50 protein-coding genes and 1 riboswitch (2 of these 51 running past the window's edge) are annotated in these 55,763 nt (G+C 66.2%); of the genes, 30 read left to right on the top strand and 20 right to left on the bottom strand.

Annotated features, from left to right (window positions below; genetic code table 11):
- The 5 genes from hflK to ACQ5SA_RS12190 form a co-directional block, all read left to right on the top strand.
- On the top strand, positions 1 to 134 hold the final stretch of the coding sequence (gene hflK / locus ACQ5SA_RS12170; RefSeq protein ID WP_230112285.1) for an FtsH protease activity modulator HflK. The gene continues 1,003 nt to the left of window position 1, outside the view; 134 of the gene's 1,137 nt are visible here — the last part of the coding sequence; the start codon falls outside the window, past its left edge; the stop codon is at positions 132 to 134.
- Complete coding sequence (gene hflC, locus ACQ5SA_RS12175; protein WP_025877040.1) at positions 131 to 994, top strand: protease modulator HflC; 864 nt, start codon at positions 131 to 133, stop codon at positions 992 to 994. The genes hflK and hflC overlap by 4 nt, the downstream gene beginning before the upstream one ends.
- A gap of 67 nt (positions 995 to 1,061) precedes the next feature.
- Positions 1,062 to 1,247 carry a DUF2065 domain-containing protein gene (locus ACQ5SA_RS12180; protein ID WP_089236459.1) on the top strand — a complete coding sequence of 62 codons (186 nt, stop codon included), beginning with the start codon at positions 1,062 to 1,064 and terminating at the stop codon, positions 1,245 to 1,247.
- 333 nt (positions 1,248 to 1,580) lie between these two features.
- A complete protein-coding gene (locus tag ACQ5SA_RS12185) occupies positions 1,581 to 2,873 on the top strand; it encodes an adenylosuccinate synthase (RefSeq protein WP_380654040.1) in 1,293 nt (430 codons plus the stop codon).
- A gap of 106 nt (positions 2,874 to 2,979) precedes the next feature.
- Complete coding sequence (locus tag ACQ5SA_RS12190) at positions 2,980 to 3,627, top strand: hypothetical protein (protein ID WP_499314367.1); 648 nt, start codon at positions 2,980 to 2,982, stop codon at positions 3,625 to 3,627.
- A gap of 21 nt (positions 3,628 to 3,648) precedes the next feature.
- On the opposite strand, the gene ACQ5SA_RS12195 is transcribed toward ACQ5SA_RS12190, so the two are convergent.
- Complete coding sequence (locus tag ACQ5SA_RS12195) at positions 3,649 to 4,305, bottom strand: M23 family metallopeptidase (RefSeq protein ID WP_108265153.1); 657 nt, start codon at positions 4,303 to 4,305, stop codon at positions 3,649 to 3,651.
- Positions 4,306 to 4,309: 4 nt separating this feature from the next.
- Positions 4,310 to 5,269 (bottom strand): L,D-transpeptidase family protein, encoded by a 960-nt coding sequence (locus ACQ5SA_RS12200; RefSeq protein WP_108265152.1) that lies wholly within the window; start codon positions 5,267 to 5,269, stop codon positions 4,310 to 4,312.
- 240 nt (positions 5,270 to 5,509) lie between these two features.
- Between ACQ5SA_RS12200 and ACQ5SA_RS12205 the strand changes: the two genes are divergently transcribed.
- Entirely contained in the window at positions 5,510 to 7,636 is a 2,127-nt protein-coding gene (locus tag ACQ5SA_RS12205) for a methyl-accepting chemotaxis protein (protein WP_499314368.1), read from the top strand.
- 84 nt (positions 7,637 to 7,720) lie between these two features.
- On the opposite strand, the gene ACQ5SA_RS12210 is transcribed toward ACQ5SA_RS12205, so the two are convergent.
- Both ACQ5SA_RS12210 and ACQ5SA_RS12215 read right to left on the bottom strand, forming a co-directional pair.
- Positions 7,721 to 8,011 (bottom strand): hypothetical protein, encoded by a 291-nt coding sequence (locus ACQ5SA_RS12210; RefSeq protein ID WP_230112290.1) that lies wholly within the window; start codon positions 8,009 to 8,011, stop codon positions 7,721 to 7,723.
- Between the two features lie 14 nt (positions 8,012 to 8,025).
- Positions 8,026 to 8,565, bottom strand: coding sequence for a hypothetical protein (locus tag ACQ5SA_RS12215; RefSeq protein WP_499314369.1), 540 nt, complete (start codon positions 8,563 to 8,565; stop codon positions 8,026 to 8,028).
- Between the two features lie 140 nt (positions 8,566 to 8,705).
- Here ACQ5SA_RS12215 and ACQ5SA_RS12220 point away from each other — a divergent pair, with 140 nt between their 5' ends.
- A complete protein-coding gene (locus ACQ5SA_RS12220; protein ID WP_499314370.1) occupies positions 8,706 to 9,452 on the top strand; it encodes an alpha/beta fold hydrolase in 747 nt (248 codons plus the stop codon).
- On the opposite strand, the gene ACQ5SA_RS12225 is transcribed toward ACQ5SA_RS12220, so the two are convergent.
- Both ACQ5SA_RS12225 and ACQ5SA_RS12230 read right to left on the bottom strand, forming a co-directional pair.
- The gene (locus ACQ5SA_RS12225; protein ID WP_230112293.1) at positions 9,449 to 9,937 is read right to left on the bottom strand and encodes a hypothetical protein; all 489 of its coding nucleotides are present in this window, start codon (positions 9,935 to 9,937) and stop codon (positions 9,449 to 9,451) included. The two genes, ACQ5SA_RS12220 and ACQ5SA_RS12225, sit on opposite strands and share 4 nt — an antisense overlap.
- 21 nt (positions 9,938 to 9,958) lie before the next feature.
- Positions 9,959 to 12,055 (bottom strand): catalase, encoded by a 2,097-nt coding sequence (locus ACQ5SA_RS12230; RefSeq protein WP_499314371.1) that lies wholly within the window; start codon positions 12,053 to 12,055, stop codon positions 9,959 to 9,961.
- A 117-nt stretch (positions 12,056 to 12,172) separates the two neighbouring features.
- Between ACQ5SA_RS12230 and ACQ5SA_RS12235 the strand changes: the two genes are divergently transcribed.
- From ACQ5SA_RS12235 to ACQ5SA_RS12245, 3 genes are all read left to right on the top strand, one after another.
- Positions 12,173 to 12,895: a PAS domain-containing protein gene (locus tag ACQ5SA_RS12235; protein ID WP_499314372.1), complete on the top strand. Its 723-nt coding sequence runs from the start codon at positions 12,173 to 12,175 to the stop codon at positions 12,893 to 12,895.
- Between the two features lie 81 nt (positions 12,896 to 12,976).
- Positions 12,977 to 14,347 carry an amino acid permease gene (locus tag ACQ5SA_RS12240; protein ID WP_343245357.1) on the top strand — a complete coding sequence of 457 codons (1,371 nt, stop codon included), beginning with the start codon at positions 12,977 to 12,979 and terminating at the stop codon, positions 14,345 to 14,347.
- Positions 14,348 to 14,450: 103 nt separating this feature from the next.
- The gene (locus tag ACQ5SA_RS12245) at positions 14,451 to 14,867 is read left to right on the top strand and encodes a VOC family protein (protein ID WP_499314373.1); all 417 of its coding nucleotides are present in this window, start codon (positions 14,451 to 14,453) and stop codon (positions 14,865 to 14,867) included.
- An 88-nt stretch (positions 14,868 to 14,955) separates the two neighbouring features.
- Here ACQ5SA_RS12245 and gcvP read toward each other — a convergent pair whose 3' ends face one another.
- On the bottom strand, positions 14,956 to 17,823 hold the full coding sequence (gcvP, locus tag ACQ5SA_RS12250; RefSeq protein WP_499314374.1) for an aminomethyl-transferring glycine dehydrogenase: 2,868 nt from the start codon (positions 17,821 to 17,823) through the stop codon (positions 14,956 to 14,958).
- 62 nt (positions 17,824 to 17,885) lie between these two features.
- Positions 17,886 to 17,988, bottom strand: a riboswitch (glycine riboswitch).
- Positions 17,989 to 18,287: 299 nt separating this feature from the next.
- Here gcvP and ACQ5SA_RS12255 point away from each other — a divergent pair.
- From ACQ5SA_RS12255 to ACQ5SA_RS12265, 3 genes are all read left to right on the top strand, one after another.
- Entirely contained in the window at positions 18,288 to 19,514 is a 1,227-nt protein-coding gene (locus tag ACQ5SA_RS12255; RefSeq protein ID WP_499314375.1) for a multidrug effflux MFS transporter, read from the top strand.
- Between the two features lie 141 nt (positions 19,515 to 19,655).
- The gene (locus tag ACQ5SA_RS12260; protein ID WP_353101559.1) at positions 19,656 to 20,552 is read left to right on the top strand and encodes a siderophore-interacting protein; all 897 of its coding nucleotides are present in this window, start codon (positions 19,656 to 19,658) and stop codon (positions 20,550 to 20,552) included.
- Between the two features lie 77 nt (positions 20,553 to 20,629).
- Positions 20,630 to 21,022, top strand: a complete 393-nt coding sequence (locus ACQ5SA_RS12265; protein ID WP_230112298.1) for a hypothetical protein — start codon at positions 20,630 to 20,632, stop codon at positions 21,020 to 21,022.
- Between the two features lie 80 nt (positions 21,023 to 21,102).
- Here ACQ5SA_RS12265 and ACQ5SA_RS12270 read toward each other — a convergent pair whose 3' ends face one another.
- From ACQ5SA_RS12270 to ACQ5SA_RS12285, 4 genes are all read right to left on the bottom strand, one after another.
- Positions 21,103 to 23,073 (bottom strand): M2 family metallopeptidase, encoded by a 1,971-nt coding sequence (locus ACQ5SA_RS12270; RefSeq protein WP_191078129.1) that lies wholly within the window; start codon positions 23,071 to 23,073, stop codon positions 21,103 to 21,105.
- Between the two features lie 680 nt (positions 23,074 to 23,753).
- Entirely contained in the window at positions 23,754 to 25,403 is a 1,650-nt protein-coding gene (locus tag ACQ5SA_RS12275; RefSeq protein ID WP_499314376.1) for a phosphoethanolamine transferase, read from the bottom strand.
- On the bottom strand, positions 25,400 to 26,152 hold the full coding sequence (locus ACQ5SA_RS12280; RefSeq protein ID WP_353101854.1) for a phosphatase PAP2 family protein: 753 nt from the start codon (positions 26,150 to 26,152) through the stop codon (positions 25,400 to 25,402). Before ACQ5SA_RS12280 ends, ACQ5SA_RS12275 begins: the two co-directional genes overlap by 4 nt.
- 112 nt (positions 26,153 to 26,264) lie before the next feature.
- Positions 26,265 to 27,968 carry an ArnT family glycosyltransferase gene (locus ACQ5SA_RS12285; RefSeq protein WP_499314377.1) on the bottom strand — a complete coding sequence of 568 codons (1,704 nt, stop codon included), beginning with the start codon at positions 27,966 to 27,968 and terminating at the stop codon, positions 26,265 to 26,267.
- Between the two features lie 134 nt (positions 27,969 to 28,102).
- On the opposite strand from ACQ5SA_RS12285, the gene ACQ5SA_RS12290 reads away from it, so the two are divergent.
- Together ACQ5SA_RS12290 and ACQ5SA_RS12295 are read left to right on the top strand one after the other, a co-directional pair.
- Complete coding sequence (locus ACQ5SA_RS12290; RefSeq protein ID WP_099818923.1) at positions 28,103 to 28,813, top strand: response regulator transcription factor; 711 nt, start codon at positions 28,103 to 28,105, stop codon at positions 28,811 to 28,813.
- A complete protein-coding gene (locus ACQ5SA_RS12295) occupies positions 28,803 to 30,083 on the top strand; it encodes a sensor histidine kinase (RefSeq protein WP_499314378.1) in 1,281 nt (426 codons plus the stop codon). The genes ACQ5SA_RS12290 and ACQ5SA_RS12295 overlap by 11 nt, the downstream gene beginning before the upstream one ends.
- 87 nt (positions 30,084 to 30,170) lie before the next feature.
- On the opposite strand, the gene ACQ5SA_RS12300 is transcribed toward ACQ5SA_RS12295, so the two are convergent.
- On the bottom strand, positions 30,171 to 30,560 hold the full coding sequence (locus tag ACQ5SA_RS12300) for a VOC family protein (RefSeq protein WP_499314379.1): 390 nt from the start codon (positions 30,558 to 30,560) through the stop codon (positions 30,171 to 30,173).
- A gap of 156 nt (positions 30,561 to 30,716) precedes the next feature.
- Here ACQ5SA_RS12300 and ACQ5SA_RS12305 point away from each other — a divergent pair, with 156 nt between their 5' ends.
- On the top strand, positions 30,717 to 31,973 hold the full coding sequence (locus ACQ5SA_RS12305) for a DUF819 family protein (protein ID WP_499314380.1): 1,257 nt from the start codon (positions 30,717 to 30,719) through the stop codon (positions 31,971 to 31,973).
- 543 nt (positions 31,974 to 32,516) lie between these two features.
- Here ACQ5SA_RS12305 and ACQ5SA_RS12310 read toward each other — a convergent pair.
- Both ACQ5SA_RS12310 and ACQ5SA_RS12315 read right to left on the bottom strand, forming a co-directional pair.
- On the bottom strand, positions 32,517 to 32,741 hold the full coding sequence (locus ACQ5SA_RS12310) for a YbdD/YjiX family protein (RefSeq protein ID WP_499314381.1): 225 nt from the start codon (positions 32,739 to 32,741) through the stop codon (positions 32,517 to 32,519).
- Positions 32,741 to 34,822, bottom strand: coding sequence for a carbon starvation CstA family protein (locus ACQ5SA_RS12315; protein ID WP_108265884.1), 2,082 nt, complete (start codon positions 34,820 to 34,822; stop codon positions 32,741 to 32,743). The genes ACQ5SA_RS12310 and ACQ5SA_RS12315 overlap by 1 nt, the downstream gene beginning before the upstream one ends.
- A gap of 269 nt (positions 34,823 to 35,091) precedes the next feature.
- Here ACQ5SA_RS12315 and ACQ5SA_RS12320 point away from each other — a divergent pair, with 269 nt between their 5' ends.
- The gene (locus ACQ5SA_RS12320) at positions 35,092 to 35,943 is read left to right on the top strand and encodes a pirin family protein (protein ID WP_442244621.1); all 852 of its coding nucleotides are present in this window, start codon (positions 35,092 to 35,094) and stop codon (positions 35,941 to 35,943) included.
- An 84-nt stretch (positions 35,944 to 36,027) separates the two neighbouring features.
- Here ACQ5SA_RS12320 and ACQ5SA_RS12325 read toward each other — a convergent pair whose 3' ends face one another.
- The 4 genes from ACQ5SA_RS12325 to ACQ5SA_RS12340 all read right to left on the bottom strand — a co-directional run bounded on the left by ACQ5SA_RS12325 (position 36,028) and on the right by ACQ5SA_RS12340 (position 41,077).
- A complete protein-coding gene (locus ACQ5SA_RS12325; protein WP_089236429.1) occupies positions 36,028 to 36,486 on the bottom strand; it encodes a hypothetical protein in 459 nt (152 codons plus the stop codon).
- A gap of 196 nt (positions 36,487 to 36,682) precedes the next feature.
- Positions 36,683 to 37,402 carry an aquaporin Z gene (gene aqpZ / locus ACQ5SA_RS12330; protein WP_089236428.1) on the bottom strand — a complete coding sequence of 240 codons (720 nt, stop codon included), beginning with the start codon at positions 37,400 to 37,402 and terminating at the stop codon, positions 36,683 to 36,685.
- Between the two features lie 121 nt (positions 37,403 to 37,523).
- Positions 37,524 to 38,387 (bottom strand): pirin family protein, encoded by an 864-nt coding sequence (locus tag ACQ5SA_RS12335; protein ID WP_099818932.1) that lies wholly within the window; start codon positions 38,385 to 38,387, stop codon positions 37,524 to 37,526.
- Between the two features lie 626 nt (positions 38,388 to 39,013).
- Complete coding sequence (locus ACQ5SA_RS12340) at positions 39,014 to 41,077, bottom strand: 3-hydroxyacyl-CoA dehydrogenase NAD-binding domain-containing protein (RefSeq protein ID WP_499314382.1); 2,064 nt, start codon at positions 41,075 to 41,077, stop codon at positions 39,014 to 39,016.
- Between the two features lie 235 nt (positions 41,078 to 41,312).
- Here ACQ5SA_RS12340 and rpoE point away from each other — a divergent pair, with 235 nt between their 5' ends.
- From rpoE to recO, 9 genes are all read left to right on the top strand, one after another.
- Positions 41,313 to 41,933, top strand: coding sequence for an RNA polymerase sigma factor RpoE (rpoE, locus tag ACQ5SA_RS12345; protein WP_025877103.1), 621 nt, complete (start codon positions 41,313 to 41,315; stop codon positions 41,931 to 41,933).
- Positions 41,930 to 42,805, top strand: coding sequence for an RseA family anti-sigma factor (locus ACQ5SA_RS12350; protein WP_353101845.1), 876 nt, complete (start codon positions 41,930 to 41,932; stop codon positions 42,803 to 42,805). The genes rpoE and ACQ5SA_RS12350 overlap by 4 nt, the downstream gene beginning before the upstream one ends.
- 76 nt (positions 42,806 to 42,881) lie before the next feature.
- Positions 42,882 to 44,420, top strand: coding sequence for a DegQ family serine endoprotease (locus tag ACQ5SA_RS12355; protein ID WP_499314383.1), 1,539 nt, complete (start codon positions 42,882 to 42,884; stop codon positions 44,418 to 44,420).
- A 185-nt stretch (positions 44,421 to 44,605) separates the two neighbouring features.
- The gene (gene lepA / locus ACQ5SA_RS12360; protein ID WP_499314396.1) at positions 44,606 to 46,399 is read left to right on the top strand and encodes a translation elongation factor 4; all 1,794 of its coding nucleotides are present in this window, start codon (positions 44,606 to 44,608) and stop codon (positions 46,397 to 46,399) included.
- A 54-nt stretch (positions 46,400 to 46,453) separates the two neighbouring features.
- Positions 46,454 to 47,248 carry a signal peptidase I gene (lepB, locus tag ACQ5SA_RS12365; protein ID WP_059064781.1) on the top strand — a complete coding sequence of 265 codons (795 nt, stop codon included), beginning with the start codon at positions 46,454 to 46,456 and terminating at the stop codon, positions 47,246 to 47,248.
- Positions 47,249 to 47,282: 34 nt separating this feature from the next.
- Entirely contained in the window at positions 47,283 to 47,666 is a 384-nt protein-coding gene (locus ACQ5SA_RS12370) for a DUF4845 domain-containing protein (RefSeq protein WP_353102093.1), read from the top strand.
- Positions 47,656 to 48,336 carry a ribonuclease III gene (gene rnc / locus ACQ5SA_RS12375; RefSeq protein WP_230113297.1) on the top strand — a complete coding sequence of 227 codons (681 nt, stop codon included), beginning with the start codon at positions 47,656 to 47,658 and terminating at the stop codon, positions 48,334 to 48,336. The genes ACQ5SA_RS12370 and rnc overlap by 11 nt, the downstream gene beginning before the upstream one ends.
- Positions 48,333 to 49,229: a GTPase Era gene (gene era / locus ACQ5SA_RS12380; protein WP_230113296.1), complete on the top strand. Its 897-nt coding sequence runs from the start codon at positions 48,333 to 48,335 to the stop codon at positions 49,227 to 49,229. Before rnc ends, era begins: the two co-directional genes overlap by 4 nt.
- Before the next feature lie 18 nt (positions 49,230 to 49,247).
- A complete protein-coding gene (gene recO, locus ACQ5SA_RS12385) occupies positions 49,248 to 49,967 on the top strand; it encodes a DNA repair protein RecO (RefSeq protein ID WP_353102097.1) in 720 nt (239 codons plus the stop codon).
- Positions 49,968 to 50,541: 574 nt separating this feature from the next.
- Here the strand turns inward: recO and ACQ5SA_RS12390 are convergent.
- A complete protein-coding gene (locus tag ACQ5SA_RS12390) occupies positions 50,542 to 51,264 on the bottom strand; it encodes an Hpt domain-containing response regulator (RefSeq protein WP_353101935.1) in 723 nt (240 codons plus the stop codon).
- Between the two features lie 128 nt (positions 51,265 to 51,392).
- On the opposite strand from ACQ5SA_RS12390, the gene rlmD reads away from it, so the two are divergent.
- Positions 51,393 to 52,727: a 23S rRNA (uracil(1939)-C(5))-methyltransferase RlmD gene (rlmD, locus tag ACQ5SA_RS12395; protein WP_230112491.1), complete on the top strand. Its 1,335-nt coding sequence runs from the start codon at positions 51,393 to 51,395 to the stop codon at positions 52,725 to 52,727.
- Positions 52,728 to 52,787: 60 nt separating this feature from the next.
- Here rlmD and ACQ5SA_RS12400 read toward each other — a convergent pair whose 3' ends face one another.
- A complete protein-coding gene (locus ACQ5SA_RS12400) occupies positions 52,788 to 53,408 on the bottom strand; it encodes a hypothetical protein (RefSeq protein WP_230112490.1) in 621 nt (206 codons plus the stop codon).
- 95 nt (positions 53,409 to 53,503) lie between these two features.
- Between ACQ5SA_RS12400 and ACQ5SA_RS12405 the strand changes: the two genes are divergently transcribed.
- The 3 genes from ACQ5SA_RS12405 to nagZ form a co-directional block, all read left to right on the top strand.
- Positions 53,504 to 53,989, top strand: a complete 486-nt coding sequence (locus ACQ5SA_RS12405; RefSeq protein WP_180166240.1) for a CYTH domain-containing protein — start codon at positions 53,504 to 53,506, stop codon at positions 53,987 to 53,989.
- 82 nt (positions 53,990 to 54,071) lie between these two features.
- Positions 54,072 to 54,779, top strand: a complete 708-nt coding sequence (locus ACQ5SA_RS12410; RefSeq protein WP_353101939.1) for a DsbA family oxidoreductase — start codon at positions 54,072 to 54,074, stop codon at positions 54,777 to 54,779.
- A gap of 162 nt (positions 54,780 to 54,941) precedes the next feature.
- On the top strand, positions 54,942 to 55,763 hold the 5' portion of the coding sequence (gene nagZ / locus ACQ5SA_RS12415) for a beta-N-acetylhexosaminidase (protein WP_230112488.1). Its footprint extends 186 nt past the window's final position; the window shows 822 of its 1,008 coding nt (coding positions 1–822); its start codon is at positions 54,942 to 54,944; its stop codon lies beyond the right edge, outside the window.

Genomic DNA, 55,763 nt, shown 5'->3' on the forward strand with positions numbered 1-55,763 from the left:
CGCCGGTACCGAACCCGGACGTGGTGATGCCGTCGCTGCCGGGTACCACGGCAGTGGAAGCTTCCCGTGATCCGGGCCGGCCGGTAGGCCGCCCGACCGGGCGTTCGAGTGGCCGTGAGGAGGGCAGCCGATGAGAAATTCAATTTGGATCGCCGTTGTCGTAGCGGTGCTGCTGGGCCTGCTCGGCTCGGTGTACGTGGTCCGCGAGGACCAGACCGCCATGGTCCTGAACCTGGGCAAGGTGGTGCGTTCGGATATCAAGCCGGGCCTGCACTTCAAGCTGCCGGTGGTGGAAACGGTGCGGGTGTTCGACCGCCGCTTCCAGGTGCTGGACACCGCGCCGGCCCGCTACTTCACCGCCGAGCAGAAGGATGTCAGCGTCGACTTCTTTGCCATCGGTTACATCTCCAACGTGGGTGATTACTTCCGTGCCACCGGTGGCGATCCGCGTATCGCCAACGCCCGCCTGGCACCGATCATCACCGACTCGCTGCGCAACCAGATCAACTCGCGCACCCTGCAGCAGCTGGTCTCCGGCGACCGCAGCGAGCTGATTGCCGAGCAGCTGAAGGGGATCAACGAAGCCGTTGCCGGCCTGGGCATGCAGATGATCGACCTGCGCATCAAGCAGGTGGATCTGCCCACCGACAGCCAGGTGATCAATGACGTGTACGAGCGCATGCGTGCCCAGCGCAAGCAGGAAGCCGCCAAGCTGCGCGCCGAAGGCGAGGAGCAGTCGCTGACCATCCGCGCCCAGGCCGACCGTGACAGCACCGTGCTGATCGCAGAGGCCGAACGCGATGCCCAGCGCCTGCGTGGTGAAGGCGATGCCGAGGCCGCGCGCATCTACGGCAAGGCCGGTTCGGCCGACCCGTCGTTCTATGCGTTCTACCGCAGCCTCGAGGCCTATCGCGGCTCGATGACCGACGGCAACGGCGTGATCGTGCTGGACAAGAACGACCCGTTCCTGCAGTACCTCAAGAACGATCGCTGAGTCCGCACGGCAGTACCTCACGGGGCCCGGCCATACGCCGGGCCCCGTGCTTTTCCGGAGTTCCCCCATGAAAGATCTGTTCGCCGCCGTCTGCCTGGTCGCGGTGCTGGAAGGCCTGTTGCTGTTCGCGGCCCCCGTGGCCTGGAAGCGCATGGCCGAACGCCTGCTGGACCTGCCCAGCCCGGCCCTGCGCAGCTTCGGTGGCCTGGTCCTGCTGGCAGGGTTGAGCCTGCTGTGGTGGGTGCGGCACTAGGCGCCCGCGCGAACTCCGTGAGGTAGTGCCGGCCGCTGGCCGGCAACTGCGGGGTACACGGGCTTCAGAGGGTAGCCGGCCAGCGGCCGGCACTACCGGGCCGGGGCCGGCCTGACCGGCCGGTGAAGCCGTCCGCCGAAAGGGTGGCACCGGACCCCGGAAACCCGGATAATGCACAAAAGCCGGACGGGCCTCCCCGTTCGGCTTTTTCCGTGTCTGGGCCTTCCATCGCCGGCCGCTCCCCGTTTGGAGCCGCCACCCAAGCGCTGGCCAGCCCCGTTGCGGTTTACCCGTCCGCGGCCCCGATGGCCGCAACAAATAGAGGAACCCGTCATGGGTCAGTCTGTCGTAGTGCTTGGTGCCCAGTGGGGCGATGAAGGAAAGGGCAAGATCGTCGATCTGCTCACTGAGGAAATCGGCGCCGTCGTGCGCTTCCAGGGCGGCCACAATGCCGGCCACACCCTGGTCATCAACGGCAAGAAGACCGTCCTGCACCTGATCCCGTCGGGCATCCTGCGTGACGATGCGCTGTGCCTGATCGGCAACGGCGTGGTGATCTCGCCGGCTGCGCTGCAGAAGGAAATCGCCGAGCTGGAAACCTCCGGCGTGGAAGTGCGTTCGCGCCTGAAGATCTCCCCGGCCGCGCCGCTGATCATGCCGTACCACATCGCCTTGGACCAGGCGCGCGAACGCGCTGCCGGCGGCAAGGCGATCGGCACCACCGGCCGTGGCATCGGCCCGGCATACGAAGACAAGGTGGCGCGTCGCGGCATCCGCATCGCCGACCTGCATTACCCGAAGCAGTTGGAAGAACTCCTGCGCACCGCGCTGGATTACCACAACTTCGTGCTGACCAACTACCTGAAGACCGACGCGGTCGATTTCCAGAAGACCTTCGACGAGGCGCTGGCCTTCGGCGAGTACGTGCAGCCGATGAAGTCGGACGTTGCCGGCATCCTGCACGACCTGCGCAAGCAGGGTAAGCGCGTGCTGTTCGAAGGCGCGCAGGGCGCCCTTCTGGACATCGACCACGGCACCTACCCGTACGTCACCAGCTCCAACACCACCGTGGGTGGTGCGCTGGCCGGTGCTGGCGTCGGCGCTGACGCGATCGACTACGTGCTGGGCATCGCCAAGGCCTACGCGACCCGCGTCGGCGGTGGCCCGTTCCCGACCGAGCTGGACGATGAAATCGGCCAGGGCATCCGCGACCGCGGTGCCGAGTACGGTGCCTCGACCGGCCGCCCGCGTCGTTGCGGCTGGATGGACATCGTCGCCCTCAAGCGCGCGGTGGCCATCAACGGCATCAGCGGCCTGTGCATCACCAAGCTGGACGTGCTGGACGGCATGGAAAAGCTGAAGGTCTGCATCGCCTACGAATACAACGGCAAGCGTACCGAGTACGCGCCGCTGGACGCGCAGGGCTGGGAAGAGTGCACCCCGGTGTACCTGGAGTTCCCGGGCTGGACCGAGAACACCCACGGCATCACCAACTGGGACGACCTGCCGCCGGCCGCACGCGCTTACCTGCGTTCGCTGGAAGAGCTGGCCGGCTGCCCGATCAGCATCGTCTCCACCGGCCCGGACCGCGACCACACCATGGTCCTGCAGGATCCGTTCGCCTGAGCGACCGCCCGCTGACGTAAAGGAAAAGCCCCGCGAAAGCGGGGCTTTTTCGTTAGTGTGTACGCAGTGCCAGCAGGGAAGCGGACCGATGACCGGCGATGTCAGCGTGAAAGGGACCAGGGTGCTGCGGATCACCCTGTGGGTGTTCTGGGGCCTGTGGGCAGCCGCTTGTGTGGTGCTGACGGTGGGCGCTGTGGCCAACCATCTGGCCTCACGCACGCAGACCCTGCCGCTGGTGCTGAGCCCCGGTGCGAGCGCGGAGATCGCGGTCTACCGCTTCATTGACGATCGCCTGCGGTTGCGGCTGCGTTACCCGCCCAACGCTGCCGACCCGGCCCTCGACCCCGACGTGCTGATGCGCGTCGAAACCCCTAACGAGCATGCGGACTTCCGCGCGAGCGTGCGATCTGGCCCGCCCGCGACGGAGGTCGTGCGCAGAGTGGAAACCGTTGAAACGGCGGGGTTCACCGCCGCGTACTTCGGCTACGGCCGCGGTGACGCATTGCCCCGTGGCCGCTCCTGGCTGCGGGTGACCGTGCTGGCAGTGGAGCCGGCGCTGGCCGGCAGGCCGGCAACCGTCGAGCTGCAACCGCCGCTGGATCTTCTGAAGCTGACCGACCTGGACTACATCTGGCTGTGGCCATTCTTCTTCTGGAAACTGGCGGCGCTGTTGCTGCTGGTTCCAGGCATCGCATTGGTGATCTTCACCATCGCGCTGCGCAGGCAGCGCCCGCGCGTGGCGCAGGCGCCCTGAAGCAACCGTGCGGATTGCGACTTAATCCCCTCCGTCCGCTTTTTTCAGCAGCGGATAGGGGTTGAGCGACTCGCCCTTCCACCACTGTTTTTCCGGTCCCAGCGCGTGCACTTCGAAATGCAGGTGCGGGGCTTCGGGATTGGCATTGCCGGTACTGCCGACGTAGCCGATCACATCGCCGCGCTTGATGGTCTGCTTCTCGGCCAGCCCGTCGGCGTAGCGCTGCAGGTGTGCGTAGTAGTAGCACCAGCGGCCACTCGGTTCGAACTGGTAGAGGGTGAGGCCGCCACGTTTGCTGTCGAACAGTTTCTCGACATGGCCATCGGCCACGGCCAGCACCGGCGTGCCGGCAGCGGCCATGATGTCGATGGCGTCGTGCACACGGCCTTCGCTGCGTGCGTCGGTGAAGGTGTCCTGCAGTTGCGACGGCGCAATGCCCTGTACCGGCAGCAGCAGACCGGAGGGTGTGTCGCCGGTTGCTGCTGGGGCGGGCGCAGCGATTGCCGTCGCTGCCTGCTTCACGGATACGGCACCGACCCCGTTGGCCGCAGCCGGGGGCGGCACCACTGCAAGGGGGCGGGTACCCGCGCCATCGGACGGCTCGCCATCGCGCTGCAGCCACCAACCGGCGGCCACGCCCATCACCAGTCCCAGCACGATCAGTTGCGCAAGTCGCATCGGCTCACTCCTGCATCACCACGACTACCGACGTATCCACCGCCGCGGCCACGCGCAGCGCATCCCAGTTGGTCATGCGCACGCAACCGTGCGATTCGGTCTTGCCGACGTGGCCGGGCACCGGTGTGCCGTGCAGGCCGTAATGCGGCTTGGAGAGATCGATCCAGACCCGGCCGACCGGATTGTTCGGGCCGGGCGGAATCGTGGCTTTGCGATCGCCCTTCTTCGCGTCCCAGAACAGTTTCGGGTTGTAGTGGAATGGCGGATCCGGGTACACGCCGAGGATCTTCCACTCACCGATCGGCAGCGGGTCATGCTCGCTGCCCGACGACACCGGCACCTGCGCGATTACCTTGCCCTGTGCGTCCAGCAGCTGCAGGGTGGAGTCGGACTTGTCGACCACCAGCCTGGCGGCCTTGGGCAAAGCGGCAGGCGCAATGTTGGGCACCTGGATGCGAGTGCCGGCCTTGCTCAGATCCACGCCGGGATTGAGGGCCTTCAGCAGCTCCGGGGCGGCATGGAAACGCTCGCCCAGTGATTCTTCGATACTGCTGAAGCCCAAGGATTTCAGTTTGGCCTGTTCGGCCGGCTTCTTGGGGATGGCGACAAAGGGACCGGCCACGTCTTCAGCGGTCAGCGTGTAGCTGGCCAGCGGAGTGACCGAATCGGCCTCCAGGGCTTTCCAGGTGGCATCGTCCAGTTCACCGTTGGCCGTCAGCCCGTGCGCGGCCTGGAAGCCGGACACCGCACGCCGCTGGTTGCTGCCCACTTCACCATCGATCTCGCCCGGAGAGAAATTCGCACGGTCCAGCAGGACCTGCGCATGCAGGGGTGAGCGTGCCGCCGTGTCAGGACCGGCTTTTTCGGCAATCGGCGCTGGCAGGCCGGCAGGTGGCGTGGACTGTGCGAAGGCGGGTGAGATCAACAGCGACAGGGCAAGCAGGGCGGGGCGGCATACGGGCATGGGCGTCTCCAAACAGATAACGCCTCCACCCTGCCTGCAAACGCTGCGTAGCCGCCGTGAAAAGGAACTGATGCCGGCATGAGCAGCGGGGGCGCATCGCCACGCCAAAGACCCACCGCGGAAGCGGAGGACCGCACCTCACCAAGGTGAACGGCTTCCGACGCAGGCGCACGGGGGACGATCAAGATTCCCGGCGGGCAGGCCGATATGGGCGCATCCCCCCCGTTTTGGATTCACCCCATGAACTACTTGAGGAACGTCAGGGTTGCCTGGCGTCTTGGGCTTGGCTTTGGCCTGTTGTTGCTGCTGGTTGCCGCCGTGGTGGCTACCGGCGCTACCGCCACCACCGTGCAGAAGCGCGCGATGGAGCAGGTGGTCGAGGTTGGCGTAGCCAAGGTACGGCTGCTGTCGGAGATGCTCGATGCCAACAACCAGATGATGGTCGTGCGCCGCGAAATGTTGATCCGCCAGGGCGAAGACCGCGCCAACGACGAGCAGCGCATCGCCGATCTGGTCAAGCGCTACGAGGCCAGCTGGACTGCCTACCAGGCCCTGCCCGGCGATGCCGAGGGCAAGGTGATCGGCGAGACCATCGCCGCCAAGCGTGCGCTCGCCCGTCCGCTCAACAAGCAGACCAGCGAACTGATGGAGCAGGGTGATTTCCCCGCTGCAGTAGCGTTGACCCTGGGGCCGGTGCAGGAAGCCGCCAATGGCTGGAACAAGGCCCTGGCCGATGGCGTGGCCTATGAAGAGAAGGAAAGCCGTGAGGCCGCGGCCGAGGCGATCCGCCTGGGCGAGCGCAGCCTGCTGCAGCTGCTGGCGCTGGGCGGCGTAGCCCTGCTGGTCGGCATCGCCGCGTCGGTGTTGATCGGCCGCAGCATGACCGGCCCGCTGGCGCGTGCGGTGCAGCTGGCTGAGCGCCTGTCCAAGGGCGAACTGGACCAGGAATTCCGTCTTGGCGGTCGTGATGAGCTGACCCAGCTTGGCGAGGCCATGGCCAGCGTGCGCCAGAGTGTTCAGGCGGCGATCGGCGCGCAGTTGCAGATGGCCGAGCAGCATGAAGCCGGCGCGATCCGTTACCGGATGGACGCCAGCGCGTTCCCCGGCGACTTTGGCCGCATGGTGCAGGCCACCAACCACCTGGTCGAATCGCACGTGCAGGTGCAGCTGTTGATGGCCGAGGTGATGCAGCGCTATGCCATCGGCGATCTCAGCCGCGATCTGCCCGAGTACCCCGGCGAGAAGGGCACGCTGACCCGCACCCTGGCGGCGGTGAAGCAGAGCCTGATGGCGATCAACGCGCAGATCGATGAACTGGCCCGTGCCGCGCGCGCCGGCGATTTCAGCATGCGTGGCGACGCCGCGGCATTCCAGTACCAGTTCCAGGCGATGGTGAACCACCTCAACGGCATGATGGCCAGCTCGCAGGCCAGCATCGCCGATGTCTCCGACGTTCTGCGCGCCATCTCACATGGCAACCTCACCGCGCGCATGGATGGCGAGTACGAAGGCGTGTTCGCACGCATGCGTGACGACGCCAACACCACCACCGCACAGTTGACCGGCATCGTGCGCGGCATCCAGGTAGCGGCCGACAGCATCAACAACGCGGCACAGGAACTGGCCGCCGGCAACAACGATCTGTCGCGCCGTACCGAACAGCAGGCCGCGAATCTTGAAGAGGCTGCTGCCTCGATGGAAGAGCTGACCTCGACCGTGCGCCAGAACGCCGAGCTGGCCCGCCAAGCCGACAGCGAAGCGCACGCGGCCGGCGTTGCCGTGCGCGAGACCGAGCAGGCCATGGCACAGATGGCGACCGTGATGGGCGAGATCGATCAGTCTTCCGCGCGCATCTCGGAAATCTCCACGGTGATCGATGGCATTGCCTTCCAGACCAACATCCTGGCGTTGAATGCCGCGGTGGAAGCGGCGCGTGCCGGCGAACAGGGCCGCGGCTTCGCGGTGGTCGCCAGCGAAGTGCGTACGTTGGCACAGCGTGCCGGAGTCGCTGCCAAGGAGATCAAGGAGTTGATCGAGGACGCCGCCGCCAAGGTGCAGAGCGGCCTGGCGGTGACGGTGCAGTCCGAAGCTGCCATTGCGCGCGTGGCGCAGGCCAGTTCGCGTACCACCCTGCTGATGAGCGACATCGCCGCCGCCAGCAAGGAACAGGCGGCTGGCATCGAACAGGTCAACCAGGTAGTGGTGCAGATGGACCAGGTGACCCAGCAGAACGCGGCCCTGGTGGAAGAAGCGACTGCTGCCAGCCGCGCGCTGGAAGAGCAGGCACATGCACTGACGACATCGGTGTCGGTGTTCCAGCTGGAACAGGGTGTGCGCAAGCCTGCCGTGGCTGCGCGCGCGGCGTAAGCAGTCCGTAGTTGGATGTTGGATGACGCCCTGTATGCGATGGCCAGCATGCAGGGCGTCGATGTGTCCAACGGATCCGTGCAACTAGCGCCCGCGTGCGGAGCGTTCGATCCACCAACCGACCGCGTACAGGAACAGCAGTGTTGGCGGCACCAGCACCGCATACGCGGTCGACCAGGACTTGCCGTACAACAGGCTGCCTGCGCCGATGGCATCCAGCGCGGCCGACTGCAGGGTGATGGGCAGCGCCATCAGGATGTAGGTGCCCTTCGGGTCCGCATCCGACTGCGCGCCGTGAACCAGCCACGCGGTAAACAGCAGGTAGGCCACGCACAGCGCAAGGCCGGTCCAGCTGAGCAATCGTCGCATCTTCATCCGCAGGCCTCCTTTCAACGGACGTCGAAGCGGGCCTGCAGGGGCAGGCTCACATTCCGCAACAGATCCCTGACCACCACCTGCGCGGTCCACGTGCCCTTCGGGTCACCGGCCTCGGCGACGAACTTCAGGTGCAGGTTGGTCATGTACAGCAGGGTTGGCGGGCCGGGCAGGGCGGCAGTGAAGCAGGGAACATCGCGTTCGTCGACACTGGTACTGCCGTCCGGGCGAAGCATGCGCAGATCGCAGTGCACCTTGGGTACGCGGTACTCGTCCAGTTGTGGGTTGGACAGGAATATCAGCAGGAACAATTCTCCGCCCAGCTGGACTTCGCTGGCCTCGGTAAAACCGGGAGTGGTCTCCGGTGGGGTTTCCCACTTGGCCTGCCAGTCGGCGTCGGAGGTGACCAGCAGCGATGCCGCAAAGCCATCCTTGGATTTCATGGTATCGGTCTGCGGCACCGCCTTGCCGTTGCTGTCGATCCAGCCATCGCTGGCAAGCGCGGTCAGTGGCAGCATCAGGGCCATCATGGCCAGTGCGTTGGTCCATCGCATCGACGATTCTCCTTGGTAGCCGCATCCTGCGGCGGAGCCGGCAGTATCGCGCAACCTTGACCGACGCAGCGGGAGAAGAGCAGAGCAGGATCTTCCGCAGCCTTCCGATCCGGGCGATGCTTGCCAGCAAAGGAGGTGCCATGGGAATTGGACGCGAGGAAAAACAGAGCTGTGATGCCGCGTCGGCCGCGCCGCTGCACGTACTGATGCTGCCAGGCCTGGATGGCACCGGCAGCATGTCGACCCCGTTGCTGTCCGCACTGCAGGCTCATGGGCTGACGACGCAGGCGATCGCGCTGCCTGCGCAGGGCGGGCAGGATTACGCCACGCTTGCCAGATGGCTGTGGCCGCAGCTGCCCCACCACCCCTTCATCCTGCTTGCCGAGTCCTTCTCGGGGCCGTTGGCGGTCGAGCTGGCCGCGCGACAGCCCGCAGCGCTGCGCGGACTGGTGCTGGCCGCGACCTTTGCGCGCCGGCCCGTGCCATTGCCGGCAGCCGGCGCGGCACTGCTGTCACCGGCCTGGCCGGTGCCTCCCGTGGCGTTGCTGGCGCGCCTGCTGCTGGGGCGCTGGCGCACCGGCGAGCACATGTCGATGCTGCGCGATGCGTTGGCTCAGGTTCCAGCGACCACGTTGCGGCAGCGCGCCGCAGCGACCCTGCGGGTGGACGTACGCGGGTTGCTGCCGCAGATCACGGTGCCGACGCTGTGCCTGCAGGCGCGTCAGGACCGGTTGCTGTGGCCGCCGAGCGTGGCCGAGTTGCAGGCCCTGTTGCCGGATGCGCGGCACGTTGCACTGGCAGGGCCGCATCTGCTGCTGCAGGCCTGTGCCGAACCGGCCGCAGCGGTGGTGGCCGGTTGGGTGAGGGCGCTGCCCGCTACCGGCTAACTGCCGGCGCGGGTGCGTGCGGCCTTCTTCGCCGCGGTCTTGCGTACCGCCTTTTTTGCTGCACGCGTCTTCGCGGCCTTCTTCGCTGCGGTGCTGCGTGAGGCGCTCTTCTGCGTTGCCTTCCCGGCGGCCGCCTTCTTCGCAGGGGCCTTCGCAGGGGCCTTCTTCACCACCTTCTTTGCAGCAGTCTTCCTGGTGGCGGCCTTCTTCGCAGGCGTCTTTTTCGCAGCGGTCTTCTTCGCCACCTTCTTCGCCGACGCCTTGCTTGCGGAAGCCTTCTTCGCCGTTGTCTTTCTGGCAACCGTCTTCGTTGCCTTGCGCGCGCTGCCGCTGCGCTTGCCGCCACCGTCCTGCTTGTTCACGGTGGCCCAGGCGATGCGCTCGGCGGTGCCTTCACTTGCACCGCGTTCGCGCTCGCTCTCTTCGATGTGCTCGGCCTGGCGCTTCTGCTTGTCGGTATAGGCGGATTTGTCACCACGGGGCATGAGCATTCTCCTGTCGGATGATCAGGCCAGCAGGCGCAGCTTCGGCTCGCGCGCCCACTGGCGGGTGGCGGCAGCGGTGAGGAAGGCCTTGCTGTCTTCGGCCTCCACGGTGCCGGCATCGTTGCCGACGCGCGCTGCCTTCAGCAGGGCCTGTGCACCTTCGTCACTGGCGATCGCTTTGAGATGCGCCCAGGCGTCGCTGACGAAGCCCACAGCCGCGGCTTCCTTGGCCAATGCCTTGCCAGCATCGGCACTCAGCACCACGGCCACTGCATCGAACACCACCGACGGGGTACCGGCCAGCTGTCCATCGGCGGCTTGCAGCTTGCCGTCGCTGAGCGTGGCGCCGCCGACTTTCGGTGCGACCAGCTTGACGCTGGCGCCGGCCTTTTCAGCGGCCTTGCGCAGGTTGGCGATCACCCGTGCATCGGAACCTTCATCGAACAGGATGCCGATGCAGCGCCCCTGCAGCAGTGGCTTGTTGCGGCCGATCACGCGTACTTCGGGTGCGGCGGGCAGGTCCTGCGCGGGGGTTGCCGTCGGTGCCGGGTCGGGCAGGGTGCGCAGGGCCAGTCCGTCGGCCACGCGCTTGGCCAGCCCCTCGTCGATATTGCGCAGATGGCTGACGGTGCGCACGCGCACCTTCTCGGTTTCCACCTTCGACAGCTCGAACACCAGCGCGGAGGCCAAGTGCGCCTGCTCCGGTTTCTCCAGGCTGCGGAAGAACATCCGTGCCTGGCTGTAGTGGTCGGCAAAGCTCTCCGCACGGGTGCGGCCCTTGCGCCCGTCATCGGCGCTGGCGTGACTGCGGAAACCGGCGGGTGTTTCGCGCGGGCTGTCCTCCTGCAGCGAGCTCGGGTCGTAAGCCACGCGTCCCTTCGGTACCTGCATCTGCATGTGGCCATCGCGCTGGTGGTTGGCGAACGGGCACTTCGGTGCGTTGATCGGGATCTGGTTGAAGTTCGGCCCGCCGAGGCGGATCAGCTGGGTATCCAGATAGGAGAACAGACGCCCCTGCAGCAGCGGATCGTTGCTGAAGTCGATGCCGGGCGGCACGTTGGCCGGGCAGAACGCAACCTGCTCGGTCTCGGCGAAGAAGTTGTCCGGCCAGCGGTCCAGCACCATGCGCCCGATCACCTGCAGCGGCACCAGCGACTCGGGGATGATCTTGGTCGGGTCCAGGTGGTCGAACGGGAAGCCGTCGGCCTGTTCCTCGCTGAACAACTGCACGGCCAGCTCCCACTCGGGGAAGTCGCCGCGCTGGATCGCCTCGAACAGGTCGCGCCTGTGGAAATCGTTGTCGGCTGCCTGCAGTTTCAGCGCCTCGTCCCAGATCGTGGACTGCAGCCCCAGCTTCGGGCGCCAGTGGAACTTGACGAAGGTGGAGTTCCCTTCTTCATCCAGCAGGCGGAAGCTGTGGATGCCGAAACCTTCGATGGTGCGCAGCGAGCGTGGGATCGTGCGGTCGCTCATCGCCCACATGATCATGTGCATCGATTCGGGCATCAGCGAGACGAAATCCCAGAACGTGTCGTGCGCGCTGGCCGCCTGCGGGAACGCGCGGTCCGGTTCCATCTTCACCGCATGGATCAGGTCGGGGAACTTGATCGCGTCCTGGATGAAGAACACCGGGATGTTGTTGCCGACCAGATCCCAGTTGCCTTCCTTCGTGTAGAACTTCACCGCGAAGCCGCGCACGTCGCGCGGGGTGTCGACCGAGCCGGCGCCGCCGGCAACCGTGGAGAAGCGGGTAAACACCGGCGTCTTCACCCCGACCTCGGTGAGGATCTTCGCCCGGGTCACCTTGTCCAGCGACCGGGTCAGTTCGAAGAAGCCGTGGGCAGCCGAACCGCGCGCGTGGACGATGCGCTCGGGAATGCGTTCGTGGTCGAAGTGGGTGATCTTCTCGCGAAGCAGGAAGTCTTCCAGCAACGTCGGGCCGCGCGGCCCCTGGCGCAGGGAATTCTGGTTGTCGGCGACCGGGATGCCCTGGTTGCTGGTCAGTACCGGATGAGCGCCTCCTGCGAGCTGATGCAGTTCATCGCCCTGGCCGCGGCTGTCACGGTCGGCGGAGGGAGTGGCGGGAGCGCGCTTGCCGGTCGGCTTGCTGGCGGCCATGGAGGATCTCCTGGAGCGAGTAGGGGCAGACCCCAGACACTGGCGCCGTCGGTGTTAATGCACGGTCCCGTGGGAGTGAACGCGCAGACAAATCGGCGGCTCGGGTATGCTTGCCGCATGCGAGTCGAACCCGCCGACATCGAAGCCCTGTTCGACGCCATTCCGGACGTGCTGTTCTTCATGAAGGACCGCCAGGGCCGCTACACCTACGTCAACCAGACCATGCTGCGACGGCTGGGCCTGCGTGCGCGCAAGGACGTGATCGGCCGCACCGCAGCCGAGATCTACCCCACCGGCCTGAGTGCGGACTATGTCGACCAGGACGCTCGCGTGCTGTCCGGCGAGGTGATCGAGAACCTGATGGAACTGCACCTGTTCGCCAATCGCGAACCGGGCTGGTGCCTGACCTGCAAGCGCCCGCTGGTGGTCGACGGGCAGGTCGAGGGGCTGATCGGCATCTCCCGCGACCTCGGCCAGAAGGACAGCCTGGGCACCCAGTACGAGCAGCTGCGGCTGGCCTTGGCCCACCTCAATACGCACTACGCCGAGAACGTGCGGATGCAGACCCTGCTGGACATCACCGGATTCTCGTTGTCCAAGCTGGAGCGCAGCTTCCGCAAGGTGTTCCAGATGACTCCGCAGCAGGTGCTGACCCGGCTGCGCATCCAGATGGCCATGCACCTGCTGCATGGCAACGAGAGCATCGCCTGCATCGGCCAGGCCTGCGGTTTCAGCGACCAGAGCGCGTTCACCCGCAAGTTCAAGGCTGAAACCGGTTTCTCGCCGCGCGCCTACCGCGCCCGAATTGGTGGGAATGTCGGCGAGCAGCTATCGGCCTGAGTTCCCTGCTGCGCTGTGCCTATCCCCGCAGCGGCTGGACACGGTAAGGTGTCGCCCTTGTCGCCGCCGCCAGCCCTGCCGATGCCCGCCACCCCCGATCAGACCGCTTCGCCCTCCCGCCTCGGCCATTCGCTCAAGCCACGCCAGCTGATCATGATGGGGCTGGGCAGCGCCATCGGCGCCGGCCTGTTCCTCGGCTCCGGCGTGGGCGTGCAGGCGGCCGGCCCGGCGGTGCTGGTGTCGTACCTGGTGGCCGGCGCGCTGGTGATCATCGTGATGAACGCGCTGGGCGAAATGGCCGCCGCCAAGCCGACCAGCGGCGCATTCTCGGTGTATGCAGCCGATGCCATGGGCGCCACCGCGGGTGCCACCGTGGGCTGGTTGTGGTGGGTGCAGCTGGTCATCGTCATCGCCGCCGAGGCGGTGGGCGCAGCCGGGTTGCTGGCCACGGTCTGGCCGGTGGTGCCGGTACCGATGGCGGCATTGGCTTTCATGCTGTTCTTCACCGCGATCAACCTGCTCGGGGTGAAGAACTTCGGTGAGTTCGAATTCTGGTTCGCCATCCTCAAGGTGGCGGCGATCCTGGCCTTCATTGCCGTTGGCGTGGCGCTGCTGATGGGCTGGCTGCCGCAGGTGGCCTCGCCGGGCCTGAGCAACTTCACCGAGCATGGTGGCTTCGCACCCAAGGGCCTGGCCGGTATCGGTGCGGCACTGCTGGTGGTGGTGTTCGCCTTTGGTGGCACTGAGATCGTGGCCGTCGCGGCGGCAGAAACCGAAGACCCCGAGCGCAGCATCGCCCGTGCCATCCGCACCGTGGCCTGGCGCATCCTGGTGTTCTACATCGGCTCGCTGAGCGTGATCATCGCCGTGGTGCCGTGGACCAGCGAAGCGCTGAAATCACCGTTCGCCGCGGTTCTCGATGTCGCCAATATTCCAGGGGCGGCCACGGCCATCACCCTGATCGCAGTGATCGCCCTGCTGTCGGCGCTCAATGCCAATCTCTACGGCGCCTCGCGCATGATGTATTCGCTGGCGCAACGCCGCGAAGCACCGACCGTGCTGGGCTGGACCGACCCGCGCCAGGTGCCGGTGATCGCGGTGCTGGCCAGCGTCCTGTTCGGCTTTGCTGCCACCATCATGGAACTGCTGTTCCCGGACAAGGTGTTGCCGGTGCTGCTGAACATCGTCGGTTCCACCTGCCTGCTGGTGTGGACGTTGTCGCTGGTTTCGCAGCTGGTGCTGCGCCGTCGCGCTGATCGACTGGGCACGCGTCTGCCGTTCCGCATGGCCGGCTTCCCGTGGCTGACCGTGATCGGCCTGGTCGTGCTGGCGCTGATCTTCGGCCTGTTGCTGAGCGAGGCGCATACGCGCCTGCAGTTCCTGTCGATGGTGGCGCTGACGGCAACCATCGCCGCCAGCAGCGCCATTGCCCGGCGCATGCGCGAGGCGTGATTGGCGCTGCCGGCCAGCGGCCGGCACTACCACGGGGGCTGCACATCAACCGTGTCATCCTGATCGCGTGGGCCATCACCGGCCCGACGAACGGGAGCACCGCATGCTGCGCAGCCGTCCCTTCCTGATGTTCACCGGCCAGGCCGAAGCCGCGCTGGCCCTGTACGCCGAAGCCTTCGCCGAATTCCGCCTGCTGGCCCTGCAACGCCATCCGGACGCGGCGGGTGCAGGCGTGCCCGGGCAAGTCCGCCAGGCCATTTTCCTGCTCGGCGGCACCCACTACCTGTGCTTTGACAGTCTGGATGTCCACGACTTCACGTTCACGTTCACGCCCTCGATGTCGCTGTTCGTGGAATGTGCGGGCGCCGAATCGTTCGAGCGCGCGGCGCGTGTGCTGGGCGACGGCGGGCATTGGCTGATGCCGGTGGGCGACTACGAGTTCAGCAGCCGCTATGGCTGGGTGCAGGACCGCTTCGGCGTGTCGTGGCAGCTGAGCCTGGGGCAGGTGCCGGATCCCTGATGGCAGATCCACGCCATGCGTGGATGGAAACGAAAACGGCCCGCTTGCGCGGGCCGTTCTGTTACCGGATTACCGATGTCGCAAAGGCTTACGCCTCGACTTCATCGTCCTTGTAGGCATCGACCGGGATGCAGGCGCACATCACGTTCTTGTCGCCGTAGACGTTGTCGACGCGGGCCACCGGCGGCCAGTACTTCTGCAGCTTCAGGCTCGGCAGCGGGAAGGCGGCCAGCTCGCGCGGGTAGGCGTGGGCCCACTCGCTGGCGGTCACCGCCGTGGCGGTGTGCGGTGCGTTCTTCAGCGGGTTGTCCTCGCGGTCCAGGCGGCCGTCTTCGATCGCGGTGATCTCTTCGCGGATCTGGATCATCGCGTCGATGAAGCGGTCCAGCTCGTGCAGCGATTCGCTCTCGGTCGGCTCGACCATCAGCGTGCCGGCCACCGGGAAGCTCAGGGTCGGGGCATGGAAGCCGAAGTCGATCAGGCGCTTGGCCACGTCCTCGGCACCGATGCCGCTGGTCTTCTCCAGCGGACGCACGTCCAGGATGCACTCGTGCGCGACCAGGCCGTTGCGGCCGGTGTACAGCGTCTTGAAGTGCGGGGCCAGGCGCTTGGCGATGTAGTTGGCGTTGAGCTGGGCGACCTGGGTGGCCTTGCGCAGGCCTTCGGTGCCCATCATCGCGATATACATCCAGCTGATCGGCAGGATCGAGGCGCTGCCGAAGCTGGCCGCGCTGACCATGCCGACCGGACCGTTGTCACCCAGCTTGCCCGGCAGGAACGGGGCAAGGTGCGACTTGACCGCACACGGGCCAACGCCCGGGCCGCCGCCGCCGTGCGGGATGCAGAAGGTCTTGTGCAGGTTCAGGTGCGAAACGTCCGAACCCCACTTGCCCGGCTTGGCAACGCCGACCAGGGCGTTCATGTTGGCACCGTCGGTGTACACCTGGCCGCCGTGCTTGTGGATGATCTCGCAGATCTCCACCACCTCTTCCTCGAACACGCCGTGCGTGGACGGGTAGGTCATCATGATCGCGGCCAGGCGGTCGCTGTACTTCTCGGCGTTGAGGCGGATGTCCTCGACGTCGACGTTGCCGTTGGCATCGGTCTTGGTGACCACGACCTTCATGCCGCACATCTGTGCCGAGGCCGGATTGGTGCCGTGCGCCGAATCCGGAATCAGGCAGATGTCACGGTGATCTTCGCCGCGCGAGCGGTGGTAGGCGCGGATCGCCAGCAGGCCGGCGTACTCGCCCTGCGCACCGGAGTTGGGCTGCAGGCTGACGGCGTCGTAACCGGTGCACTCCACCAGCATCGCTTCCAGCGAATCGATCAGTTCCTTGTAGCCCAGCGCCTGCTCGGCCGGCACCAGCGGGTGGATCTGCGAGAACTCCGGCCAGGTCACCGGAATCATTTCGGCGGTGGCGTTGAGCTTCATGGTGCACGAGCCCAGCGGGATCATCGTGCGGTCCATCGCCAGGTCCTTGTCGGCCAGCGAACGCAGGTAGCGCAGCAGCTCGTGCTCGCTGTGGTGGGTGTTGAACACCGGGTGGGTCAGGAACGCGGACTGGCGCAGCAGGCCGGCCGGCAGCGCATCGGCGGTGCTGGCATCCAGCGCGTCCACATCAAGGTTGGCACCAAACAGCGCGCCCACGGCGACGATGTCGGCGCGGGTGGTGGTCTCGTCCAGGCTGATGCCGACCGAGCTGCTGTCGATCGCACGCAGGTTGTAGCCGGCAGCACGGGCCTTGGCATGGATCGCGTCGGCATCGATACCGGTGACGTGCAGCGTGTCGAAGAAGTCGGCACCGACCTGCACACCGGCGGTGCGCAGCGCGCTGGCCAGGATAGCGGCCAGGCGATGGGTGCGGCGGGCGATGCGGGTCAGGCCTTCCGGACCGTGGTAGACGGCGTACATCGAGGCCATCACCGCCAGCAGCACCTGTGCGGTACAGATGTTGGAGGTGGCCTTCTCGCGGCGGATGTGCTGTTCGCGGGTCTGCAGGGTCAGGCGGTAGGCTGGGTTGCCCTGCGCGTCGATCGAGACGCCGATCAGGCGGCCCGGCATCGAACGCTTGTAGGCGTCACGGCAGGCCATGAACGCAGCATGCGGGCCACCGAAACCGAACGGCACGCCGAACCGCTGGCTGTTGCCGACCACGATGTCCGCACCCCATTCGCCCGGGGCGGTCAGCAGGGTCAGTGCCAGCAGGTCGGTGGCCACGGCCACCAGGCCGCCGCGCGCGTGCACGGCATCGACCAGCGCCTTGTAGTCGCCGACCTGGCCGAAGGTATCCGGGTACTGCAGCAGCAGGCCGAAGGCCTCCGCTTCCAGCGCTTCGGCCGGGGTGCCCACGCGCAGCACGATGCCCATGGGCTCGGCGCGGGTGCGCAGCAGTTCCAGCGTCTGCGGGTGCACGGCGTCGTGCACGAAGAAGGTGTCCGACTTCGACTTGGCCGAACGCTTGGCCAGGGTCATCGCTTCAGCGGCGGCAGTGGCTTCGTCCAGCAGCGAGGCGTTGGCGATTTCCATGCCGGTCAGGTCGGCGCACAGGGTCTGGAAGTTGATCAGCGCTTCCATGCGGCCCTGCGAGATTTCCGCCTGGTACGGAGTGTAGGCGGTGTACCAGGCCGGGTTTTCCAGGATGTTGCGCAGGATCACGTTCGGCGTGTGGGTACCGTAGTAGCCCTGGCCGATGAAGCTGCGCAGCACGGTGTTCTTGTCGGCGATCGCGCGGATCTTCGCCAGCGCCTGCACTTCGGTGATCGACTCCGGCAGCGCCAGCGGTGCCGGCGACTTGATCTTGGCCGGGACGATGGCATCGGTCATCGCATCCAGCGAGGCGTGGCCGATGACGCCGAGCATCTGAGCGATCTCGGCATCGTTGGGGCCGATGTGGCGCTCGACGAAGGCAGAGTGATGCTCAAGCTCACGCAGGGAAGGGGTGTTCTGGGACATGGCGAAGGATCCGTCAGGAAAGGGCGCACGCACGGGCACAAGCCGCCGGTCGGCGGTCTGCGGGGCGCCCCTCTGTCCTTTTGCCTGAGAGTTTAAAAGCGCGGAAAACCGCAGCTTCGTGCCCCTTCGGCGCCGGATCGAACCGGTCTCTCCAGAGTTCTGTTACGGGTGGTATCGGGCCTGAGCGATTACGGGCGTTGCGCCTTCGGCAGCGGTGACCTGCTTCTCCCACCGTGTTGCCCGCCGATTATAGCCTCTTGCCGGTGCCCGACGGTGGTCCGAAGCGGCCTCACAGGCCTGAATGGACGATGGCCCGGGCGTGCGTTCTGTGCACCGGTGCATGGCATCGCGCGCATTCCCCACCTATGATGGTGAGATTCTCGTATTCATCTGGCGCCGTCCCTGCTGCAGGGGATCGGCGCCCGCCGTGCGTGTCACGCATGGCCCTGCCGGACGCTTGCCCGATGACCGCCGCTGTTGCTCCTTCCACCCGCCGCATGGCCCTGTTGCTCGCTGGTCTGGCCATGTTCGGTCCGTTCTCGATCGACACCATCTTTCCTGCGTTCCCACAGCTGGCCCAGCGCCTGGCGGTGGACGAGGTGGCGGTGCAGCAGACCATCAGCGTCTACCTGCTGTTCTACGGCCTGATGAGCCTGGCCCACGGCCCGCTGTCCGACGCCTGGGGGCGCAAGCGGGTGATCCTCGGCGGCCTGGTGATTTTCGTCGGTGCCTCGGTGGGCTGTGCGTTGTCCACCGACCTGACCACGCTGCTGGCGTTCCGCGCACTGCAGGGCCTGTCTGCCGGTGTCGGCATGATCGTCGGCCGCGCGGTGATCCGCGATCTGTACCACGGCCACGACGCGCAGCGGCTGATGAGCCAGGTGTCGATGCTGTTCGGCATCGCCCCGGCCATCGCGCCGATCATCGGTGGCTGGATCCTGCTCAGCGGTGCCGGCTGGCCGCTGATCTTCTGGTTCCTGGTGGTATTCGCGCTGGTGCTGCTGGCGGCCACCGCGCGCTTCCTGCCGGAAACCCATCCGGCGGAGGCACGGGTCGCACTGTCGCCACGCACGTTGATGCGCGATTACGTGCGTATCGGCTTCAACCCGCGTTTCCTGCGCCTGGCGCTGGCTGGCAGCATCGGCTTTGGCGGCATCTTCCTGTACATCTCCTCGGCGCCGGCCATCGTGATGCAGCACCTGCATCTGGGTGAAGGCGGCTTTGCCTGGTTGTTCATTCCCACCATCGGCGGCATGACCACCGGTTCGTTCCTGTCCGGGCGCATGGCCGGGCACAGCACACCCACCCGGCAGGTCTCCCTTGGCTTCACCTTGTGTGCGGTCTCTGCCGTGTTGAACATCGGCTACGTCAGCCTGGCGCCGCAGTTCGCGCTGCCGTGGGCGGTGATGCCGATCTTCCTCGGCGGCATGGGCATGGCACTGATCTTCCCGATCCTGGCGCTGGCGGTGCTGGACATGTATCCGCAGCAGCGCGGCCTGGCCTCGTCGCTGCAGGCCTTCGTGCAGCTGATGATCAGCACCGTGGTGGCCGGCGTGGTATCGCCACTGCTGCACGACAGCCCGCTGCATCTGGCACTGGGACAGGCGGCCTTCTTCGCGGCCGGCTTCGTGTTCTGGTACTGGGAACACCAGCGTGAACGCGCATCAGAGGCAGCCGGCACGGCGCATTGAGCGTCGCGCAGGGGTAGGGTGCAGCATCACGCAGCGCCCCCTTGCGGCGCTGCGGGCAGGGATTAGGCTGGGGTTTCCAGCAAGCCGGTTCGTGGATGCACGACAGCCAGCCATCCCGATGTCGTCGCATGAGGTATCCGCATGGCTGCGCAGCAGACCTACCGCCTGTTCGAGGTGGCGCTGAAAGAGCGCCGCGTTCTTTCTCCTTCCCTGGACCGCATGGTGTTCACCGGCGCCGACGTAGCGCGCATGAAGACCGAAGGCCCCGACCAACGCATCAAGGTGTTCTTCCCCTTGCCCGGCCAGGACGCGCCGGACGTGCCCAGCGGCGAAGACTGGTATGCCCGTTACCGGGCACTGCCCGATGACGCGCGACCGCCGATGCGTACCTTTACCATCCGCCAGCTGCGTGCCGGCGACTGCGAGGTCGACGTCGACTTCGTGCTGCATGGCGAGACCGGACCGGCCTCCCGCTGGGCCACGCACGCACGGCCGGGCGACCGCGTGGTGCTGCTGGCTCCCGACGCCGACTGCGCGGACAGCAGCGAAGGCTGGGAATGGAAGCCGCCCGCCGGGGTCGGCCAGGTGCTGCTGGTGGCCGATGAGACCGCATTGCCGGCCGTAGCCGGCATCCTCGAGGAACTGGCTGGGCTGGCCGATCCGCCGCGGACGCTGGCCCTGCTGGAGATCGCCCAGGCGGGTGATGCGGTGCCATTGAAGGCACCGGCCACGGCCGAACTGATGTGGTTGCCGCGCGGGCAGGAGGTTCATGGGCAGCGGTTGCTGCAGGCCGTGCAGGCGCGGCTGGCGGCGGCCTCCGCCGTGGCCGAGGGTGCAGAACTGGACGACATCGACGTCGACGCGCAGATCCTGTGGGAGCAGGCTGACGCCAGCGCGGACGGCACGATGTATGCGTGGGTAGCGGGCGAGGCCGGCGCGGTGATGGCGATCCGCCGGTATCTGGTGAAGGACTGCGGCCTGGATCGCCGCGCGATCACCTTCATGGGCTACTGGCGGCAGGGGCGGGTGCTGGACTGAGCCGATACCGTCCCGGTGTGAACCAGCATGCAGGGGGCGTGGGTTATCCTTGCGCCCCCGCAATGCAAGCCCCACCGATGTCGACCTCTTCCAAATCCCGCCGCGACCAGCGCCGTCGCCAGGAACAGCAGGCTGCCAACAAGGCCGCCGCCACCGCCTCGCCCGTCGAGCCGCATGCCGAACTGCGCGACACACAGCGCACGCTGCTGGCCGGCGTCGTCCGTCGCGATGGCGAATGGGTGCTGGGCATGGATGGCCGCATCGCCGGCCAGAGCGAAAGCGCGGCCCAGGTGCTGGCGCTGATCATGCAGGCCGGTGAACTGCACGAACGGCAGGGCACGCCGGTGCGTTTGATCTATTCGGATGCGCTGCGCGATGCGGCCCAGGCCGAAGCCAACGAGAAGGGTCAGACCTTCGAGGAATTCAAGGCCGCGCTGGTCGAGGCGATGGCAGCGAAGAAGAGCAACTGATCGTCATCGCGCGATTGCCGGCCAGCGGCCGGCACTACCGAAATGGAAAGGGGCGGATCCTCGCGGATCCGCCCCTTTTTTCATTTTGCCGCTGCTGCCGGTGCCGCGTTGGCCTGCCAGCCGCACATCTGGCCTTCGTTCTGCTGCTTCAACCAGGCGTTGACCGGGCTGAAGTACTCGATCATCGGGCCGGCATCGAGCTTGTCCGAGCCGGTCAGTTCCTTCAGCGTGGCCTGCCACGGCTGGCTGGCGCCCTTGCTCAGCATCGCCCAGTACTTCTGGCCGGCTTCCTTGTTGCCGTAGAAGGTGCACTCGTGCAGCGGGCCCTTGAAGCCGGAGGCATCGCACAGGCCCTTGTAGAACTGGAACTGCAGGATGCGTGCCAGGAAGTAGCGGGTGTACGGGGTGTTGCCCGGCACGTGGTACTTGGCGCCCGGATCAAAGAACTCTTCGCCACGGGTGCTGGCCGGTGCCACGCCCTGGTACTTGGCCTTCAGGTCCCACCAGGCCTTGTTGTAGTTGTCCGCGGTGATCGAACCGTCGAACACACCCCAGCGCCAGCGGTCGATCATCAGGCCGAACGGCAGGAACGACACGCCCGACAGCGCCATGCGCATCTGGTTGTTGATGACCGCTTCGCGGCTTTCGGTCGGCGCGTCGACCAACCCGATCGAACTGAGGTACTTCGGCGTCATCGCCAGCACGATGGTGTCGCCGATGGCTTCATGGAAGCCATCGTTGGCACCGCCCTGGAACAGCGGCGGCAGCGGGTTGTAGGCCAGGTCGTAATAGATGTGGCCCAGCTCGTGGTAGATGGTGGTGAAGTTCTCTTCGTTGGGCTTGATGCACATCTTGGTGCGCACATCGCCTTCCATGTTCATGTCCCAGGCACTGGCGTGGCAGACCACGTCGCGGTCATCAGGCTTGATGAACTGGGTCTTGTCCCAGTACGACTGCGGCAACGACGGCATGCCCAGCGACACGTAGAAGTCCTGCGCACGCTCGGTCATCTGCTTGGCGGTGCGCAGTTCGGCTTCGCGCTGCGCCTTGTACTGCGCGGCCACGTTCGCATCCTTGCCGGCCTTGGCCAGCGCCGCGCTCAGGTTGGTCTGGTACTGCTTTTCCAACGCCGCGGTGATGTCCAGGCTGCCGGCACCCGGGTACGGTTCCAGCTGGTCCCACAGATTGGACCAGTCCTGCTGCCACATGTTGCCCATCAGGTGTGCGGCGATCAGGCCGTTGCCCACCTCGGCCTTGTCCTTGCCATAGGTCTTGTCCAGCTTGCCGCGCGCGTAGCAGTGCAGCTGCTCGTACATCGGCTTGACCTGTTCCCACAGACGATCGGTTTCCGGGCCGATCTGCTCCGGCGGCATGTCATAGCCACTGCGCCACATCTGCCCGGCATCGGTGAAGCCCATGCCCTTGGCACCTTCATTCACCAGGCCGACGAACTTCTGGTAGTCACCGCGCATGCTCTTGGTGGTGCTGTGCCAGCCCTGCCAGGCATCGAGCTGCTGGTCATAGTCGCGGCTGCGCGCCAGCACCTGCTCCAGCTCGCCCAGCTGGCGGCACGAGTTCGGATCGTTGGCGTCGGTGCAGTACTTGCCTGCGCCGTAGCTGCCTTCCATGCGGGTGGCGATCTGGGTGAGTTCGGCCAACTTGGCCGGGTCGCGCGGTGCCGGCATCGACGACATCAGCTTCAGCAGATGGATCGCGCGCTTGCTGTCCTCGCTCATCGGCTTGCCGTCGAACTTGCCGGCCTGCTCGATCCAGCTGTTGAGCTGGGTCAGCGAACGCTCGTTGGCCTTGGCCGCGATGCGCTCTGAATCACCGTTGATGTAGGTGGAGGACAGCCACTGGGCCGAGGTCATCTCCGGGTAGGCCGCCTTGAATTCGGCATTGATACGGGCCACGAACTGGTCGGCGGTTTCGCCGGCCGGTGCGCTGCTGCTGGCGGTATCGGTGCCTGGCGCAGCTTCCTTCTTGCAGGCGGCCAGGGCCAGCGTAGCGGCGGCGATTGCCGCGGCCAGCAGGAGATGACGGTGTTTCACGGGCGATCCTTGGGTGGTGAACGACCGCCGAAGGCTAGTGGGCAGGGCTTGCCACCGCAAGTGGCGGAAGTCGGCCGGGCGGCGCCCGGCACCCGCAGAGGCCTTCAGGCAACGGCAACGGCAACGTCAACTTCAAAAGCGGGCTATCTGTGGTTTGGCGGGGCGGTGCCGGAGTGCGGGGACGCCGCAAGTACGTCCCTGTAGGCTTGGCAGCCGCTTGCTCGTGTGCGCTGTCCTGCGCACACGGCAAGACCGGGGTTGGGCATCCTGCCCAACCCGCCCGAGGCTTGCCTCGGGCCCATGCGGCTGACACCCCGCACTCCGACACCGCCCCACCTCTGACAGATCTCCGCGATCTGGTAGATCCACGCCATGCGTGGATGAAATCTGTCAGGTATCGAAAATCAAAATGGGGTCGGATCCGTTTTCCGAAGGAAAACGGATCCGACCCCAAGGTCGTTCCAACAGCTCGCGGAAATCTGTCGAAGGCGGGGTGGGTCCGGTGGTGGGAGTGTCCGCGGCATGGATGCCGCGGCCAAGCCCCCATGGACGGGTTTACGGCGTCTCCCGCCACCGGACCCACCCCGCCAACCCTCAGGAAACCCGCTTCTGCTGTTGCTTCGGCCCTTGCCGTTGCCGTCGCCTCTGCGGGTGCAGGGCGCAGCCCTGCCGACAAACCCTCAACTCTCGCAGTTGGCGAACAGGTCGCGATCACGCTCGTAGAGTGAGGTCTTCACCTGCATCAGCCCCAGCACCGACGGGAACAGGTTGTCGTGGTCGGTGTAGCTGGCCGAGCGCTTGCGAACGCACTGCAGGTCCAGCCCGCGGCTGCTGGCGAAGCCGGGCGAGAACCACATCGTCATCGGTACCCGGGTCTGCTCGGCCGGTGCGATCGCGTACGGTACGCCGTGCAGGTACAGACCCTTTTCGCCCAGCGACTCACCGTGGTCGGACAGGTAGATCATCGCCGTGTCGTAGTCCTGCAGGCCCTGCAGCGTGCCGATGGTCTTGCTCAGGAAATGATCGGTGTACAGCACGGCATTGTCGTAGCTGTTGGTGATCTCTTCGCGTGTGCAGCGGCCGATGTCGCGGGTATCGCAGGTCGGGGTGAAGCGGCGGAAGGCGGGCGGGTAGCGTTCGAAATAGGCCGGGCCGTGATTGCCCAGCTGGTGCATCACCACCACCCGGTCACCTGGGCGCGCACGCACTTGGGTCGCCAGATCCTGCAGCAGGATCTCGTCCATGCAACGGCCATCGGCACACAGCCCCGGCGTGGTGGCATCCGACAGCGACTGGAAATCCAGGCCCTCGCATACACCCTTGCAGCCGGACTGGTTGTCGCGCCACAGCGGCGCGATGCCCGCGCGGTTCAGTACATGCAGCAGCGATTGGTGCGCGCGGATCTTCTTTTCGTCGTACTCGTGGCGTCCCCACGGCGAGAACAGGCACGGCAGCGACACCTCGGTGCTGGTGCCGCAGGAATGCATGTCCGGGAAATTGACCACCGCCGCCTGGGCCAGCTCCGGTGTGGTGTTGCGACCACCATTCAAGCCCCAGTTCTGCGCGCGCACCGTTTCGCCCATCACGATCACCAGCAGACGTGGCTTGCTGGTCGGCGCGCGCGGGGTCGCCTTTGCATCGGTACCGATCGGCAGCTTCGGCGCGCGTTGCACTGGGTTGTCGCCGCGCAGCGCACGCGGCAGCCCCAGCAGCACATTGGCGGGCGTTGCCAGGTAGCGCACTTCGCGCTGATTGCGCATCAGGGCCGACACATCCTGGAATGAAACGAGCGCGCCACCGAGTGCAGTTGCCGCAGCGACGAGCAGGAATCCGATGCGCCACAGCAGGCTGCGCGCCCAGCTCCGGCGGCGCAGTTGAACGCGCCACAGCACCACCATCGGCAGCGCGGCCAGCAGCAGTACCGGCCACAGCAGCGACACCGTCATCAGCTCGCGGCTTTCCTTCGGGTCGGTGGCCAGCACGTTGCGCAGCATGTCCGCATCCAGATAGATGTGGTAACGGCTCATGTAGTGCGCGGCAAATGCGGTGACCAGCAGCAGTACGCTGATCACCACCTTGGCATTCCAGCGCCACACCAGGATGCCAAGCAGCACGCCGTGTGCACCCAGCAGCAGCAACAGCAGCGAAAGCGCATAACGCAGGCTGCCCGGATGGCTGGCCATGGCGCTGTGCCAGAACAGGCCATTGCCGGCCACAGCGAAGAACAGGCTGGTGAGAATGATCAGTGCTTCGGTGGACAGCTGTGGCCGCCATGCGCGGATGCTGGCCAATGTCGGCAACCGGAAGGAACGTTGGACCGATGCGTTCATGCAATCGCCTCCTGGCGGGTCGAGCGGTCCAACTGGCGGCGGACCATCAGGTACAGGCCCAGCGACAGCAGCCAACATATCAACGCGGTAGCAACGTCATGCGAAAGGAAATGGGCGCCACGAAGCTGCTGACCGATGCCGAACACCAGGCCACTGCCGAGGCCGATCCACAGCCCGGCCCGGCGCCACGACGGTCGCCACAGCAGAGCGAAGAAATACAGGCACAGCCATGCGTATCCCGCGCTGGCGTGGCCGGCGGGGAAACAGGCGCGGGCAGCCATGCCGGTCGGGCGGCTGCTGAAAAGACCGACGAACGGTTCGTGTCCGCCATAGCGCAGCAGGTCCCACGGGCAGTCCATCGGCACCAGCGACTTCAGCAGCGAGACCAGCCCGGTGCCGAGTGCTACGGCCATCACCACATAGAGCAGCGCCCAGCGCAGCGTGCGATCGCGGCCACGGCGCCAGTGGTGGAAGCACAGCAGCATCGCCACCAGGGCCGCAGTGGTGCTCAGCCACTTGCCGGCCTTGTGCACCACCGAACGTGTCAGCCACGCATCCTGCAGCGCCCAGTGGCCGCCTTCCAGCCGAAACAGATGATCGGCCAGCCACTGGTCGCCACCGAAGCCCATCAGCAGGGTGAACACCGCAATGCCGATGACAGAGGGCAGCCAAAGATGGGTAACGGCAAAACGCGACGCCAACAGCGATGGCGCGAAGGAGACTGCCGGGGCAAGAGGACGAGCGGGCATGCAGGGAAGGGGCCGTTACGGGAATCCGCGGCCATGCTCGTCACTGGCATGTCGGAGAAGGGTCGTACATGCGTTTGCGCCGGGTTAATACGCACCCGGCGCAAATCGTCGTTCAGTCTTCATCGTCGTTGGCGCCGGCGCGTTCGGCGTGGCACGCCGGGTCCCACGCAGTACCCGGAAGCAACTGCCAACGATTGCGGTTTGCAACACCGATCTCGATGACCTGGGCCGGATCGACACAGGGGCTCATCGCCTTGTCCAACACCAGCAACCAGCGCTTGTCCGGGGCCTCGGCCAACCATGGGCCGGCGTCGTGCCACTGCTCCGCCCACGGCCGCTTGAAGCCGAACTCGCGTACCGGCCGGTCGGCCTGCAGCAGGTTCTGTTCGCGCCAGGCCACCAGCGCAAGTTCCGCATCAGGGCCGATCCGCGTGCCCACCCGGCGCATCACCGCCGACGCTGAGGCGTAGGGGTCCAGCGCCGGTATCAGCACCAGTCCGTACAGCATCCACAGCAGGCCATGGGTGAGCAGTACGAGCGTGGCCGCGCGTCGTACCCGCAGCCACACCGCCAGCGTTGCCACGGCGATGGCGAAGGTCAGCAGGCCGTCGCCGAATACGGGCAGCAACGAGTCGGGCATCGCCCGCCGTGCCAACTGCGCCTGTGCCCAGGGGCTGTCGGTCAGCATCATCACCCCTAGGACGCCGGTGACCAGCATCAGCAGCAGGCTGTAGCCGAACAGGTAGCGGCGCACGCACAGGCGACGCAGCAGGCCGGGCAGAAGTGGTGACACCGCCAGTGCCATCGCTGGCAACATCGGCAGTACGTACACCTCACGCTTGCCGGGGCTGGCAGTGAAGAACAGCAGGACCAGCGCGGCCCAGCCCAGCAGCAGCCATTGGCGCTGGTCGCCGCGACGCAGGCGGCGCCACCACGGCTTGATCATCAGCGGCAGCAGCAGGGCGCCCGGCAGCCACAGGGTGGCGATCACCTGCAGGTAGTACCAGACCGGCTGGCGATGGTGCCAGGCATTGGCATAGCGGGTGCCGGTCTGCTTGAACAGCAGCTCGTGTGCGTACGACTGCAGCGATGCACTGGGTTCATGCAGCAGCGCCCAGCCCAAGGGCGCCAGCCATACCGCCGTGCCCAGCAGGAACGCCGGAACCAGCCACAGCAGGCTGGCGGGGTGGGGGCCGTCCACCGGCTGGCCGCGACGGGGTTGGTACAGCCACCAGCCGAGCCAGGGCAGCACCATCAGCAGTGGCAGGAAGCCCACACCCTTGGTCACCGTGCCGACGCCAGCGGCGAAGCCGGCCAGCCACAGCAGCGGCAGGTTGCGGCGCTCGCAGAGATGGCGCAGCAGACCCCACAGGGCCAGTGTGGTCATGCCTACCAGCACCATGTCGATCTGCGCGCGCTTGGCCATCAGGCCGAACTGCAGGGTGCAGAACAGTGCGCCAAGTGCGTACAGCGAATGGCGTGGCGACCACAGCCGGCGTGCCAGGTCCGAAACCAGCCACAGGCTGAGCAGTGCGGCCAGCAGCGACGGCAGCAGGAACGACCACTGCCAGCTGCCGACCACCTGATGGGCAGCGGCCTGCAGCCACATGAACACCGGTGGCTTTTCGGCGTACAGCTCACTGCCCCGGTGCGGCAGCAGCCATTCGCCGCTCTCCACCATGGACCGTGCGGCCAGCACGAACCGTGGTTCGTCCGGTGGCTGCGGCTGGCGAATGCCAAGACCGGCCGCCAGCGCCATCACGATCAGCAGCCACAGCAGGGGAAGGTGCCAGCGGCGGGGCAGGGCAACGGGCACGGGGGGGGCTCCGGCAGCAAAACGGCCATTCTGATGAGGGGCACGTGGGAAAGCCGTCGGAGCCGCCGCGGCGGCGACCGCATTCCGACATCCGCAGCGCTACCATGGCATGAACTTCCGTGGATGTTTCGTGCATGCGCCTGTTGGTGATCGAGGACAACCGCCAGTTGGTGGCCAACCTGTTCGACTATTTCGAGTCGCGCGGGCATGTGCTGGACGTGGCCCCGGATGGCATCACCGGCCTGCACCTGGCCGGCAGCCACCCGTACGACGCGGTGATTCTGGACTGGATGCTGCCGCGCATGGAGGGCCCCGAGGTGCTGCGTCGGCTGCGTTCCGAGCACGCGTCGGAAGTGCCGGTGATCATGCTGACCGCGCGCGACGAGCTGCCGGACAAGATCGCTGGCTTCCGTGCCGGAGCGGATGACTACCTGACCAAACCGTTCGCATTGCCGGAACTGGAAGTGCGCCTGGAGGCGCTGCTGCTGCGCGCGCAGGGCCGCAATCCGCGCAAGCGCCTGCAGGTGGGCGACCTGGTGCTGGATCTGGCTACCCTGGAGGCGCAGCGTGCCGGCCAGGTGCTGCACCTGTATCCGGCCTGCCGCAAGCTGCTGGAAGTGCTGATGCGCGCCAGCCCGGGTGCGGTTACCCGGCAGCAGCTGGAATTCGCCCTGTGGGGTGACGAACCACCGGATGGCGATCTGCTGCGCTCGCATGTGTACGAGCTGCGGCGCAGCGTGGACGGCCCGTTTGCCGACAAGCTGATCCACACGCTGCCGCGGGTCGGCTACCGGCTGGCGTCGACTGCAGGTGCGGACGCACGGAACGATGACGATGGCGCGTAAACCCGGGCCGCTGTACCGGCGGGTGGTGTGGTGGTTGCTGGGCTACCTGGCGCTGATCTCGCTGGCGGTATTCAGCGTTGGCAACTACGTGCACGAACACGCCGAGCATGCCGCGTGGCGCGCGCTGCTCAATTCCGAACTGGACAGCATTGTCGATCACACCGAGCACGAGCCGCACTATCGCTGGCAGGACTCGGACACGTTGAGCCTGTTCCGCTTCAATGAAGCCAATATGCCCGCCAGCCTGCGCACCCTGCATCCGGGGTTGCATGACGGGGTGATGATCGGCGAGCGCGAGACGGCGGTGATGGTGCGCGATACCGGTTCGATGGGACGGGTCGCGCTGGCCCTGGACATCTCTGATTTCCACGACCTGGAACAGTTCGCCACACGCTGGGTGATGCTCGCGGGCATCATCATGATCTTCGTCACCGTGTTGATGGCCTCGTTCGGCATGGAGCGCATGGTGCGCCCGCTGAGCCTGCTGGCCCAGCACATCGGTGCACTGCGGCCGGGCGTGCAGGGCCAGCGCATCCACGTCGATCCGCGTGGAAGTTCCGAGTTGCACACCATTGCCGATGCGCTGAACGATTACCTCGATCGCAACGAGCAGTTCGTCGAGCGTGAGCGGGTGTTCATCAGCACCGCAAGCCATGAACTGCGCACGCCGATCGCGGTGATGACCGGTGCCGCCGAGCTGGCCCTGGAACAGCCAGGCCTGCCTGAGCGCGCACGCCAGCAGATGCAGCGCGTGCTGCGGACGGCGCAGGGTGTCGAACAGCTGATCGAGTTGTTGCTGGTGTTGGCGCGTGATCCCGCACGTCTGGCTACCCGTGCCGAGCGCATCGCCCTGGACCAGCTGCTGCCGGAAATCGTTGACGACCATCGCCACCTGCTGGGCGACAAGGACCTGAGCATCGGCATCCAGGCCGCGCCGGTGGACATCGTCGCACCCCTGGCCGTGGTGCAGGCGGCGATCGGCAACCTGCTGCGCAACGCCATCGAGAACAGCGGACGCGGTCATATCGAACTGCGCCTGACCTCGGCAGCGGTGCTGACCCTGCAGGACCCTGGCCATGGCATGAGTCCGGAAGAGATCGCTGCGATCCACGCGCGGATGGCACGTGGTGAGCGCGGCGACCGCGGTGGCATCGGCCTGGAACTGATCGCGCGGCTGTGCGAGCACCTCGGCTGGACCCTGCAGCTGCAGCCCTGCGAGCCGCGCGGCACCCTGGCCTCGCTCGACTTTGGTACATCGCGGCCAGGCTGACCTGTCCGTCGGCCGAGGTCGACGCCTACCAGGCAATGGCCGCGTGCGTTCTGGTAGGTGCCAACCTTGGTTGGCACGCTGGCCGCGTCACCGCGCCGTCGGCCGCGGCACATGCTGGTCGATCAGGATCACGTTGCCATCCGGATCGGCCAACTGCAGGTAGCCCGTGCCCTGGCCATCAGGATCGGTGCGGAGCGCCAGTTCAATGCCCTTGGCATCCAGTTCGGCCTGTATCTCGCGGACGTCCTGGAAGGACGCCAGTTCCTGCTTGTGCTGGTCCCAGCCGGGATTGAAGGTCAGCAGGTTGCCCTCGAACATGCCCTGGAACAGGCCGACCACGATGCCGTTGTTGCGCAGTACCAGCCAGTTCTGCGCCGCATCACCTCCGGTCACCGAGAACCCGAGCGCCTCATAGAACGCACGCGAGGTGGCCAGGTCCTTCACCGCCAAGCTGACTGAAAAAGCGCCGAGTTGCATGGGGCAGGCTCCAGAAGGGAATGCTGCGATTCTCGGCAGGCCCGCGCGCTGCCGCAAGCAGCGCAGCATGACCCTGCGTGAAGACTATGTTAATTTCGACCCGCGCCGCTTATGCGGCGCTTTTCTTTTCCGCTCTTTCGATCGACAGAGGATCCCATGCCGACCGAACCCGCTACCGCTACTGCCCTGATCAGCAACGACATCGTTGGCCTTGGTCTGATTGCCGCCACCCTCGCCCTGATCTTCTGGGCTGCCAGTGGCCCAACGCCCTTGCTGAAGAAGATCTTCGCCTGGGTACCCGCACTGCTGCTGTGCTATTTCATCCCCGCCATCTACAACACCGCCGGTATCATCGATGGCCACAACACCTCGTTGTACAACCCGGTCGCACGTGACGTGCTGCTGCCGGCGGCATTGGTCCTGCTGACCCTGTCGATCGACCTGAAAGGCATCGCCAAGCTCGGCCCGAAGCTGCTGCTGGTGTTCTGCGCCGGCACCGCCGGCATCATGCTCGGCGCCATCGTCTCCTTCCAGGTGATGAAACTGATCCACCCGGAAACCGTGGCCGGTGACACCTGGGCCGGGATGGCCGCACTGGCCGGCAGCTGGATCGGCGGAGGCGCCAACATGGTCGCCATGCGCGAAGTGTTCGGCACCGATGCCACCACCTTCGGCCAGTTCGCCGTGGTCGACGTGGCCTGCGCCAGCCTGTGGATGGCGATCCTGCTGTTCATGGCCAACCGCGCGCAGCAGATCGATGCCCGCAACGGTGCCGACACCCGCGCCATCGATGAGATGAAGGCGCGTATCAGCGCCTACGACGCACAGAACGCACGCATCCCCAGCATGACCGACCTGATGGTGATCGTCGGTGTGGCACTGGGCGGCGTCGGCCTGGCCCATGCCATCGCCGCACCGTTGTCCGGCTGGTTCAAGGCCAATGTCAGCTGGGCCAGCCAGTTCAGCCTCGACAGCCAGTTCGTCTGGGTGATCCTGTTGTCCACTGCGATGGGCCTGACCCTCAGCTTCACCCGCGCACGACGGCTGGAAGCGGCCGGTGCTTCGCGCCTGGGTACCGTGTTCCTGTACTTCCTGATCGCCTGCATCGGCATGCAGATGAATCTGCTGTCGCTGCTGGATCGTCCGTGGTTGTTCCTGCTCGGTGCGATCTGGATGGCCACCCACGTGCTGGTGCTGTGGATCGTCGCCAAGCTGGTGCGCGCGCCACTGTTCTTCTTCGCGATTGGTTCGCAGGGCAACATCGGTGCTGCAGCGTCGGCACCGGTGGTGGCGGCGGCGTTCCACCCGACGCTGGCGCCGGTGGGCGTGCTGCTCGGCACGGTCGGTTATGCCACCGGCACCGGACTGGCGTACGTGACCGGGTTGATCCTGAAGTGGATGGCCAACGGCTGAGTAGTCCAGCCGGGCGGCACCCGGCACCCGCGGTAGTGCCGGCCGCTGGCCGGCAACCTCATACAGCAACAGCAACAGCGGGCATTCCGTGGGATGGCGGGGTGGGTCCGGTTGCGGGGGACGGCGCAAGTACGTCCATGTAGCCTCGGTCGCGCCATCCATGGCGCTCACGCCCCCGCAACCGGACCCACCCCGCCTCCGACAGTTTTCCGCGATCTGCTGGTTCCATCCCATCCCAGGATGAATTCCATCGGTATCCATGAACAAAGAAGGGGTCGGATCCGTTTTCCAAGGAAAACGGATCCGACCCCAGATGTTTCGCACCGTCACCGGAAATCTGTCGAAGGTGGGGCGGTGTGGGCTTGCAGGACCGTTGGCGCCATGGATGGCGCCATCGAGCCTCCATGGACGGATTTACGGCGTGTCCTGCAAGCCCACACCACCCCGCCAAACCCACAGAAACCCAGAGCCGACGCTTCGGCCGTTGCCGTTGCCGTCGCTTCTGCGGGCGCCGGGCTACAAGCCCGGCACCCACCTCGAACTTCAACAGCAGCGACCGCCGTTGCGCCCGCCATACCGCGCTTCCTGCCGCTCGCGGAAGAACGTCTTGTAGTCCATCGGCTCGCGGTCCGGATGCTTCTCAGCCATGTGGCGCACGTAGTTGTCGTAGTCGGGAATGCCGCAGCACAGTCGCGCTGTCTGCACCAGGCGTCGCCAGATTCGTCGATGCGCCTGGTATTGCCCCACCGGAACCAGTTGCGTACTCATTACAGATCCACCATTTCATGTGGCTTCAGCGCCACGTATGGGGTCTCGCGGTCGCTGCGCTGCGGATTGCGGCGCGCCGCCACGATCGTCTTGATCGAATACACCAGCACCGACGCCACCACCAGCAGGAACAGCGTGGTCAGACCCGTGTTGACGTAGGCATTGACCACGATCTGCTGCATCTGTGCGACCGACTTCGCCGGTGCAGTGATGGTGCCGCTGGCCAGGGCGTCCTGGAACTTGTGCGCCTGGGCCAGGAAGCCCTGCGCCGGATTGCTGTCGAAGATCTTGATGAAGCCGGCGTAGGTGGTGCAGATCAGCAGCCACACCGCTGGCAGTGCAGTGACCCACGCGTAGCGGTCACGCTTCATCTTGAACAGCACCACTGTGCCCAGCATCAGCGCGATGCCCGCCAGCATCTGGTTGGAGATGCCGAACAACGGCCACAACGTCTGGATGCCGCCGAACGGATCGACCACGCCGGTGTACAGCAGGTAGCCCCACAGCGCCACGCAGCCGGCCGTACCGATGATGTTCGCGGTCCACGATTCGGTCTTCTTCAGTGCAGGAATGAAGTTGCCGAGCAGGTCCTGCAGCATGAAGCGACCGGCGCGGGTGCCCGCATCCACAGCGGTGAGGATGAACAGCGCTTCGAACAGAATGGCGAAGTGGTACCAGAACGCCATCATCGCGTCGCTGCTGCTGGGGATCGCCTCATGCAGGATCTGCGCGATGCCCACCGCCAGAGTGGGTGCACCACCGGCACGGTGCAGGATGGTCGGTTCACCGATGGCTGCGGCCGTGGCCGTCAGCTGTTCGGGGGTGATGGTGAAGCCCCAGGTATTGGTGATGTAGTGCGCGGCCGACGCTGCATCGGCACCGATCACCGCTGCCGGGCTGTTCATCGCGAAGTAGATGCCCGGATCGATGATCGAAGCGGCCACCAGTGCCATCACGGCCACGAACGATTCCATCAACATGCCGCCGTAGCCGATGTAGCGCATGTGCGCTTCATTGGCCAACAGCTTCGGTGTGGTACCCGAAGAAATCAATGCATGGAAACCTGATACCGCGCCGCAGGCGATGGTGATGAACAGGAACGGGAACATCCCGCCCTTCCACACCGGGCCGTCGCCGCTGGCGGCGAACTGGGTGAGTGCCGGCATCTTCAGTTCCGGCATCACCACCAGTATGCCGATGGCCAGCGCGATGATCGTGCCGATCTTCAGGAAGGTCGACAGGTAGTCGCGCGGTGCCAGCAGCAGCCACACTGGCAGCACCGAGGCGACGAAACCGTAGCCGATCAGCATCCAGGTGATCTGGGTGCCGGTGAAGGTGAAGGCCGGGCCCCAGGTCGGGTCTGCCGCCACCTTGCCGCCGAACCAGATCGCGGCCAGCAGCAGCACCAGGCCCACCACCGAGATCTCACCGATCTTGCCTGGCCGGATGTAGCGCATGTAGACGCCCATCAGGATCGCGATGGGCATCGTGGCGATCACCGTGAACATGCCCCACGGGCTTTCCGCCAGCGCCTTGACCACCACCATCGCCAGCACGGCCAGGATGATGATCATGATCAGGAAGGCACCGAACAACGCGATGGTGCCGGGTACCTGGCCCATTTCTTCGCGTACCAGGTCACCCAGTGAGCGGCCGTTGCGGCGGCTGGACAGGAACAGGACCATGAAGTCCTGAACCGCGCCGGCCAGCACCACACCGACCACCAGCCACAGCAGGCCGGGCAGGTAGCCCATCTGCGCGGCCAGCACCGGGCCGACCAGCGGACCGGCACCGGCAATGGCGGCGAAGTGGTGGCCGAACAGCACGTGCTTGTTGGTCGGGACGTAGTCCAGGCCATCGTTGTTGATCACCGCCGGGGTGGCCCGGGTCGGATCGATCTGCATCACCTTGTCGGCGATGAACAGGCTGTAGAAGCGGTAGGCGACCAGGTACAGCGATACCGCCGCCACCACGATCCACAGCGCGTTGATGTGCTCACCGCGTCGAAGCGCCACCGTACCCAGGCAGAACGCGCCGAGCAGGGCGAGGGCCGCCCAGCCTATTTTGGAAAAACCTTTCATGAGGTGCTCTCTCCCGGAAAGACAGGCAAAGAGTCCCGCGTGCCCCTGGCAGGGTCAATGTGCACGGGACCATTCTGCGGTAGTACTTTGGTCGTACATGGGTGTGGCAGGTGGCGATGTTCCCTCGCTGCCCACAACGCAGGCGGTGCCGGCGTGCGGACATGACATGCGGCGAACACCAGGGATGGAACAATCGGTTGCGATGACATCCATTGGCGTTGCGCGCTGCAGCGTCCATTTTTACTGGCATCCATCCAACAGGAGTCACCATGAGCCTTCCCGAGCCGGTCCGCGTCCTGCGCACCATCCGTGGCATGCCCACCTCCGACGGTGCCGGTGTTCGCCTGACCCGGGTCATCGGCGGTCCGTCGCTGCCCGATCTCGATCCGTTCCTGCTGCTCGATGAATTCGGCACTGATCGGGCCGAGGACTACATCGCCGGTTTCCCGGAGCATCCGCATCGTGGTTTCGAGACCGTTACCTACATGCTCGATGGCCGCATGCGGCATCGCGACAATCACGGCAACGAAGGCCTGCTGACCCCGGGCAGCGTGCAGTGGATGACCGCCGGCCGTGGCCTGGTGCATTCGGAGATGCCCGAGCAGGAAAGCGGGCAGATGCGCGGCTTCCAGCTGTGGGTGAACCTGCCGGCGCGCGACAAGATGACTGCGCCGAAGTACCAGGAATTCGCTCCTGAAAAGATCCCGGTGGTGCGGCCGGCTGAAGGCGTGCAGGTCAAGGTGATCGCCGGCACGGTCGATGGCACGGCGGGCCCGATCGCGCAGCCCGCCACCGATCCGCTGTACCTGGATATCGAACTGGCCGCCGACCGCGCCTGGACCTATGCGCTGCCAGAAGGCCACAACGCGTTCGTCTATGTGTTCGAAGGCGGACTGACGGTGGGTGAGCAGGATGCTGCGCGCGACGTGGCACGGCAGGAACTGGCGGTGCTGGGCGGCGGCGAGCAGCTGCATCTGTCGGCCGGTGCGGAAGGTGCGCGGTTGATCCTGGTGGCGGGTCGTCCGCTGCGCGAGCCGGTGATGCGCCACGGCCCGTTCGTGATGAACACCCGCGAAGAACTGATGCAGGCCTTCGTTGATTTCCAGGAAGGCAGGTTCTGAGGGGCAGCGCCGGGCCATGCCCGGCGGATGCCCGGCGTGCCTGATCCTGCGGGGACGCTGCAATGCAGTCATCCCCGCAGCCTCTCAGCGGCCGTCGGCCACGGCAGAGGGCGTCAGGTTCATGCCCTGCGCAAGCTGCTGCAGTGTGCCCAGTTCCTGGGAGCTGTCGGGATACAGCGCGATCTGCGCGTAGCGGCCCTTGTCCAGCTTGACCACGCTGATGCGGCGCTCGGCATAGCCGGGCGGCTGCTGGCCACCCAGATCCGGCTGGTACCAGTACATCGATTCACCGGCAAAGCTGCCCTTTTCCTGGCGCAGCGAGCGGGTCAGCGGAATGCCCGGATCGCGTTGGCTGAGCATCAGGCTCAGCACTTCGCGACCGTCGCCCGTGGCCGCACGGCAGACCAGGAAACCGGACTGTGCCTGCTGCTGCCATTGCAGGCCGCTGCTGGCGGGCAACGAAGGACATTCGACCGGGGCCTGCGCGCAGGCAGACGCCGCAACGAACAGCAGGCTCGACAAAACAACAGGCGCGAACTTCATGCATCCCCCAAGGTGGCGTGTCGTTGGCACCGCCGGTGTCACCGGCGGTCGAGGCATCCCATCCCCGGATGCCGTCCAGCCCGGCACAAGCACGGGCGGATGACCAGACCTTAACGGAACGTGAGCGATCGCACAAATCGCGGTTACATCCGTAACCATTGCGGCCGAAGGTCGGCCGCAATGGCACGGTCACGGCTCAGCGGTCGTTGCCGATCCACTTGTAGATGATGCCGCCGATCGCACCGCCCAGCAGCGGGGCAACCCAGAACAGCCACAGCTGGCCGGTGGCGCCGCTGCCGGCGAAGAAGGCCACCGCCGTGGAGCGGGCCGGGTTCACCGACGTATTGGTCACCGGAATGCTGATCAGGTGGATCAGGGTCAGGGCCAGGCCGATGGCCAGCGGCGCGAAACCTGCCGGCGCCTTGCCATGGGTCGCACCCATGATCACGATCAGGAACACCGCCGTGAGCACCACTTCACACAGGAACGCGGCCGCCACACTGTAGCCACCGGGCGACAGCGCACCATAGCCGTTGCTGGCGAATGCACCCGCCTGGCTGCCATCAATGGCGAAGCCGCTGGCACCGGAGGCGATCTGCAGCAGGATGAAACCCGCCAGCAGGCCGCCGGCCACCTGGGCGATGATGTAGGGCAGCAGATCCTTGGTCGGGAAGCGGCCGCCGGCCCACAGGCCCACGCTGACGGCTGGATTGAAGTGCGCACCGGAGATATGGCCGAACGCGTAGGCGCCGGTCACCACGGTCAGGCCGAAGGCCAGCGCCACGCCGAGGAAACCGATACCCAGCGGATTGCCGTCGCCACCGAACTTGGCGGCGAGCACGGCACTGCCACAGCCACCCAGAACCAGCCAGAACGTGCCGAGGAACTCGGCGGACAAGCGTTTACCCATGCTCATGTGTTGCACTCCTTTGACGGTCGAAAGTGTGATTTATGTCACATTTCAGTGATCAGCGGGTGACTGTAGCGTCAACGCCGGGTGCAGGGATACACCCTCGGATGTGTGCAACACGCGATGCTCAATGCTCGGGCAGGGGAATGAATTCCTTGTCGTCGCCGGGAATGGTGCCGAAACGCCCGGCTTCCCAGTCATGCTTGGCCTGCTCGATGCGTTCCTTCGAACTGGAAACGAAGTTCCACCACAAGTGGCGCGGACCATCCAGCGGCTCGCCGCCGAACAGCATCGCCTTCACCGGTGTCTTCGCACGCAGGCGGCCGCGCGCACCGGCTTCGGGGATCACCAGATGCTGGGCGGGAATGTCCACACCATCCAACTGCGCTTCGCCCTCGAGGATGTACAGCGCACGTTCGCGGTGGCCATCATCGATGTCGATCTCTGCATCCGGGTCGAGGTCGATCGCCACGTTGAGGGTGTCGGCGAACACCTTGACCGGCGACTCCTCGCCATAGGCTCGTCCGGCGATCACCCGCAGCCAGGCACCGTTGCGGCGCTGCTCCGGCAGCGTGGCAGCCGCATGGTGGTAGAACGCCGGTTCGATTTCCTCATGCGACTTCGGCAACGCTACCCAGGTCTGCATGCCGTGGATCGGGTTGTCATGGTCGCGGTCCGGTTGCGGCGTGCGCTCGGAATGGGCGATGCCGCGGCCGGCAGTCATCCAGTTGACGTCACCCGGGCGGATCACCTGGTCCGAACCGAGCGTATCGCGGTGGCCGATGGCGCCCGACCACAGATAGGTGACGGTGGCCAGGCCGATATGCGGATGCGGGCGAACATCGATGGCCGTACCGGGGTGCATGAGTGCCGGGCCCATCTGGTCGACGAACACGAACGAACCGATGCTGCGGGCCTGCAGGGTAGGCACTGCACGGCGCACTTCCAGGCCGCCGATGTCGTGTACGCGCGGGGCGATGATGGTGGTCATGCGGGCGTTCTCGCTGGCAGGGATCAAGGCGGTCAGCATCGCATGCTGCCGTTACGGTGGCATTCCCCGTTCGGGTAACAGGTTGTTCCAGGCAACGGCGCAGCCCCTCGTGGCTGTTGGTTGGTCGCGTAAGGCAGAAGCAAAATCAAAAGCCGCGCTTGGCCGGGCGGGGTGGGTTGCGCAGGACACGCCGTAAACCCATCCATGGGGGCTCGATGGCGCCATCCATGGCGCCAACGGTCCTGCGCAACCCACCCGCCCGGCCTCTGACACTTTCCGTGTGCCGTCCAGCCACGGAGAAGAAAAAAGAAAATCAAAATCAAAATCAAACGCTGGTCGCTTCGCTCGCATCCACGCATGGCGTGGATCAAGCGTGTCGACCAAGGTCGACACCTACCAACAGCCGCGTGAACCTGTCAGGGGTGGGGCGGTGTCGGGTTGCGGGGTGTCCGCGGCATGGATGCCGCGGCCAAGCCCCCAGGGATGGGTTTACGGCGTCCCCGCAACCCGACACCGCCCCGCCCAACAAACAGAAAAGCCAGAGCCGCTTTGGCTCTGGCTTCTGCTGTTGAGGTTGCCGGCCAGCGGCCGGCACTACCGCAGGTGCCGGGCCGCAGGCCCGGCCGTTACACCACCGGTTCGCGCAGGACCGGGTTGTCCCAGCCCGGCCGCGGGGCGAAGCGGTCGCCATGACGCTGCTGCAGCGCCTTCAGTCGCTCCACGATGGCATCGGCACCGACTGCGCGGATGTGCTGGATCGGACCGCCGCGGAACGGTGCGAAACCGGTACCGAAGATCACGCCCGCATCCAGCAGGTCCGCATCGGACACCACGCCCTCGTGCAGGCACGCCACTGCCTCGTTCAACAGCGGCAGGATCAGGCGATCTTCCAGATCGGCAGGCGCCTGGTAGTCGCGTGCCACGTCCGGCTTCTTGGCCCGGCCGTTTTCCCAGGTGTAGATGCCCTGGCCATCCTTCTTGCCGCGCTTGTCCGGTTCCACCGTCTGCAGCGCCGCCGGAATCTGCAGGCCCAGGAACGGTGCCAGTTCCTTGCCCACGCCAGCGGCCACGTCCAGGCCCACGGTGTCGATCAGTTCGATCGGGCCCATCGGCATGCCGAACTTCACCGCCGCCTTGTCGATCACCGGCCCCGGAATGCCTTCGGCATACGCGGTAGCGGCTTCCAGCATGTACGGGAACAGCACGCGGTTGACCAGGAAGCCGGGGGTGCCGGCCACCGGCACCGGGAACTTGCCCAGCGCCTTGCAGAAGGCCGCCAGGCGACGTTCGGTTTCAGGCGCCATGCCGTCGTGATGGATGATCTCCACCAGCGGCATCTGTGCCACCGGGTTGAAGTAATGCAGGCCGGCGAACTGCGCCGGACGCTGGATGTGATCGCGCAGTTCCACCAGCGGAATCGACGAGGTGTTGGTGGTCAGCAACGCATCGAGCTTCATCTTCGGCTCCAGCGTCTGGTACAGCGCACGCTTGGCTTCCGGGTTCTCGATGATCGCTTCGATGACCAGATCGGCCTGAGCCACGCCGTTGCCTTCCAGATCCGCACGCAGGCGCGCGGCGACGGCCGGGCGCTTGCTCTCGTCACGCACCTTCTTGGCAAACAGTGCCTGCGCACGCTCCATGGCGGGATCGATGAAACGCTGCTCGCGGTCCTGCAGGGTCACGTCGAAGCCCTTGTAGGCCGCCCACGCCGCAATGTCACCGCCCATCACGCCGGCACCGACCACGTGCACGTGGCGGATGCCGGAATCACCACCGCCCAGGCCCTTCAGGCGTTCGGTGAGGAAGAAGATGCGGATCAGGTTGCGCGCGGTCGGCGTGCTGGCCAGTTTCACCACGGCGCGTCGTTCGGCATCCAGGCGTGCCTGCACCGGCTTGCCGCCGCTGCGCTGCCAGGTGCTGATCAACGCATATGGCGCCGGGTACTGGTCCTTCTTCGCCTTGCGCGCAACCTGCTTGACCATCTGCGGTGCCAGCAGTTGGCGCGCAAGCCAGGTATTGGTCGCCCACGCTGTCGCACGCTGCTTGAACGGGCGGGTGGTGCCGGACAATGCCAGCGCCACGGCGGTATCGAGCACGACGGCCGGCGCCACCACCTTGTCGACCAGGCCGATGCCGCGTGCGGCCGAGGCCGACAGGGTGCGTCCGGTCAGCATCATGTCCATCGCCGCCGGTGCGCCGACCAGCTGCGGCAGACGCGCGCTGCCACCCCAGCCCGGGAAGATGCCCAGCTGGGTTTCCGGCAGGCCGATGCGGGTAGAACTGTCATTGGAGGCGACGCGGTAGCGGCAGGCCAGCGCCAGCTCGGTGCCGCCGCCCAGGCAATGGCCATGGATGGCGGCCACGGTCGGGCAGGGCAATTCGGCCAGCTTCTGGTAGGTCGACTGGCCACGGCGGATGGCATCGTTGACGGTGCCGCGGCGATCGAACTCCTGGAATTCCTTCAGGTCGGCACCGGCGATGAAGCCTGCCTTCTTGATGGACTGGATCACCACGCCCTTGGGCGGATCCATGGCGATGCGTTCAAGCAGATCGCCCAGCTCCAGCAGGACATCCTGCGACATTGCGTTGACACTGCTGTCCTGACGATCAAGGGAGAGGACCACCACGCCATCGTCGCGGATCTCGGGGTGCCAGTGGCTGAAGCGGAGACCATCGAAGCTTGAGAGCATGGACGTTCCATCCGGTTGTGTATGGAGAAGGGGGCTATGATCCAGAGGTTGTTTCCCCCGCGTCAAATCCCAATAGCAGGGGTGTGGCGCCCCGGATCGCAGGCCTTGGACCGGAACGTTAACGGAACGGTGGTTAAAAGCTGGTGCGGCGCCAGGTGATCGGCGACTGAACTTTTCCCGGGATTGGCAGTCTCATTGCCCGACGTCGGTTGGGCTGACAGGAGTGCGGCCCCTCATGGCCGATGTTGATACACCACAGGAGCTGGATCTGGAACTGGTCCGGCGAGTGCAGCACGGCGAGAGTGCCGCCTTCGATGTCCTGGTACGCAAGTACCAGCATCGGGTGGTGGCCCTGGTCGGTCGCTACATCGCCGACTGGAGTGAATGTCAGGACGTGGCCCAGGACACTTTCATCCGTGCCTACCGTGCGATTGGAAGCTTCCGTGGCGACGCCCAGTTCTCAACCTGGTTGCATCGGATCGCCGTGAATACCGCCAAAAATCATCTGGCTTCGCACAATCGCCGCCCGCCGACCGATGACATCGACATCGGTGACGCCGAGCAGTTCGACAGCGGCACACGCCTGCGCGACACCGACACGCCGGAGCGCGAGTTGATGCGCCAGGAACTGGAACAGACGGTGATGAAGGCCGTCAACGCGCTGCCGGAAGAACTCCGGTCAGCGATCACCCTGCGCGAGGTGGAAGGCCTGAGCTACGAGGAAATCGCGCAGAAGATGGGGTGCCCGATCGGCACCGTGCGTTCCCGGATCTTCAGGGCGCGCGAGGCGATCGACACCGAACTCCGGCCGCTGTTGGACATCGGCAGCGCCACCCGCGAGAAGAGCCGTATATGACCCGCATTCCGAACAACGAATCGCACAACCACCAGTCTCCCGCCGGGCAACGCCTGGACGAACGCCATCGCCAGCAGTTGTCGGCGCTGGTCGACGGCGAGCTGGGGGCAGACGAGGCGCGCTTCCTGGTGCGCCGCATGGAACATGATCCGGAGCTGGCTGGCTGCCAGGAACGCTGGCAGCTGCTGGGTGACGTCATGCGTGGCCAGGCGTCACTGCTGGCACCGGCCGGTTTCAGTGCCGCCGTGGCTGCTGCCATCGCCGCCGAGCCTGCGCCGCAGGCCGAGCCGAAGCGTCAGGCCCGCCGTAGTGGTTGGCGTGCCTGGGGTGGCGGCGCACTGGCTGCTTCGGTTGCCGCCGTGGCGCTGTTCGTAGGCCGCGAAAAGCTGCAGGAGGCCCCGCCAGTCGATGTCTCCGCCCCGCAGGTGATCGCCAGCCAGGCGCAATTGCCGCCGGCATCCGGGCAGTCTGCGGTTGTCACCGAGGCATCGGCGGGCACCGCTGCGATGGCCGTGGCCAGCGTGCCGGCTGTAGCCATGGCAGCGGCCAGCCGTCGCCAGGATGTTCGCCGCGCCAGCGCCACCCGCAGCCAGCAGGCCGCGCGCGTGGCCCAGCGCGATGACGCACCGCTGCGCGCGGTCGCCAGCCAGGCGCCGCTGATCCCGACCGTGCCCGCCGGTAGCACACGCCACCTGCCATTTGGCGAGGTCGGCAGCCTGCAGGCACGGCCGTGGCCGCGCTCCAGCCTGGCGCCTGCCGCCGGTGGCGCCCTCAATGCCAGCTTCCCGGCCCATGCCGGTGGCGCCGCGTTCTATCCATTCGAGCCACGCCTGCAGGACGATCTGCCTGCGTCGCAGCGCCCGCGCGACTGAGCCGGGTACCGTCCCACGCCCCGCCGTCGGCGGGGCGCATCTTTCCCTTTCCATCCGACCCGGAGGTTGCCGTCCGATGACTCCCCGACTGCGCACACATGCCATTGGCCTGTTCGCCCTGACCCTGCCGCTGGTGGCCTGTGCCCAACCGGCGGCGCCTGCCGCCCAGCCGCAGGCCGCGACCGCCGCTGCGGCGCCCCGCGCACCGGCGCAACCGCTGGTCAGTGGTCTGCCTGATTTCACCAACCTGGTTGAACAGGTCGGCCCCGGCGTGGTCAACGTCGACACCACCATCGTCCGCAGCAACCGCCAGGCGCGGGGCGGCATGGGCCCGGGTGATGACGAGATGCCCGAATTCTTCCGCCGCTTCTTCGGCCCGGATTTCCCGATGCCGGGGCAGGGCCCCGGCGGCCAGGACGGCGGACCCAGCATCAAGGGCCGCGGCATGGGCTCGGGCTTCATCATTTCGCCTGACGGCTACGTGCTGACCAATTACCACGTGGTCGCCGACGCCAGTGAGGTGAAGGTCAAGCTCGGCGATCGTCGCGAGTTCACCGCCAAGGTGGTCGGCAGCGACCAGCAGTACGACGTCGCCCTGCTGAAGATCGACGGCAAGAACCTGCCGACCGTGCGCGTGGGTGATTCCAACAGCCTGAAGCCCGGTCAGTGGGTTGTCGCGATCGGCTCGCCGTTCGGCCTCGACCACTCGGTCACTGCCGGCGTGGTCAGTGCCCTCGGCCGCAACACCGGTGGGCCGGACCAGCGCTATGTGCCTTTCATCCAGACAGACGTGGCGATCAACCAGGGCAATTCCGGCGGTCCGCTGCTGAACACCCGGGGTGAAGTGGTCGGCATCAACTCGCAGATCTTCTCGGCCTCGGGTGGCTACATGGGTATCAGCTTCGCGATCCCGATCGACCTGGCGATGAGCGCGGTCGAGCAGATCAAGAAGACCGGCAAGGTCACCCGTGGCCAGCTCGGCGCGGTGGTCCAGGAAATCGACGGCCTGAAGGCACAGGCGATGGGCCTGCCCGACAGCCGCGGCGCGCTGGTCAACCAGATCGTGCCGGACAGTGCCGCGGCCAAGGCCGGGGTCAAGATCGGTGACGTGATCCGCACGGTCAACGGTGCGCCGGTCAACAGCTGGTCCGATCTGCCGCCGCTGATCGGTGCGATGGCGCCGGGCAGCCGGGTTACCCTGGGCGTGATCCGCGACGGTAAGCCGCGTGACCTGAGCGCGACCCTGACGGCCCTGGCCGAGGATGCGCAGGGCAACGCCCGCAGCCCGTCCGCAGGCAATGACACGGCAGCCCCGCAGACCGGCGCCAATGCCCTGCTGGGGTTGGAGGTTGCCGACCTGACTGCGCCGCAGCGCAAGCAGCTGGGCCTGGAGACGGGCGAAGGCGTCCGCATCACCGCAGTGAAGGGCGAGGGCGCCCGCGATGCCGGCCTGTCGGGCGGCATGGTGATCCTGCAGGTGGCCAGCACCCCGGTCGGCAGCGTCGAAACCCTGAACCGTGCACTGTCCGGGTACAAAAAGGGCGACGTGGTCATGCTGCTGGTCCGTACCGGCAGCGGCAACAGCGCCTTTGTGGCGGTCAAGGCCGGCCCGTAACAACGGATGGCCGCCTTCACGGCGGCCCTTGAGGTATCCCCGAAGCCCCGCCCCGGCGGGGCTTCGGCCATTCCGGGGCTTGCCCGGACAGGCCAACCACGCGGCCACCCTCCGGGCGTGCGATAATCGACCGTTACCCTGACGACGCCGCGCGCCGCCGCCACCTCTCTATGTCCTCTGATTCGATGCGGAACATCCGCAACTTCTCCATCATCGCCCACGTCGACCACGGCAAGTCCACGCTGGCCGACCGCATCATCCAGCTCTGTGGCGGCCTCCAGGCGCGCGAGATGGAAGCGCAGGTGCTCGACTCCAATCCGATCGAGCGTGAGCGTGGCATCACCATCAAGGCGCAGTCGGTGTCGCTGCCGTACGTGGCGAAGGACGGCCAGACCTACCATCTGAACTTCATCGACACCCCCGGCCACGTCGACTTCTCCTATGAAGTCAGCCGCTCGCTGGCCGCCTGCGAGGGCGCGCTGCTGGTGGTCGATGCAGCCCAGGGCGTGGAAGCGCAGTCGGTGGCCAACTGCTACACCGCGGTGGAGCAGGGGCTGGAAGTGGTGCCGGTGATCAACAAGATCGACCTGCCTACCGCCGATATCGAGCGTGCCAAGGCCGAGATCGAGGCCGTGATCGGCATCGATGCCAGCGACGCAGTCCCGGTCAGTGCCAAGACCGGCCTGAACGTGGTCGACGTGCTGGAAGCGATCGTGCATCGCATTCCGGCGCCGGTGCCGCGTGAGACCGACAAGCTGCAGGCGCTGATCATCGACTCGTGGTTCGACAACTACCTGGGCGTGGTCTCGCTGGTGCGCGTGATGCAGGGCGAGATCAAGGCCGGCGACAAGCTGCAGGTGATGTCCACCGGCCGCAACCACCAGGTCGACAACGTCGGTGTGTTCACCCCGAAGCGCAAGGTGCTGCCGGCACTGCGTGCGGGCGAAGTGGGCTGGGTCACTGCCAGCATCAAGGACGTGCATGGCGCGCCCGTCGGTGACACCCTCACCCTCGCTGCCGATCCCGCGGCGAAGCCGCTGCCGGGCTTCCAGGAAATGCAGCCGCGCGTGTTCGCCGGCCTGTTCCCGGTCGATGCCGAGGACTACCCGGACCTGCGCGAAGCGTTGGACAAGCTGCGCCTGAACGATGCCGCGCTGCGCTTCGAGCCGGAAAGTTCCGAAGCGATGGGCTTCGGTTTCCGCTGCGGCTTCCTCGGCATGCTGCACATGGAAATCGTGCAGGAACGCCTGGAACGCGAATACAACCTGGACCTGATCAGCACCGCGCCGACGGTGGTGTATGAAGTCCTGAAGACGGACGGCACGATCATCAACATGGACAACCCGGCCAAGCTGCCGCCGTTGAACCATGTGCAGGAGATCCGCGAGCCGATCATCCGCGCCAACGTGCTCACCCCCGAGGAGTACATCGGCAACATCATCAAGCTGTGCGAAGAAAAGCGCGGCAGCCAGATCGGCATCAACTACCTGGGCAGCCAGGTGCAGATCAGCTACGAGCTGCCGATGGCCGAAGTGGTGCTGGACTTCTTCGACAAGCTGAAGTCGGTCAGCCGTGGCTATGCCTCGCTGGACTACCACTTCGTGCGCTTCGATGCCGGCCCGTTCGTGCGCGTGGACGTGCTGATCAATGGCGACAAGGTCGATGCGCTGTCGCTGATCGTGCACCGCAGCCATGCCGATCGTCGTGGCCGCGAGCTGTGCGAGAAGATGAAGGACCTGATCCCGCGCCAGCAGTTCGACGTGGCCATCCAGGCCGCCGTCGGCTCGCAGATCATCTCGCGCACCACGGTCAAGGCCATGCGCAAGAACGTTCTGGCCAAGTGCTATGGTGGCGACGTTTCGCGCAAGAAGAAGCTTCTGGAAAAGCAGAAGGAAGGCAAGAAGCGCATGAAGCAGGTCGGCCGCGTGGAAATTCCGCAGGAAGCCTTCCTGGCCGTGCTGCAGATGGACAACAAATAAGCCCCGAAACCGGCCTGCGGGCCGATCGTCCGGTGACGTTGCAAAGGACCCTGAATGAAACTGTTTGAGATCCTCCTGGTCGTGCTGACCCTGGCCTCTGGCCTGATCCTGCTGGCCGACAAGCTGTATCTTGCCAAGCGTCGCGCCCAGCGCGCCGGCCTGCTCGACACCGAGCCGGTGCTGGTGGACTACTCGCGTGCGTTCTTCCCGGTGCTGGCGATCGTGCTGATCGTGCGCAGCTTCATCGCCGAGCCGTACAAGATCCCGTCCAGCTCGATGATGCCGAACCTGCTGATCGGCGATTTCATCCTGGTCAACAAGTTCTCCTATGGCCTGCGCCTGCCGATCACCAATACCCGCTTCGTGCCGGTCGGTGATCCGGCCCGCGGTGACGTGGTGGTGTTCCACTTCCCCGGCCATGGCGACAACGATCCGGCCAAGGGCGAGAACTTCATCAAGCGCGTGATCGGCGTGCCGGGCGACACCATCGTGTTCGAAGGCGACGGCGTGATCCTCAACGGCGAGCCGCTGAAGTACGACAACAAGGGCATCTACGCCGGCCACAAGGGCCAGGGCGAGGGCGCCAACCTGCTGGTCGAGCACCTGCCGGGTCGTACCCACACCGTGCTGGAGACCGACTATCCGCGTGGCCAGGGCCAGTGGACCGTACCGGCCGGCAAGTACCTGGTGATGGGCGACAATCGCGACAACAGCGACGACGGCCGTTTCTGGGGCCTGCTGCCGGAAGAGAACCTGCGCGGCAAGGCGTTCCTGATCTGGCTGAACTGCCAGGGCTGGTTCTGCAAGGACGGTTTCGAACCGTCGCGGATCGGCTCGAGCATCAACTGACTTCACATCCACTCGCGTATCTGGGGAGAACGCAATGAAGACGATGAACACGCAGCGCGGCATGACCCTGACTTCGTTCCTGGTAGTCCTGATCGTGGTTGGCTTCTTCCTCTACGTCGGCATGAAGCTGTTCCCGATGTACCAGGAGTACTACGCGGTGCGTTCGGCGATGAAGAGCCTGGCGAAGGAGCCCGGCATCGGCAGCATGGCGCCGGCCAACATCCAGGACCTGTTCTTCAAGCGGCTGTACATCAACTACTCGGACAACGTGAAGCCGGCCAACGTCAAGTTCGATCGTCGCGACAATGGCTGGACCCTCAAGGTCAACTACGAAGTGCGCCGCCAACTGGTCGGCAACCTGGATGTGGTTGGCAAATTCGATTCTTCCCAGGACCTGACCCGTAGCGGTGTCGAATAAATCTTTCCAACGTGAAGACCTGATCGGTCATGCCTTCCGCGATCCAGACCTGCTCAAGCAGGCGCTGACCCATCGCAGTGCCGGCGCGCCGCATAACGAGCGGCTGGAGTTCCTCGGCGACAGCATCGTCAACATGATGGTCGCCGAGGCGTTGTACCTGCGCTGGCCCAAGGCAGACGAAGGCGCGATGACCCGCGCCCGCGCCGAGCTGGTGCGAGAAGGCGCGCTGGCGGTGATCGCGCGGACCCTGCAGCTGGGTGACCGGCTGACGATGGGACCTGGCGAAATGAAGTCCGGCGGCCATCGCCGTGACTCGACCCTGGCCGATGCATTCGAGGCCGTGGTTGCGGCGATCTACCTGGATGTGGGTTTTGAAGCCTGCCGGGCGCTGGTCCTGCCCTGGTTTGCCGCCTCGATGGAGGCGCTGCCGGCCACCGGGCGACCGGAGAAGGACCCCAAGACCCGCCTGCAGGAATGGCTGCAGGGCCGACAGAAGGCGTTGCCTCAGTACGAACTGGTGTCAGAATCCGGTGACGACCACGCCAAACACTTCCGGGTACGCTGCAACGTAGCCGACCCCGCCGCCAGCACCGAGGGCGAAGGCTCCTCGCGGCGGATTGCCGAACAACAAGCGGCTGCGGCCGTCCTTGAACAACTGGATTCCAAGTGAGCGAACAAACTTCCCATCATTGCGGCAGCGTGGCCGTCATCGGCCGCCCGAACGTGGGCAAATCGACCCTGACCAATGCGTTGGTCGGGGCCAAGGTCAGCATCGTGTCCAACCGGCCGCAGACCACCCGTCACCGCCTGCTGGGCATCGCCACCTACCCGGAAGGGCAGCTGGTGCTGGTCGACACGCCCGGTCTGCACAAGGTGCAGAAGCGGGCGATGAACCGGGTCATGAACCGCGCTGCCCGCGGTTCGCTGGAAGGCGTTGACGCCGGCCTGCTGGTGATCGAAGCCGGACGCTGGGACGAAGAGGACAGCCTTGCCTTCAACGTGCTGCGCGACGCCGGTGTCCCGGTGGTGCTGGTGGTCAACAAGATCGACCGCATGAAGGACAAGGGCGCACTGCTGCCGTTCCTGCAGGAAGTGACCGCCGGCCGTGATTTCTCGTCGGTGCATCCGATTTCGGCGCAGAAGCGCAACGGCCTGGAAGCCCTGGTCCGTGATGTGCTGGCGCTGTTGCCGGAAGCCCCGCCGATGTTCGGCGAAGACGAAATCACCGATCGCAGCCAGCGTTTCCTGGCCGGCGAACTGGTGCGTGAACAGCTGATGCGCCAGTTGGGCGAAGAGCTGCCGTACGCCACTACGGTGGAGATCGAGCGCTTCACCGAAGACGGCAACCTGCTGCGCATCGGTGCGGTGATCTGGGTCGAGCGCGAAGGCCAGAAGGCGATCGTGATCGGCAAGGGCGGCACCCGCCTGAAGGAGATCGGGGCCAAGTCCCGCCTGCAGATGGAGCGATTGTTCGGGGCCAAGGTGTTCCTGGAAACCTGGGTGCGCGTGCGTGAGGGCTGGTCCGATGACGAGGCCGCGCTGAAGGCCTTCGGCTACGAATAAGCCGCGACGGTCGCTTCGATGCTGATCGAGGACGACACCGGCTTCGTGCTGCATGCGCGGGCCTATCGCGAGACCAGCCTGCTGGTCGAGGTATTGAGCGCCGAGCACGGCCGGATCGGCCTGCTCGCGCGTGGTGTTTCCACGGCCAAGGGCCAGGTACTGCGAGCGGCCCTGCAGCCCCTGCAGTGGATCCGCTTCAGCGCGCTGCAGCGTGGCGAACTCGCCCAGCTGCGCGGTGCTGAAGCGCTGGATGTGGCGCCGCGCCTGCTCGGCCAGGCCATGCTGGCCGGGTTCTATTTGAGTGAACTGACCCTGCGCCTGGCACCGCGCCAGGATCCGTTGCCGGAGTTGTACTTGGCCTACGGCGAAGCGCGTGCGCGTCTGGCCGTGGGTGCCGGACTGGCCTGGACCCTCCGCCGTTTCGAACGCGAGCTGTTGGCGGCGCTGGGCGTGGGCTTCGATCTGGAGACCGCCAGCGATGGCCAGCCGATCGACCCGGCGGCGCGCTATGAACTGGACCCGCAGGAAGGACCACAGCGCCTGCTCAGCGAGCGTGGTGGCGAGCGTGGTGCGGCGGCCACCGGCTCAGCACTGTTGGCCCTTGCAGCCGACGACGAGCCGGACGCAGCAGATCTGGCCAGCCTGCGCCTGCCGATGCGGCGGGTGCTGTCCCATCACCTTGGCGCGCGCGGCTTGAAATCGTGGGAGATGCTGGAGCAGCTTGCACCCAGGCGTTGAGGGGTGTTCGGCAGGGCTTGCAGCCCTGCACCTGCCGAATCAACGTCAACGTCAACGTCAACGGCAAAAGCTGGCTATCCGTGGGTAGGCGGGGTGGGTCCGGTTGCGGGGGACGCCGTAAACCCATCCCTGGGGGCTTGGCCGCGGCATCCATGCCGCGGACACCCCCGCAACCGGACCCACCCCGCCTTCGACAATTGTCCGCGAGCTGTCGGAACGGCTTCCGGCTCTGGTAGGTGTCGACCTTGGTCGACACGGTAGATCCACGCCATGCGTGGATGTTCTACGTTCAATTGTCGAAATATTCGATTTCGATGGAGATTCACCCACGCATGGCGTGGATCTACCAGCCACCGGGAAACTGTCAGGGGTGGGGCGGCATGGGTTGGCAGGACCGTTGGCGCCATGGATGGCGCCATCGAGCCCCCATGGATGGGTTTACGGCGTGTCCTGCCAACCCATGCCGCCCCGCCATCCCGCAGGAAGCCGCTTTGGCTGTTGCCGTTGCTGTTGAGGTTGCCGGCCAGCGGCCGGCACTACCACGGGTGCCGGGCGCAGCCCGGCCGAACCCCCCTTAGTGCAGTAGAGCCGCTACGGCGGCGCGGAACCCCGCCTGTGCCGGCCCCGATTCGGGCATGTGGTGCAGCTGCCGCACCGCGCGCGCCAGTCGCGCTGCACCCACGAACCCGCAGCTGGCCTGCAGCCGGTGCAACTGGCTGCGCAGCTGGCGCTCGTCGTGCTGGTCCACGGCCTGTTCGACCGCGTCGCGTACGCCCGGCAGTTCGGCCAGGAACAGCTCGCGCAGGGCGATCAGGTGGTTGCGCTGGCCATTGAGCGCGGCCAGGGCGGCGGTTTCATCCCAGTCCTCCAACGCCAGCTCGACCGCCGCTGGCGGCAGCGTGGAACCGGCAGGGCTGTTCACCAGCGCACGACGGACCGCCTTCAGCAGTTGGTCGCGACCCAGCGGTTTGACCAGGGTGTCGCTGAAACCGGCCTCGCGCAGGCGTGCGTGAATGGCGGCATCGCCGTCAGCGGTATGCGCCAGCGCCGGGGTGTCCGGGTGCGAGCGGCGCAACTGGTGCAACAGCTGGGCACCATTGCCATCGGGCAGGTTGACGTCGATCAGCCACAGATCATGGGCACCGGGCTCGGCGCGCGCCAAGGCGCTGGCCAGTGAGTCGGCGGTATCCACATCCGCTGGTAACGTTTCCAACGCCGCTTTGAAAAAACCGCGGCTGATGATGTCGTCCTCGACAAGCAGGAAGCGGGGTCGACTGGCCCGCGGGGTCATCTGCATCAGGGCTGCCTCCATGTCAGCTGGGGTCAATCATCAAGCACGGCGGCGGCGGGCGCAAGCGGCCAGCGGCCCCGCCGGTCAGGATCTGCGACAATACGGCCCCACTTTTGCCCGCAGCCTGTTGCCACGTGGCCCGATCCCGCTCCCGTACCGACCGCACTCCCTTCCAGACCGAGATCCTCGACCTCAGCCATGATGGTCGCGGTGTTGCCCGCCGTGAAGGCGAGGGCGGCAAGGTCACCTTCATCAGCGGCGCCCTGCCGGGCGAAGTGGTGATGGCCGAACAGACCGCCCGCAGCCGCCACTTCGACGAGGCGCGCACGGTGCAGGTGCTGCAGGCCTCGCCGCAGCGGGTGACCCCCAAGTGCCCGCATTTCGGCACCTGCGCCGGCTGTGTGCTGCAGCACCTGGATGAAGACCAGCAGATCGTCGCCAAGCAGCGCGTGCTGATGGACAACCTGGAGCGCATCGGCCATGTGAAGCCGGGCACCGTGCTGCCGCCGCTGGTCGGCGACAGCTGGGGTTACCGCCGCAAGGGCCGGTTCTCGGTGCGCCGGGTCGAGAAGAAGGACAAGACCCTGGTCGGCTTCCGCGAACAGGACCCGCGTTTCGTCGCTGACCTGCAGCAGTGCCTGACCGTCATCCCGGAGATCGGCACCAAGGTGGAGGTGCTGTCGACCTTCATCGAATCCCTGGACGGCAAACGCGACATCCCGCAGATCGAGTTCATCGCCGGTGACCAGGCTGTGGTGCTGACTGTGCGCCACATGCAGCCGCTGAGTGACGCCGATCGCGCGGCCTGGGCCGCCTTTGGCCAGCAGCAGGGCTTTGTCATCTACCTGCAGTCGGGCGGCGTGGATACCGTGCAGCCGCTGGACGGGCAGGGCGTGGCACTGTCGTTCCGGCTGGCGCCGTGGGATGTCGAACTGGCGTTCCGTCCGCTGGATTTCATCCAGGTCAATGCCAAGCTCAACGAGAAGATGATCGCCCACGCGCTGGACCTGCTTGAGCCGGGTGCCGACGAGCGTGTGCTGGACCTGTTCTGTGGCCTGGGCAACTTCACCCTGCCGCTGGCACGCAAGGTGCGTGAAGTGGTGGGCGTGGAAGGTGATGCCGGGCTGGTGGCGCGTGCGCGTGAGAACGCCGAGCGCAACGGACTGGCCAACGCGCAGTTCTACAGCGCCGACCTGACCCAGGATCAGCGCAGCACGCCGTGGATGCGCCAGGGCTTCGACAAGCTGCTGTTGGATCCGCCGCGTTCGGGCGCCATCGAAGTGCTGCAGCAGCTGCCGTTGAAGCAGTTCAAGCGCATCGTCTATGTCAGCTGCCATCCGGGCTCGCTGGCCCGCGATGCCGGCTACCTGGTCAACGAACAGGGCTTCACCCTGGTCAGCGCCGGTGCGATGGACATGTTCCCGCATACCGCGCACGTGGAAAGCATCGCGGTGTTCGAAAAGCGCTGATGCCTGCGGCGCCGGGGTCTACCCGGCGCCTGCCTTGCTGCCTGCACGCAGGCAACGCGATCAGTCGGCCGGGGCGTTCTGCCACTGGCCGTCCACGCGCACGAAGGCCATGGACTGCTCGCCGTGCTCGTTGCCGTCGCCCGCGCGCACGGTGCATTCGATGACGGCCTTGTCGCTGGCGACGTCGCAGCTCCTCACGTCCTGCACCTGCAGGGTGTCGGACGCCTGCTCGTAGCGCGCGCGCAGGGCGGGGTCGGACTGCTGCTGCGCCTGTGCGGCGATCCGTTCCCGCAGCAGGGCCTGCACCCGATCCTTCGGCGGCGCCGGAACTGGGACATCGCGCTGGTCAGGCAGGGTCCACACGCCGCCCACCAGGGCCAGCCGCAGCAGCTGCGGTCGCGAATTGATGCCTGCGCTGGCGGTGGCGATGCAGTCGACGGCGTCGCCGGCCTCGGTGGCTGCGCAGCTGTCCAGGGCTTGCAGACGGGGCCGGAAGGTCTCCGCAACCAAGCGGCTGCTGTCGCTGGCGGGGCGATCGGCAATGGCCTGATCGAACATCCGGTCCATCGCGGCCTGTGCCTGCTGCAGCGATGGCATCGCCGTTGATGCGGCATTGGCGGCCACACACGGCAGCAGTGCCGACAGCGCAAGACAGCGACGAAGATGACGGGGAAGTGTCATGAGCGACCGTTCCTTGGTTAAGGGGGCCGCGCAGTGTAGTCGTGCCTGCCGCCGCGCTGATAGGCAGCGTCTGGCGTGAGCCGCATACTGTGTCCATGGGCATTGAAATCGAACGCAAATTCCTCGTTACCCATGATGGGTGGCGCACCGCCGCGCACCGGGTCATCCCGATGGCGCAGGGCTATATCAACGATCTGGGCGCGCTCGACCGCGGCACCCAGAACGCCTCGGTGCGGGTCCGCATCGAAGGCGAGAAGGCCGCACTGAACCTGAAATCGCGAACGCTGGGCCATACCCGGCAGGAGTTCGATTACCCGATCCCGGTGCAGGATGCGCGCGACCTGCTGGCGCTGTGCGTCGGTGGCCTGATCGACAAGCGTCGGCACCTGGTCGAGTACGCCGGCCTGACCTGGGAAGTGGACGAATTTCTCGGCGACAACGCCGGCCTGGTGGTCGCAGAAGTCGAGCTCGACAGCGCCGACCAGGCCATCGACCTGCCGGACTGGGTTGGCGCCGAGGTCACCGACGACGCGCGCTACTACAACGTGGCGTTGGCCAACAATCCCTATTCACAGTGGTGAAATCCTGAAGCGGGGCAGAGGGAGTAGCGACTTGAATCCCGCCGCCCCTTTTTTCGGGGCGAGCAGGCCACATGTCGCAGGGATGAGAATCGACATCTACTCCGACGTGGTCTGCCCCTGGTGCTGGATCGGCAAGCATCGTTTCCAGCAGGGTGTGCAGTTGCTGGGCGCGGACGCGCCCGAACTTGAGATCCACTGGCAGCCGTTCCAGCTCGACCCGGATGCGGACGCTACCCCGCTGCCGTTGCGCGAGGCCTACGTGCGCAAGTTTGGCGGTGCCGAACGCACCGAGCAGATTCTTGGCCAGACCCAGACCACTGCGCGGGCCGAGGGCCTGCCGATGGACTTCAGCCAGGGCCAGGTGCGGGTAACCACGCTGCCGGCGCATCGCTTGCTGTGGCTGTCTGGCCAGCATGGCGTGCAGGAAGCGGTCGGCGAGGCGCTGTTCCGCGCTCACTTCGAGCATGGACGTAATCTGGCCGACCCGGCGGTGCTGGTCGAGGCCGGTGCAGCGGGTGGTCTGGCTGCAGATGAGATCCAGCAGATGCTGGCCGGCGATCGTGGCCTGGCCGAAGTGGAAGCGGGCCTTGCGCAGGCCCATGCCCTGGGTATTTCTTCGGTGCCCACCTTCGTCATCGATGGCCGCTGGGCGGTTTCCGGCGCCCAGCCCCCGGAAGCCTTCGCCAACGCCCTGCGCCAGATTGCCGCCGAGCAGGCGGCAGGGCAGGGCGCGCAGGGTGCCCCGGATGACAGCGACGACGCCTGCGGCGCGGACGGCTGCAAGGTCTGACCGGACCGTAGAAGGGGACAGAGGGGATTAAGTCGTATTCGGCGCCAGTGGGTCGATTGCGCCTTGATCCCCTCCGTCCTCTTTTTTGACCACTGCGCCTGTTGGCCGGTTCTGCGACAATGCGGCACTGCGCCATGCGGGCGCCCGTTGTGGAGATCGACCATGCTGCTGATCGGCGTTGCCGGTACTGAACTGACCGCCCAGGAACGCGACTGGTTGCAGCACGATGCTGTGGCCGGGGTGGTGTTGTTCAAGCGCAACTTCGCTTCGCGGCAGCAGGTGACCGAACTGTCCGCGGCGATCCGCGCTGCCGCACCGCGTCCGCAGTTGATCTGCGTGGACCAGGAAGGGGGGCGCGTGCAGCGCTTCCGCGAGGGCTTCAGCGAGCTGCCGCCGCTGCAGGACATTGGTGTCCAGTACGCCAAGGATCCCGACGCTGCGCTTGCTCTGGCCGAGCAGCACGCCTGGCTGATGGCCAGTGAAGTGCGCGCCAGCGGTGTGGACCTGAGCTTCGCGCCGGTGGTCGACCTTGGCCGTGGCAATCGCGCCATCGGCAACCGCGCCTTCAGTGAAGACCCGCAGGTCGTGGCCGCGTTCACCGCCGCCTACGTGCGTGGCATGCACGCGGTCGGCATGGCGGCCACCCTCAAGCATTTCCCCGGCCATGGCACCGTGCTGGAAGACACCCATGTGGACACCGCGATCGATCCGCGCGCGCTGGATGAGCTGCGTGCACAGGATCTGGTCCCGTTCGCGGCCGGTATCGCCGCCGGCGCCGATGCGGTGATGATGGCGCACGTGATCTACCCGCAGGTCGCGCCGGAACCCGCTGGCTACTCGCCGCGCTGGATCCAGCAGATCCTGCGTGGCGAGCTCGGCTTCCGCGGCGTGGTGTTCTCCGATGACATCGGCATGGCTGCCTCGCACAGCGCCGGTGGCGTGCCGGCGCGCGTGCACGCGCACCTGGATGCCGGCTGCGATGTG

The organism is Stenotrophomonas indicatrix (assembly GCF_050573115.1).
Taxonomy (GTDB): Bacteria; Pseudomonadota; Gammaproteobacteria; order Xanthomonadales; family Xanthomonadaceae; genus Stenotrophomonas; species Stenotrophomonas lactitubi_A.

What these genes read in the sequence shown, in the direction of transcription:
- ACQ5SA_RS12390 (WP_353101935.1), bottom strand. Translation starts at nt 51,264, where the DNA reads ATGCAGATGACCCCGCGGGCCAGTCGACCCCGCTTCCTGCTTGTCGAG.
- ACQ5SA_RS12295 (WP_499314378.1), top strand. Translation starts at nt 28,803, where the DNA reads ATGGCGCGTAAACCCGGGCCGCTGTACCGGCGGGTGGTGTGGTGGTTG.
- lepA (WP_499314396.1), top strand. Translation starts at nt 44,606, where the DNA reads ATGCGGAACATCCGCAACTTCTCCATCATCGCCCACGTCGACCACGGC.
- ACQ5SA_RS12265 (WP_230112298.1), top strand. Translation starts at nt 20,630, where the DNA reads ATGTCGACCTCTTCCAAATCCCGCCGCGACCAGCGCCGTCGCCAGGAA.
- ACQ5SA_RS12340 (WP_499314382.1), bottom strand. Translation starts at nt 41,077, where the DNA reads ATGCTCTCAAGCTTCGATGGTCTCCGCTTCAGCCACTGGCACCCCGAG.
- ACQ5SA_RS12315 (WP_108265884.1), bottom strand. Translation starts at nt 34,822, where the DNA reads ATGAAAGGTTTTTCCAAAATAGGCTGGGCGGCCCTCGCCCTGCTCGGC.
- ACQ5SA_RS12240 (WP_343245357.1), top strand. Translation starts at nt 12,977, where the DNA reads ATGCCCGCCACCCCCGATCAGACCGCTTCGCCCTCCCGCCTCGGCCAT.
- ACQ5SA_RS12410 (WP_353101939.1), top strand. Translation starts at nt 54,072, where the DNA reads ATGAGAATCGACATCTACTCCGACGTGGTCTGCCCCTGGTGCTGGATC.
- ACQ5SA_RS12355 (WP_499314383.1), top strand. Translation starts at nt 42,882, where the DNA reads ATGACTCCCCGACTGCGCACACATGCCATTGGCCTGTTCGCCCTGACC.
- lepB (WP_059064781.1), top strand. Translation starts at nt 46,454, where the DNA reads ATGAAACTGTTTGAGATCCTCCTGGTCGTGCTGACCCTGGCCTCTGGC.
- rpoE (WP_025877103.1), top strand. Translation starts at nt 41,313, where the DNA reads ATGGCCGATGTTGATACACCACAGGAGCTGGATCTGGAACTGGTCCGG.
- ACQ5SA_RS12325 (WP_089236429.1), bottom strand. Translation starts at nt 36,486, where the DNA reads ATGAAGTTCGCGCCTGTTGTTTTGTCGAGCCTGCTGTTCGTTGCGGCG.
- ACQ5SA_RS12400 (WP_230112490.1), bottom strand. Translation starts at nt 53,408, where the DNA reads ATGACACTTCCCCGTCATCTTCGTCGCTGTCTTGCGCTGTCGGCACTG.
- ACQ5SA_RS12260 (WP_353101559.1), top strand. Translation starts at nt 19,656, where the DNA reads ATGGCTGCGCAGCAGACCTACCGCCTGTTCGAGGTGGCGCTGAAAGAG.
- ACQ5SA_RS12300 (WP_499314379.1), bottom strand. Translation starts at nt 30,560, where the DNA reads ATGCAACTCGGCGCTTTTTCAGTCAGCTTGGCGGTGAAGGACCTGGCC.
- gcvP (WP_499314374.1), bottom strand. Translation starts at nt 17,823, where the DNA reads ATGTCCCAGAACACCCCTTCCCTGCGTGAGCTTGAGCATCACTCTGCC.
- ACQ5SA_RS12280 (WP_353101854.1), bottom strand. Translation starts at nt 26,152, where the DNA reads ATGCCCGCTCGTCCTCTTGCCCCGGCAGTCTCCTTCGCGCCATCGCTG.
- ACQ5SA_RS12405 (WP_180166240.1), top strand. Translation starts at nt 53,504, where the DNA reads ATGGGCATTGAAATCGAACGCAAATTCCTCGTTACCCATGATGGGTGG.
- ACQ5SA_RS12225 (WP_230112293.1), bottom strand. Translation starts at nt 9,937, where the DNA reads ATGCCCCGTGGTGACAAATCCGCCTATACCGACAAGCAGAAGCGCCAG.
- ACQ5SA_RS12310 (WP_499314381.1), bottom strand. Translation starts at nt 32,741, where the DNA reads ATGAGTACGCAACTGGTTCCGGTGGGGCAATACCAGGCGCATCGACGA.
- recO (WP_353102097.1), top strand. Translation starts at nt 49,248, where the DNA reads ATGCTGATCGAGGACGACACCGGCTTCGTGCTGCATGCGCGGGCCTAT.
- hflC (WP_025877040.1), top strand. Translation starts at nt 131, where the DNA reads ATGAGAAATTCAATTTGGATCGCCGTTGTCGTAGCGGTGCTGCTGGGC.
- aqpZ (WP_089236428.1), bottom strand. Translation starts at nt 37,402, where the DNA reads ATGAGCATGGGTAAACGCTTGTCCGCCGAGTTCCTCGGCACGTTCTGG.
- ACQ5SA_RS12235 (WP_499314372.1), top strand. Translation starts at nt 12,173, where the DNA reads ATGCGAGTCGAACCCGCCGACATCGAAGCCCTGTTCGACGCCATTCCG.
- ACQ5SA_RS12245 (WP_499314373.1), top strand. Translation starts at nt 14,451, where the DNA reads ATGCTGCGCAGCCGTCCCTTCCTGATGTTCACCGGCCAGGCCGAAGCC.
- ACQ5SA_RS12370 (WP_353102093.1), top strand. Translation starts at nt 47,283, where the DNA reads ATGAAGACGATGAACACGCAGCGCGGCATGACCCTGACTTCGTTCCTG.
- ACQ5SA_RS12205 (WP_499314368.1), top strand. Translation starts at nt 5,510, where the DNA reads ATGAACTACTTGAGGAACGTCAGGGTTGCCTGGCGTCTTGGGCTTGGC.
- ACQ5SA_RS12220 (WP_499314370.1), top strand. Translation starts at nt 8,706, where the DNA reads ATGGGAATTGGACGCGAGGAAAAACAGAGCTGTGATGCCGCGTCGGCC.
- ACQ5SA_RS12210 (WP_230112290.1), bottom strand. Translation starts at nt 8,011, where the DNA reads ATGAAGATGCGACGATTGCTCAGCTGGACCGGCCTTGCGCTGTGCGTG.
- ACQ5SA_RS12185 (WP_380654040.1), top strand. Translation starts at nt 1,581, where the DNA reads ATGGGTCAGTCTGTCGTAGTGCTTGGTGCCCAGTGGGGCGATGAAGGA.
- ACQ5SA_RS12320 (WP_442244621.1), top strand. Translation starts at nt 35,092, where the DNA reads ATGAGCCTTCCCGAGCCGGTCCGCGTCCTGCGCACCATCCGTGGCATG.
- ACQ5SA_RS12230 (WP_499314371.1), bottom strand. Translation starts at nt 12,055, where the DNA reads ATGGCCGCCAGCAAGCCGACCGGCAAGCGCGCTCCCGCCACTCCCTCC.
- ACQ5SA_RS12335 (WP_099818932.1), bottom strand. Translation starts at nt 38,387, where the DNA reads ATGACCACCATCATCGCCCCGCGCGTACACGACATCGGCGGCCTGGAA.
- ACQ5SA_RS12350 (WP_353101845.1), top strand. Translation starts at nt 41,930, where the DNA reads ATGACCCGCATTCCGAACAACGAATCGCACAACCACCAGTCTCCCGCC.
- ACQ5SA_RS12215 (WP_499314369.1), bottom strand. Translation starts at nt 8,565, where the DNA reads ATGCGATGGACCAACGCACTGGCCATGATGGCCCTGATGCTGCCACTG.
- ACQ5SA_RS12255 (WP_499314375.1), top strand. Translation starts at nt 18,288, where the DNA reads ATGACCGCCGCTGTTGCTCCTTCCACCCGCCGCATGGCCCTGTTGCTC.
- ACQ5SA_RS12275 (WP_499314376.1), bottom strand. Translation starts at nt 25,403, where the DNA reads ATGAACGCATCGGTCCAACGTTCCTTCCGGTTGCCGACATTGGCCAGC.
- ACQ5SA_RS12195 (WP_108265153.1), bottom strand. Translation starts at nt 4,305, where the DNA reads ATGCGACTTGCGCAACTGATCGTGCTGGGACTGGTGATGGGCGTGGCC.
- ACQ5SA_RS12180 (WP_089236459.1), top strand. Translation starts at nt 1,062, where the DNA reads ATGAAAGATCTGTTCGCCGCCGTCTGCCTGGTCGCGGTGCTGGAAGGC.
- ACQ5SA_RS12305 (WP_499314380.1), top strand. Translation starts at nt 30,717, where the DNA reads ATGCCGACCGAACCCGCTACCGCTACTGCCCTGATCAGCAACGACATC.
- ACQ5SA_RS12290 (WP_099818923.1), top strand. Translation starts at nt 28,103, where the DNA reads ATGCGCCTGTTGGTGATCGAGGACAACCGCCAGTTGGTGGCCAACCTG.
- ACQ5SA_RS12200 (WP_108265152.1), bottom strand. Translation starts at nt 5,269, where the DNA reads ATGCCCGTATGCCGCCCCGCCCTGCTTGCCCTGTCGCTGTTGATCTCA.